General features: G+C 40.3%; 49 protein-coding genes (2 of these 49 cut by a window edge). 28 read left to right on the forward strand and 21 right to left on the reverse strand.

Translation table 11 applies throughout. The annotated features are described in order from the left end of the window. On the reverse strand, window positions 1-1,025 hold the 5' portion of the coding sequence (locus PQ456_RS02070) for an SMP-30/gluconolactonase/LRE family protein (RefSeq protein WP_273614635.1). The gene continues 322 nt to the left of window position 1, outside the view; the window shows 1,025 of its 1,347 coding nt (coding positions 1-1,025); its start codon is at window positions 1,023-1,025; its stop codon lies beyond the left edge, outside the window. A gap of 288 nt (window positions 1,026-1,313) precedes the next feature. Between PQ456_RS02070 and PQ456_RS02075 the strand changes: the two genes are divergently transcribed. The 3 genes from PQ456_RS02075 (at window position 1,314) to PQ456_RS02085 (ending at window position 3,782) form a co-directional block, all read left to right on the forward strand. Further along, window positions 1,314-1,871: an RNA polymerase sigma factor gene (locus PQ456_RS02075; RefSeq protein WP_273614636.1), complete on the forward strand. Its 558-nt coding sequence runs from the start codon at window positions 1,314-1,316 to the stop codon at window positions 1,869-1,871. Next, a complete protein-coding gene (locus tag PQ456_RS02080; RefSeq protein WP_273614637.1) occupies window positions 1,868-2,506 on the forward strand; it encodes a hypothetical protein in 639 nt (212 codons plus the stop codon). The genes PQ456_RS02075 and PQ456_RS02080 overlap by 4 nt, the downstream gene beginning before the upstream one ends. 85 nt (window positions 2,507-2,591) lie before the next feature. Next, window positions 2,592-3,782 carry an S-layer homology domain-containing protein gene (locus PQ456_RS02085; RefSeq protein ID WP_273614638.1) on the forward strand — a complete coding sequence of 397 codons (1,191 nt, stop codon included), beginning with the start codon at window positions 2,592-2,594 and terminating at the stop codon, window positions 3,780-3,782. A 79-nt stretch (window positions 3,783-3,861) separates the two neighbouring features. On the opposite strand, the gene PQ456_RS02090 is transcribed toward PQ456_RS02085, so the two are convergent. The 3 genes from PQ456_RS02090 to PQ456_RS02100 are packed head-to-tail and all read right to left on the reverse strand — an operon-like array spanning window position 3,862 to window position 5,576. Then, on the reverse strand, window positions 3,862-4,425 hold the full coding sequence (locus PQ456_RS02090) for a chromate efflux transporter ChrA (protein ID WP_273614639.1): 564 nt from the start codon (window positions 4,423-4,425) through the stop codon (window positions 3,862-3,864). Beyond that, window positions 4,425-5,087: a chromate efflux transporter ChrB gene (locus PQ456_RS02095; RefSeq protein ID WP_273614640.1), complete on the reverse strand. Its 663-nt coding sequence runs from the start codon at window positions 5,085-5,087 to the stop codon at window positions 4,425-4,427. The genes PQ456_RS02090 and PQ456_RS02095 overlap by 1 nt, the downstream gene beginning before the upstream one ends. A gap of 3 nt (window positions 5,088-5,090) precedes the next feature. After that, window positions 5,091-5,576, reverse strand: coding sequence for a chromate efflux transcriptional regulator ChrS (locus PQ456_RS02100; protein ID WP_273614641.1), 486 nt, complete (start codon window positions 5,574-5,576; stop codon window positions 5,091-5,093). A 200-nt stretch (window positions 5,577-5,776) separates the two neighbouring features. On the opposite strand from PQ456_RS02100, the gene PQ456_RS02105 reads away from it, so the two are divergent. From PQ456_RS02105 to PQ456_RS02130, 6 genes are all read left to right on the forward strand, one after another. Continuing rightward, window positions 5,777-6,988, forward strand: coding sequence for an amidase (locus PQ456_RS02105; RefSeq protein WP_273614642.1), 1,212 nt, complete (start codon window positions 5,777-5,779; stop codon window positions 6,986-6,988). Window positions 6,989-7,237: 249 nt separating this feature from the next. Beyond that, window positions 7,238-7,867: a nitroreductase family protein gene (locus tag PQ456_RS02110; RefSeq protein WP_273614643.1), complete on the forward strand. Its 630-nt coding sequence runs from the start codon at window positions 7,238-7,240 to the stop codon at window positions 7,865-7,867. A 182-nt stretch (window positions 7,868-8,049) separates the two neighbouring features. Further along, a complete protein-coding gene (locus tag PQ456_RS02115) occupies window positions 8,050-9,129 on the forward strand; it encodes a GGDEF domain-containing protein (protein ID WP_273614644.1) in 1,080 nt (359 codons plus the stop codon). Window positions 9,130-9,229: 100 nt separating this feature from the next. Further along, on the forward strand, window positions 9,230-9,958 hold the full coding sequence (locus tag PQ456_RS02120; RefSeq protein ID WP_273614645.1) for an MBL fold metallo-hydrolase: 729 nt from the start codon (window positions 9,230-9,232) through the stop codon (window positions 9,956-9,958). Beyond that, on the forward strand, window positions 9,955-11,028 hold the full coding sequence (locus PQ456_RS02125; RefSeq protein ID WP_273614646.1) for an AbrB family transcriptional regulator: 1,074 nt from the start codon (window positions 9,955-9,957) through the stop codon (window positions 11,026-11,028). Before PQ456_RS02120 ends, PQ456_RS02125 begins: the two co-directional genes overlap by 4 nt. Window positions 11,029-11,107: 79 nt before the next feature. Further along, window positions 11,108-12,181 carry a lactonase family protein gene (locus tag PQ456_RS02130; RefSeq protein WP_273614647.1) on the forward strand — a complete coding sequence of 358 codons (1,074 nt, stop codon included), beginning with the start codon at window positions 11,108-11,110 and terminating at the stop codon, window positions 12,179-12,181. 131 nt (window positions 12,182-12,312) lie between these two features. Here the strand turns inward: PQ456_RS02130 and PQ456_RS02135 are convergent, their stop codons facing one another. Continuing rightward, on the reverse strand, window positions 12,313-13,143 hold the full coding sequence (locus PQ456_RS02135) for a hypothetical protein (RefSeq protein ID WP_273614648.1): 831 nt from the start codon (window positions 13,141-13,143) through the stop codon (window positions 12,313-12,315). A 302-nt stretch (window positions 13,144-13,445) separates the two neighbouring features. On the opposite strand from PQ456_RS02135, the gene PQ456_RS02140 reads away from it, so the two are divergent. From PQ456_RS02140 to PQ456_RS02150, 3 genes are all read left to right on the forward strand, one after another. Beyond that, window positions 13,446-13,892 carry an Rrf2 family transcriptional regulator gene (locus PQ456_RS02140; RefSeq protein ID WP_273614649.1) on the forward strand — a complete coding sequence of 149 codons (447 nt, stop codon included), beginning with the start codon at window positions 13,446-13,448 and terminating at the stop codon, window positions 13,890-13,892. Window positions 13,893-13,965: 73 nt separating this feature from the next. Further along, window positions 13,966-14,598: an NAD(P)-dependent oxidoreductase gene (locus tag PQ456_RS02145; protein ID WP_273614650.1), complete on the forward strand. Its 633-nt coding sequence runs from the start codon at window positions 13,966-13,968 to the stop codon at window positions 14,596-14,598. A 158-nt stretch (window positions 14,599-14,756) separates the two neighbouring features. Then, window positions 14,757-16,385: an NAD(P)H-hydrate dehydratase gene (locus PQ456_RS02150; protein WP_273614651.1), complete on the forward strand. Its 1,629-nt coding sequence runs from the start codon at window positions 14,757-14,759 to the stop codon at window positions 16,383-16,385. Here the strand turns inward: PQ456_RS02150 and PQ456_RS02155 are convergent. The 6 genes from PQ456_RS02155 to PQ456_RS02180 form a co-directional block, all read right to left on the reverse strand. Continuing rightward, window positions 16,369-16,815: a chemotaxis protein CheW gene (locus tag PQ456_RS02155; RefSeq protein ID WP_273614652.1), complete on the reverse strand. Its 447-nt coding sequence runs from the start codon at window positions 16,813-16,815 to the stop codon at window positions 16,369-16,371. The genes PQ456_RS02150 and PQ456_RS02155 overlap by 17 nt on opposite strands. A gap of 51 nt (window positions 16,816-16,866) precedes the next feature. Next, entirely contained in the window at window positions 16,867-18,453 is a 1,587-nt protein-coding gene (locus PQ456_RS02160; protein ID WP_273614653.1) for a methyl-accepting chemotaxis protein, read from the reverse strand. Window positions 18,454-18,906: 453 nt separating this feature from the next. Next, window positions 18,907-19,536 carry a DedA family protein gene (locus tag PQ456_RS02165; protein WP_273614654.1) on the reverse strand — a complete coding sequence of 210 codons (630 nt, stop codon included), beginning with the start codon at window positions 19,534-19,536 and terminating at the stop codon, window positions 18,907-18,909. Window positions 19,537-19,543: 7 nt separating this feature from the next. Next, window positions 19,544-20,374 (reverse strand): TerC family protein, encoded by an 831-nt coding sequence (locus PQ456_RS02170; protein ID WP_204826480.1) that lies wholly within the window; start codon window positions 20,372-20,374, stop codon window positions 19,544-19,546. A gap of 300 nt (window positions 20,375-20,674) precedes the next feature. Next, the gene (gene nrdG, locus PQ456_RS02175; protein WP_273614655.1) at window positions 20,675-21,232 is read right to left on the reverse strand and encodes an anaerobic ribonucleoside-triphosphate reductase activating protein; all 558 of its coding nucleotides are present in this window, start codon (window positions 21,230-21,232) and stop codon (window positions 20,675-20,677) included. Beyond that, window positions 21,229-23,223 carry an anaerobic ribonucleoside triphosphate reductase gene (locus PQ456_RS02180; RefSeq protein ID WP_273614656.1) on the reverse strand — a complete coding sequence of 665 codons (1,995 nt, stop codon included), beginning with the start codon at window positions 23,221-23,223 and terminating at the stop codon, window positions 21,229-21,231. Before PQ456_RS02180 ends, nrdG begins: the two co-directional genes overlap by 4 nt. A 366-nt stretch (window positions 23,224-23,589) precedes the next feature. On the opposite strand from PQ456_RS02180, the gene PQ456_RS02185 reads away from it, so the two are divergent. Continuing rightward, window positions 23,590-23,895 (forward strand): MTH1187 family thiamine-binding protein, encoded by a 306-nt coding sequence (locus PQ456_RS02185; RefSeq protein ID WP_273614657.1) that lies wholly within the window; start codon window positions 23,590-23,592, stop codon window positions 23,893-23,895. A 325-nt stretch (window positions 23,896-24,220) separates the two neighbouring features. Here the strand turns inward: PQ456_RS02185 and PQ456_RS02190 are convergent, their stop codons facing one another. The 3 genes from PQ456_RS02190 to PQ456_RS02200 all read right to left on the reverse strand — a co-directional run bounded on the left by PQ456_RS02190 (window position 24,221) and on the right by PQ456_RS02200 (window position 28,051). Beyond that, window positions 24,221-24,946 (reverse strand): YoaK family protein, encoded by a 726-nt coding sequence (locus PQ456_RS02190; protein ID WP_273614658.1) that lies wholly within the window; start codon window positions 24,944-24,946, stop codon window positions 24,221-24,223. Window positions 24,947-25,609: 663 nt separating this feature from the next. After that, a complete protein-coding gene (locus PQ456_RS02195) occupies window positions 25,610-26,092 on the reverse strand; it encodes a copper amine oxidase N-terminal domain-containing protein (protein ID WP_273614659.1) in 483 nt (160 codons plus the stop codon). A gap of 270 nt (window positions 26,093-26,362) precedes the next feature. Then, window positions 26,363-28,051 carry a copper amine oxidase N-terminal domain-containing protein gene (locus PQ456_RS02200; protein ID WP_273614660.1) on the reverse strand — a complete coding sequence of 563 codons (1,689 nt, stop codon included), beginning with the start codon at window positions 28,049-28,051 and terminating at the stop codon, window positions 26,363-26,365. Window positions 28,052-28,395: 344 nt separating this feature from the next. Between PQ456_RS02200 and PQ456_RS02205 the strand changes: the two genes are divergently transcribed. After that, window positions 28,396-28,974, forward strand: coding sequence for an RNA polymerase sigma factor (locus tag PQ456_RS02205; RefSeq protein ID WP_273614661.1), 579 nt, complete (start codon window positions 28,396-28,398; stop codon window positions 28,972-28,974). Then, window positions 28,971-29,864, forward strand: coding sequence for an anti-sigma factor domain-containing protein (locus PQ456_RS02210; protein ID WP_273614662.1), 894 nt, complete (start codon window positions 28,971-28,973; stop codon window positions 29,862-29,864). Before PQ456_RS02205 ends, PQ456_RS02210 begins: the two co-directional genes overlap by 4 nt. Window positions 29,865-29,978: 114 nt before the next feature. Here PQ456_RS02210 and PQ456_RS02215 read toward each other — a convergent pair whose 3' ends face one another. Continuing rightward, entirely contained in the window at window positions 29,979-31,454 is a 1,476-nt protein-coding gene (locus PQ456_RS02215) for a potassium/proton antiporter (RefSeq protein ID WP_273614663.1), read from the reverse strand. Between the two features lie 175 nt (window positions 31,455-31,629). On the opposite strand from PQ456_RS02215, the gene PQ456_RS02220 reads away from it, so the two are divergent. Then, window positions 31,630-33,132, forward strand: coding sequence for an HD-GYP domain-containing protein (locus tag PQ456_RS02220; protein ID WP_273614664.1), 1,503 nt, complete (start codon window positions 31,630-31,632; stop codon window positions 33,130-33,132). A 160-nt stretch (window positions 33,133-33,292) separates the two neighbouring features. On the opposite strand, the gene PQ456_RS02225 is transcribed toward PQ456_RS02220, so the two are convergent. Beyond that, window positions 33,293-35,971: a YhgE/Pip domain-containing protein gene (locus PQ456_RS02225; protein ID WP_273614665.1), complete on the reverse strand. Its 2,679-nt coding sequence runs from the start codon at window positions 35,969-35,971 to the stop codon at window positions 33,293-33,295. A 363-nt stretch (window positions 35,972-36,334) separates the two neighbouring features. On the opposite strand from PQ456_RS02225, the gene PQ456_RS02230 reads away from it, so the two are divergent. Further along, a complete protein-coding gene (locus PQ456_RS02230) occupies window positions 36,335-36,562 on the forward strand; it encodes a CsbD family protein (RefSeq protein WP_204826491.1) in 228 nt (75 codons plus the stop codon). A gap of 676 nt (window positions 36,563-37,238) precedes the next feature. On the opposite strand, the gene PQ456_RS02235 is transcribed toward PQ456_RS02230, so the two are convergent. From PQ456_RS02235 to PQ456_RS02245, 3 genes are read right to left on the reverse strand one after another with little or no spacing between them, the layout of a single operon-like run. Next, on the reverse strand, window positions 37,239-37,910 hold the full coding sequence (locus tag PQ456_RS02235) for a GNAT family N-acetyltransferase (protein WP_273614666.1): 672 nt from the start codon (window positions 37,908-37,910) through the stop codon (window positions 37,239-37,241). An 8-nt stretch (window positions 37,911-37,918) separates the two neighbouring features. After that, on the reverse strand, window positions 37,919-38,629 hold the full coding sequence (locus PQ456_RS02240; RefSeq protein ID WP_420540636.1) for a GNAT family N-acetyltransferase: 711 nt from the start codon (window positions 38,627-38,629) through the stop codon (window positions 37,919-37,921). A gap of 3 nt (window positions 38,630-38,632) precedes the next feature. After that, complete coding sequence (locus PQ456_RS02245; RefSeq protein WP_273614667.1) at window positions 38,633-39,490, reverse strand: carbon-nitrogen hydrolase family protein; 858 nt, start codon at window positions 39,488-39,490, stop codon at window positions 38,633-38,635. A gap of 156 nt (window positions 39,491-39,646) precedes the next feature. Here PQ456_RS02245 and PQ456_RS02250 point away from each other — a divergent pair, with 156 nt between their 5' ends. The 3 genes from PQ456_RS02250 (at window position 39,647) to PQ456_RS02260 (ending at window position 43,151) form a co-directional block, all read left to right on the forward strand. Beyond that, window positions 39,647-41,059 carry a sensor histidine kinase gene (locus PQ456_RS02250; RefSeq protein WP_273614668.1) on the forward strand — a complete coding sequence of 471 codons (1,413 nt, stop codon included), beginning with the start codon at window positions 39,647-39,649 and terminating at the stop codon, window positions 41,057-41,059. 307 nt (window positions 41,060-41,366) lie between these two features. Then, on the forward strand, window positions 41,367-42,596 hold the full coding sequence (locus PQ456_RS02255; protein WP_273616220.1) for an MFS transporter: 1,230 nt from the start codon (window positions 41,367-41,369) through the stop codon (window positions 42,594-42,596). 174 nt (window positions 42,597-42,770) lie between these two features. After that, a complete protein-coding gene (locus tag PQ456_RS02260; protein ID WP_273614669.1) occupies window positions 42,771-43,151 on the forward strand; it encodes a RidA family protein in 381 nt (126 codons plus the stop codon). A 156-nt stretch (window positions 43,152-43,307) separates the two neighbouring features. On the opposite strand, the gene PQ456_RS02265 is transcribed toward PQ456_RS02260, so the two are convergent. Continuing rightward, window positions 43,308-44,066 carry a tryptophan-rich sensory protein gene (locus tag PQ456_RS02265; protein WP_273614670.1) on the reverse strand — a complete coding sequence of 253 codons (759 nt, stop codon included), beginning with the start codon at window positions 44,064-44,066 and terminating at the stop codon, window positions 43,308-43,310. A gap of 297 nt (window positions 44,067-44,363) precedes the next feature. Here PQ456_RS02265 and PQ456_RS02270 point away from each other — a divergent pair, with 297 nt between their 5' ends. The 5 genes from PQ456_RS02270 (at window position 44,364) to PQ456_RS02290 (ending at window position 51,155) form a co-directional block, all read left to right on the forward strand. Beyond that, window positions 44,364-45,245 (forward strand): carbohydrate ABC transporter permease, encoded by an 882-nt coding sequence (locus tag PQ456_RS02270; protein WP_273614671.1) that lies wholly within the window; start codon window positions 44,364-44,366, stop codon window positions 45,243-45,245. Further along, the gene (locus tag PQ456_RS02275) at window positions 45,245-46,081 is read left to right on the forward strand and encodes a carbohydrate ABC transporter permease (RefSeq protein ID WP_273614672.1); all 837 of its coding nucleotides are present in this window, start codon (window positions 45,245-45,247) and stop codon (window positions 46,079-46,081) included. The genes PQ456_RS02270 and PQ456_RS02275 overlap by 1 nt, the downstream gene beginning before the upstream one ends. A gap of 76 nt (window positions 46,082-46,157) precedes the next feature. Beyond that, window positions 46,158-47,426, forward strand: coding sequence for an ABC transporter substrate-binding protein (locus tag PQ456_RS02280; RefSeq protein ID WP_273614673.1), 1,269 nt, complete (start codon window positions 46,158-46,160; stop codon window positions 47,424-47,426). Between the two features lie 117 nt (window positions 47,427-47,543). After that, window positions 47,544-49,982, forward strand: a complete 2,439-nt coding sequence (locus PQ456_RS02285) for a glycoside hydrolase family 31 protein (RefSeq protein ID WP_273614674.1) — start codon at window positions 47,544-47,546, stop codon at window positions 49,980-49,982. Window positions 49,983-50,231: 249 nt separating this feature from the next. Beyond that, window positions 50,232-51,155, forward strand: a complete 924-nt coding sequence (locus tag PQ456_RS02290; protein ID WP_273614675.1) for an ROK family protein — start codon at window positions 50,232-50,234, stop codon at window positions 51,153-51,155. Here PQ456_RS02290 and PQ456_RS02295 read toward each other — a convergent pair. Then, on the reverse strand, window positions 51,138-51,836 hold the full coding sequence (locus PQ456_RS02295) for a copper homeostasis protein CutC (RefSeq protein WP_273614676.1): 699 nt from the start codon (window positions 51,834-51,836) through the stop codon (window positions 51,138-51,140). The two genes, PQ456_RS02290 and PQ456_RS02295, sit on opposite strands and share 18 nt — an antisense overlap. 436 nt (window positions 51,837-52,272) lie before the next feature. Here PQ456_RS02295 and PQ456_RS02300 point away from each other — a divergent pair, with 436 nt between their 5' ends. The 3 genes from PQ456_RS02300 to PQ456_RS02310 all read left to right on the forward strand — a co-directional run. After that, the gene (locus PQ456_RS02300) at window positions 52,273-53,085 is read left to right on the forward strand and encodes an AraC family transcriptional regulator (RefSeq protein ID WP_273614677.1); all 813 of its coding nucleotides are present in this window, start codon (window positions 52,273-52,275) and stop codon (window positions 53,083-53,085) included. A gap of 147 nt (window positions 53,086-53,232) precedes the next feature. Next, window positions 53,233-54,222, forward strand: a complete 990-nt coding sequence (locus tag PQ456_RS02305; RefSeq protein ID WP_273614678.1) for a proline dehydrogenase family protein — start codon at window positions 53,233-53,235, stop codon at window positions 54,220-54,222. A gap of 434 nt (window positions 54,223-54,656) precedes the next feature. Beyond that, on the forward strand, window positions 54,657-57,671 hold the 5' portion of the coding sequence (locus PQ456_RS02310) for a DEAD/DEAH box helicase (RefSeq protein ID WP_273614679.1). Its footprint extends 132 nt past the window's final position; 3,015 of the gene's 3,147 nt are visible here — the first part of the coding sequence; its start codon is at window positions 54,657-54,659; the stop codon falls past the right edge of the window.

A 57,671-nucleotide genomic window follows, 5' to 3' on the forward strand; every position in this document is an offset into this window, starting at 1 on the left:
ATTGCAAAGCGATTTACTTCTCCAGAACTGGTATTACTAACATATAATTGCCCATCAGTGCCAAAAGCAATACCATTCACTACGATTTTTTGCTCTTCTCGTGTAGGCAAGATACCACTTGCATACGTACTTACTTGTCCATTAGAAGATACTTTGTAGATCGCTCCGTTCGCTCCGCCACTAACATATAGATTACCACTACGATCAAAAGCTAATCCGTTTGCTCCGGGCACACCACTCGCATACGTTTCCACTTTGGATGAATCAAAAGCAGCACTGGATAAATCTTCTTCATTGATTCTATAAATAAGACCTTCTTCGCCTCCGCTTGCAATATACAGATTACCTTCAGCATCTAACGCCATACCTGTACCTGAACGTGGCAGTTCAGTCAATGTATCGATCTGCCCGGTATCTGCGGCGATGCGATATAACTTTTTACTACCCATTTCAACAGTGAACACTTGGTTATCTTCATTAGCAATCACGCCTTCAATCCGTAGCCCTGTCGCTGTACTTGGATCAAGGTCTGTCAGAATCGATACGGATCGGTAAGTGTCTGAAGTGACACTAGGATTAGGATTGCTGGTCTCTGTAGACGCTGATTGTATATTTACAGAGCGAGTAGCAGGAGTATAGACCACTTTGTAATCAAAAGCTTCGAAAACCGCACGTACAGGAACCAGTACATTATCCCCTACAAGCTGTAGTGTATGGTGCGCTGGTGAGGTGGTCGTAGCAGATGCAGATTCTTCATGTAACGTGAATGTAGTACTTCCTTTGGTCAATGTTAATACATTTTTTTTAGCATTCCATGTGGCTTGAGCGCCCAACTGAGTAGCCACTACCGCATAAGGGCTGTATAGACTTTTTCCAATCAAATGGCTATCCCAATTGGTGCTTGTGCCTTCAATAATCGTTTGGATATCTGAATCCATTGCTTCTGCTGCCCATCCTGTCGATGGCGATAACAACAGACACCCCGTCATAGCAACAATTACGCCAAGCGACTTGCTTTTTCTCAAAAATAATCCCTCCTGTACTTTTAATTTGGCATCGTAAGCCTAACGGTAGCATTCGCTACAAGACAGAATTATCCTTCTTTTTATAGTAAAAAGAAAATAGTTACATATAAATAGCAACACTACAATCAGATACCAATTATCAAAATGAATTTTATTTTGATTGGAATTATATTACATTTGTAAGGAGTAAGAAATTAATAATATTTTTTTATATTCAAAAATAACCTGACCCTTTATTTATCGTCTGTATAAGTGAAGGGCGTATTTATAACAAAGGAGAGCATACAGGTGGAGGATAACGAAATTGTAGAACTGTTTATGACACGTAACGAATCAGCTATAGCAATATCTTCCCGTCAGTACGGAAGATATTGCTATACGATCTCTTATAACATTTTAAGTGATTCTGAAGATGCGGAAGAATGTGTCAATGATACATGGCTTCGTACATGGAATGCGATCCCTCCGCAACGACCGAATAAACTGTCTTTTTTTGTAGGCAGAATCACCAGAAATCTTTCACTGGATAAATTCAAAGCCAAAAAAGCTCAAAAGCGTGGTGGCGAAATGACTATTATTTTAGGTGAACTGGATGATTGTATTCCTTCCGAACATGATGTGGAACAAGCTATTTTGGAAAAAGATTTGAGTCAAACGATCAATCGATTTCTGCATACGTTACCTGAACGGGAGTGCAATTTATTTTTAGCCAGGTATTGGTATAGTCAGTCACAAGCAGAGATCGCAGAGCAATTTGCTATGAAAGAAAACAATGTCAAAGCCAGTCTGTTTCGAACGCGTACCAAACTCAAAGCTTATCTTATGGAGGAAGGAATCTATCTATGAATAGTGAACAACTGTATCGTGCTATCGGTCAGATTGACGATGAGTTATTGACTCGATATGAAGCACGCCGTCAACCGAAGTCTACCTATTGGCTGAAATGGTCTAGCGCTGTTGCTTTTGCCGCGGCGGCTGTTATTATCGCCTTTATGGCTACCAGTGTATGGAATGAACAAAGTCAGATCTACACTGCATCTGGAACTGTTATTCAAAATATAGAAGGGGTTCCAAGCGATGTCTTGTCAGGCAGTACGGTTGCACCAGCCAATGGAAGCAAAGTCTATGATGCAGGAGTACAACAAGCATTAACCAAGTACGCCGGGCAAGATGTGAAGTATTTTGTAGCGATCGATTTATTTGCCAATATGAACCCTGTAGAGTACAACAGTCCACAAGCTCAAGCTGAGTTAGAACGTCTGACAGCGCTGAATTATAACGTTGGTTATGCGACAGCATGGACATATCAAGGCAATCAACAAAAAGTAAATTATTCGTATATCGCTGGCTACTTTACAGCCGATCAATTGAAAAACTTTGCTATCAATACTCAATATGGATATGTATTCCACTTTGCCACCAATGGAGATGGATCGCCTGTATCTGCTGATCAAGGTATCCATATAAATTTTAAAAAATAATTGAAATCAAAAATAACCTGATCTGCTAAACGTCGTCTTTTATAGTGTAAGCCATTATGATTCAAACATTCGAGGAGGAATTACCATGAATAACAAAACAAACAAAATGAACAAAAAAATCGTAACTTCAATCTTATCTGCATCTATTTTATCAATATCGCTAGGAAGTGTATCTTTTGCTGCTACAACATCATCGTTTCAAGATTTGAAAGGGGTAAACGGGCAAGACAAAATTGTGAAATTACACGACCAACAAATTCTGAATGGATTAAGTGATACAGCATTTGCTCCGCAATCCTCTTTAACACAGGCACAAGCGATTCAGTTTATCGTAAAAGGATTCAAGCTAGATGCCAAAACAGGCGTAATTGCTTTGAAAGATAATCAAAAGTTATCTACAGTATTCCCATCTGTTAAAGACAATGCATGGTATACCGATGCTTTTCGCGACGCTTATAAAAACGGTGTGGATATTCCTAAATCTGTTAATCCTACAACAAAGATTACACGCGAACAATATATCGATTATGTGATGACAGCCCTACAAACAGTAGGAAAAATGCCAGCTATTGATGTGATTACACCGGATATCAAAGATATCGACAAATTAGACCCTGCTATGTTGGATTCCTCTCAATTAGCGATTGCACTTGGTATCGTGAAGCTGGATAGAAGCAAAAACTTGTACCCGCAAAAAGAAATTACACGTGCAGAAGCAGCCGTTATTCTTTATGATGCATTAGACTATCTGAACAAAAGTGCACAGGATAAAATGAAAGGTCAACAAACTACGATTGATGTATTGCCACATGAAGAAAAAGGGTCTAATCCTGTGACTCAGCCGAATAATGGAAGTATGGTATCTGAAAGTTATGCCACACCAACTAACGGAGAAAAACTATACGTTAGAACAGTAAAAATGGCTTTGGATCAACATGCAGGACAAGATGTGAAGTATTTTGTAGAGATCGATCTATTCTCAAATGGAACTCCTTTAGATACCAATAGCAAAGAAGTACAAGCAGAAGTAAAACGTCTACAAGCATTGAATTATGATATTGATTTTGCTAAAGCATGGACATATGAAGGGAATTTGCAAAAAGTAGATTACACGTATGTAGGTGCCTATCTAACAGCGGATCAATTGCAACAATTCAAAGCGAATACAAATTACGGCTATGCTTTTCAATTTGCAAGTAATGGCGACGGTTCACCGGTACAAGGCAAAGTAGGTAGTATCAGCGGAGTAAGTGATAACAGTAATATTGCAGATTAATAATATAAATAGGTATACAAAAACGACTGTAGATAAGATACAGTCGTTTTTTGCACATTGAATATGGTTGGAGGAGCTATTAAATAAAGTTCGGAAGTACCAATGCTCCATAGACAAATGCCGCCAGAATCACAAAAGCAGGGTGGATTTTACGGATTTGCATCGCCCAGAAGGCGACGACAGCAATACCAAGACTTTGCCAGATTCCGATAGAAACAAAAGAACCGGCGGTTAACTGCCATGTCAGTACAGCCATCATTACAGCGATAACAGGCTGAACAAGTAATGTTAATCCTTTGACTACAGGAGAAGTACGGTATTTTTGCAATAGATTAAGCAGTAAAATCAATGCAACCGCAGAAGGCACGATCGTTGCGAATAACGCAATAAATATACCGCCTATCCCAGATACATCATAACCAACAAATGCCGCAATCTTGGTTGCAATCGGCCCAGGAAGTGTATTCCCAAGTGCCAGCACATTCGAAAATGTCTTATCGTCTAACCAGTGATAATGGGTGACAATCTCGTTGTACATCAACGGAATAGAAGCAGGGCCACCACCATAACCGAGTACATTGGCTAGAAAGAACCCCCAGAATAACCGCAACCATTCGACCCATTCAATCGTGAACGTATGCATTAAGACTCACCGCCTTCGGTTTTCTTCACAGGCGGGTTAGGTGGATTGCGTCGATCTTTTAACCATTGTACAAATTTGAAATGAACCGCTCCATATGCTAAAAATAATGCAATCACTATAGCGGCATGAACGCTCAATAGTTGCAGTAAAATAAAAGCAACGATAAACAGTCCAATCCCTACTTTGATTCCTAGCCCTTTTACAGCTTTTTCACCAAATTCATACGCCATAACACCGAGCATAACAGCAATTACAGGCACTACAGCAGCAATCATTCCTTGAATGATTTTGGAATGGCTCAAGTAAGACACCGCAGATAACAAGACGATCATCGCCAGGCAAGAAGGGAGAATATGAGCGATGACTGCTAGAATAGCGCCTATAACTCCTTTGCCACGATAACCCAGGTATGCCGCCATCTTGGTCGCAATCGGCCCGGGTAATGCATTCCCAAGCGCTAGAATTTCGCCGAATTCATCATCACTTAACCAGCGATAACGGGTAACTGCTTCATAGCGGAACAGTGGCATAACCGAAGGCCCTCCGCCATAACCGAGAATACCGGTACGCACCATGGCCCATGATAATTCACGATAAGTGGCTTTATGATAAGAAGGAGCAGTTGAGCTATGTTCTGAAGGTGTTGTCGGTTCAGTACTCATGTATTACAACCTCATTCCCATCCGGCTTTTGTAACGGGTGATCAACACTTGACAGTCCACGCTCATAATACCAGGCATATTGTATAATTTGTCTTTAAGAAACGATTCCATTTCTTGATTGTCCATAAATAATCCATGCATATGCAATTTGCTCGGACCTGTCATATGATAAAGACTGGTTACAAAAGGTTCTTCTGCTAATTGATCAGCCGTTTCTTGTAGGTGCTTGGGCTCTACTTCTACATTAAAAAAGGCAGAAACCGTAATCCCAATTTTGGCAGGATTAATCACAGCAGTGAATCGTTCGATCACTTCATTTTCGATCAACGCATTAATTCGTGCTTGCACAGCTACACGAGATAACCCAATATCTTTAGCAAGATCGGTATAAGAGATGCGACCATTTTTATTCAAAATCGTAATGATTTTGCGATCGATCTCATCAATATCAACCGGTTGATTATCGGATGTAGAACGGTGGTGGTTCATAAATAAGTGTGCCTCCTTGTATGTAATATCTATCGTTTATTTTATTTCATTTTGATCAAAAAATAACTCTTTCATTTACGATATGTTTAAATATATAATGATTAAAAATCGTTTTCAACATAAAAATCAAAATTCACTTACACAAAGCTTACGCAGTGATGTAGTGATATACAGAAGTGTTATCGGTAGGAGGAATAGATATGGGATCAACATGGAATGCCTTTATGAATGAACAATTGACGATGACTTCATCTTCGCCTCTAGCGGTACAAGGGCCATTATCGGGATGGACGTTCGGAGTCAAAGATGTATTTGCACTTGCAGGTCATACTTCTAGCGCAGGTAATCCAGATTGGTTACGTACTCATTCACCTGCAACGCAGACTGCATCGGCGATCCAGCGATTGCTCGAAGCAGGAGCTATGCTTCAAGGAACGACTCATACCGATGAGTTGATGTATAGTTTGAATGGACAAAATATACATTATGGCACTCCTACGAATCCACAAGCGACAGATCGGATTCCAGGAGGGTCATCGAGCGGTTCTGCTGTAGCAGTAGCAGCTGGACTGCGAGATTTCGCTATCGGCACAGATACAGGGGGTTCGGTGCGTATTCCTTCGTCGTATTGTGGCATTTATGGAATGCGTCCTACTCATGGTCTGGTTCCTATTGATGGAGTGATTCCACTTGCACCGGGGTTTGATACAGTGGGATGGATGGCTAATTCTGCCGATGTGTTATTAGAAGTCGGCAAAGTATTGATCCATGATTCAGAAGAAGAGGCAGAGCAGTCTGCATTTGATCATATTTATTTTCCAGAAGAAGCATGGGCTCTGGCAGAACCGGAGACACGTGAGGCTTTGCAAAAATCGTTGGAGCAGATCACCTATCATATGACAAGCACTAACGGTCGCACGTCATGGACAGAAATTGCTCCTGAAGGATTATCTGCATGGATGACCGCTTTCCGCACGATTCAAGCGCTAGAGATCTGGCAAGAACATGAAGAATGGATTCAAACAGCACAGCCTGTATTTGGCAAAGATATAGCAGATCGGTTTGATTGGGCTTCGACTTTGCGTGCAGAAGAGAATCAACATTCTTTTGCTCTCAAACAGCAAGTTAGTGAGCGTCTGCATCAATTGTTAGACACTCATCAATTACTTGTTTTGCCAACAGCGACAAGTTCAGCCCCTTCATTGGATATTCAAGGAGAAGCGAATGAACGTCGTCGTTCTCAAACGATGCAATTATCGTGTATTGCTGGTCTATCCGGTCTGCCACAGATCACTATTCCTGTAGCTACTTTACAAGGAGCACCTATAGGCTTATCTATTATTGCAGGCAAAGGTCAAGATATCCGTTTACTGCAATGGGTCAAAAACTGGGCAGACACGTTACAAAAATAACTAAATATAGTATAAGCTCTACATCAAAAATCCTTAGATCCTACAAAAGATTTTGGATGAGAGCTTATTTGATTTTACTAAAGTAAAGAGCCTATTTCATACTATTTAACATATGTTGACAAGCTGTTAGTATATCTATTACAATAACAATGAATTATATAGATAGTTACTAAATATTACTTAATTCAAAAATGAAATTATGTTAGTTGATATGTTTTATAAACCCCCATCCAAAAGGAGAATACACCCATGTCTAATGCAATTAAGCCAGAAACTATTCAGGTTATTGAGCAACGCCATTCTGTAAAATCGTACGAAAAAGGATACCAAATTCCACAAGAAGATATAGATACGATTATGCAAGCTGCTAATGATGCTCCTTCTGCTTGGAACCTACAACACTGGAAATTCCTTGTGATTGATGATCAAGCGAAAAAACAAGAATTGTTGCCAATCGCTTACAACCAATCTCAAGTAGCAGATAGTTCTTTTGTAGTTGCTATTCTAGGTGATCTAGAAGCGAACAAAAATGCAGGAACAATCTATGATGGAGCTGTTGAAGCAGGAGCAATGACTCAAGAAATTCGTGATTCATTAGTAGGTCAAATTAATGGAGCTTATCAAAGTGCAGAAGTAGCACGCGATAGCGCGAATATCAATTCTTCTTTTGCAGCGATGAACTTAATGCTTGCAGCAAAAGCACTTGGTTATGATACTTGTGCTATGGGTGGATTCGATAAAAATAAATTTGTAGAACATTTCAATGTACCGGCTCGTTATATTCCTACCATCTTAATCAGTGTAGGTAAAGCAGCTAAACCTGCTTATGCTTCTGGACGTTTTGATTTAAGTGAAGCTATTATCAAAAACTCATTCTAAATTAAAAAAATTCCTATTTATATGCTCTGCCTGGCGATTTATTGCCAGGCTTTTTCTATATTTATCAATTAAATATCCAAATAGCGTTAAATTTGGCTCACTACTGTGAACTTTTTAGCGCTATATGTCGAAATATAAGATAGAGCATAAAAGAAATGTAATAGGATGTGAAAGTAAATCTTATGGCGATTGACTTAATTAACAATTTAACATTAACATCAACCTTTTTATTTTTAGGCAATTTGCTTTTAAATAAAATTCGTAATAAATTTGAAAATCGTAAACGACTGTTTATCAGTCTAGCAGGTATAACGTATGGATTATTTGGTTTGGTTCTTATTTTATGGGGATTTCATTTACCTGAAAGTCATATACTGATTGACTTGAGAGCACTTGCAGTTATCGGAGCTGTCTATACGGTAGGTAGTGTAGCCGGTCTGATTGCAACTCTGATTATTATCTCAGGTCGCGTTTTGTTTTTTGAATATGGTAATATAGACGTATTAGTTGTAGGAGCAAGTATTGTTATGATTGCCTGGATTTTATCTTCCTTTTTGCTTAAAGGAGATTATCGGGTATCTTTGAGCCGCTGGTTGATCATTATTTGTTGCTCGATGATTTTGCCTTCTATTTTGTTTTATTTTACATTACAGACCCGTATATTCTGGCAATTTATTACGATTTTAATTGTATTTTTGGTAGGCGGATTATTTACGTATATTATCCTTGTGTATCTTACACGTTCCAATCATTTATTTGTATTACTCAAAGAGTTGGCTAATCGAGATCATCTAACAGGATTGCATAACCCTCGTGCTTTTGAAGCTTTATTTGAAGAAACGCTGAATTATGCCAAATCCCATCAAAAAAATATGTCGTTATTGATGCTAGATATCGATCATTTCAAAGCAATTAACGATACGTACGGGCATAGTAGTGGAGATGCAGTATTGTCTCAAATCGGAGAATTGCTTCAAGATTTTGTACGCTCCGGGGATGTCTGCGCTCGTAAAGGTGGCGAAGAGTTTATTATTATTTTGAACTCATGTACTCGTGATCATGCTATTCATATCGCTGAAAAATTACGTGTCTTGATCGAACAAAATGAATTTGTATTGCCGAATAATCGTTTATTAGCAATTACTGTCTCTATTGGTGTAGCTACTTTTCCAGATACAAAGTCTAATCTGATGCTCGATAAAGTGGATGAAGCTTTATATGAAGCGAAGCATCAAGGGCGTAACCGAATATATGCTGTTTGAGAACGGACTATAATGGTTGGATATAAGAAGCAGTGACTTTTATGATTTATACACAATAAGGAGGTGAACCAGAGTTCTTATTGAAGGCTCTGGGTTATTTATGAAAATTGCAGATCATATCGAAATGTTAGAAATTAAAGTACCGATGGGTGAACATGAAATGGTGATTCATCCTGTCGTTATCTATGCAGACAATCAAGCTGTATTGTTTGATACTGGAGTGCCTGGTTGTTACGACAAGATTATTGAGCAGATCGATCCAGCTTATCCTGTTCAATCGGTGATTTTGACTCATGATGATCTCGATCATATTGGAAGTTTTCCACAATTTTTAGAAGCTGCTTCAGGTACGTTAGATGTGTATACTCATGCGCAAAATGTAGGTGCTATTAACGGTACAGAACCTTTTTCCAAAGCGAATCCTGAACGAATTAATTCTATGTTAGAACAATTTCCAGAATCGATCCAAAAATCGTTTCGTAGCGCATTTTCAACCGATACACCTGAAAATGTGAACCATGTATTACAAGGAAATGAAGTTCTGCCTTTCGGTGAAGGACTACAAGTAATACATACACCGGGACATACGCCAGGGCATACTAGCTTTTATGATATCGCTAGTAAAACACTTATCGCTGCAGATGCTCTGATTGTAGAAAATGGTGAATTACACGGTCCAAATCCATCATTTACATTAGATATGGAACAAGCGACAAATTCTTTGCGAGCTTTTCAGAAGCTTCCGATCGAAGCGATCGTTTGTTATCATGGTGGATTGTTTAAAGGAGATATTCAACAACGACTTAACGAGTTAGTGAATCCTTCGTGATTAAGCCCAAGCCGTGGATCAGATGGTTGTATACACTGGCACTTGCTTTGATCGGTGGATTGTTATTTAAAGTGGCTCATTTACCTATTCCATGGTTACTAGGACCGATGATTATTATTTTCATCGGTTCTAAATTATGGCCTTCGATGCCACCGCTATGGCCGGGAGCAGCGCGTAATGCAGGTATGATTATTGTCGGTTATTCGATTGGATTATCATTGACTGCGGCTACCTTGCAACAGATTGGCGGACAATTGCCTTCTATGATCGGCTTGACTACATTGCTGATTTTATTTGCTTTGCTCACAGCGTATATCATTTTCAAAATTTCAGGTGTTTCTTTTCCTACCGTCTTGTTAGGTAGTATTCCAGGTGGCTTAACCCAGATGGTGGTTCTAGCCGAAGAAGTGAAAGGAATCGATATCACAGTCGTTACTTTTCTTCAGGTTTCTCGCTTAATGATGATTATTATTTTTGTACCATTATTGATATTTAGTCCTATTTTCGGTGTGGATATGGATATGGTGACACAGGCGTTAGAACATTCAACAGCCAGTTGGAGTGGGCTGTTTCCCAATATCTTTTTATTTGCTATAGCATGTACAGGTATGGCGCTACTCGGGAAAAAGATTCATTTTCCAACCGCTTTTATTTTGTTACCGATGATTACTACTGCGATGATTCAATTTGCTGGTATCTCTGCACCAGCGTTACCGTCTGCGATGTTAGATATCGCTCAATTGTTGATCGGTAGTTCTATCGGTCTTATGCTCAAGCCTGAACTGTTAACTAACAAAATACAGATGATTGGTCTAGCAATCGGCAGTGGGATTGTGCTGTTGCTATTTGCATGCATACTTGCTTTTATATTGATGAAATGGCACCACGTATCTCCAGCTACAGCAATGTTGAGTATGGCGCCAGGCGGTATGGATCAGATGAGTATTATTGCACATGAAGTAGGTGCAGATATCGCGACCGTAAGCTGTTATCAGTTATTTCGAACATTGTTTATTTTTCTTGCTGTACCACCGTTATTGAAGCTGATTTTCCGGCGAATTGCTAGATAAATGATTCAATCCCTTCTCGGGGTCGTTATAAGATAGAGGAAGTCTTTATCCAGTTGATGATCTGAAAGGGGATATAATCATGTCTGTTTTTGAAAATGAAGTCTGGTTCTATATCGGTACGTATGCAAGTGAAGAAGAAGTAGGTATTCAGACCGCAGTAATGAATACAGATACAGGTGAATTGCGTCTGGTGGGTGGGATCAAAGGTATTGAAAATCCTTCGTATCTTGCATTATCAACAGACAGCACTGCATTATATGCCGCTAGTGAAAAAGATGAAGGTGAAATTTTAACGTATACAATCAATCCAGAGACGCGTGAACTTCATTTGTTAGATCGCAAGTCTACAGGTGGAGGCGCTCCTTGTTATGTGCAATTGACTCCAGATGGTAAGCATTTAGTAGCATCGAATTATACAGGTGCTAATGTTAATGTGTTTGCTATAGGGGATCAAGGCGCTTTGGCTGAAATGAAAGGTGAAGTCAAACATACCGGAAGTGGCACTAATCCAGATCGTCAAGATGCGCCACATCCACATTCCGCTGTTGCTTCTTTAGATAATCATCATGTGTATGTATCTGATCTAGGGTTGGATAAGGTATTTACATATCGGTTAGAAGATAATGGGACATTAACAGAAGAAGGGGCTACTGAGCTACCCGCGGAATCAGGTCCCCGTCATTTAATTTTCCATCCTAACGGACAATTAGCTTATGGAATCAATGAGCTGAATAGTACTGTAACAGCATATGGTCGTAATCCGGAAGATGGTCAATTAGAGATTATTGGTCATGTATCGACATTGCCAGAAGACTTTACAGGTGAAAATACAGGCGGAGATATTCGTATCTCTCCATGTGGACGCTTTGTCTATGCTTCGAATCGTGGGCATAACAGTCTGGTGCATTATAATATCGATGAAATGTCCGGTGCATTAACGCCTATCGAATGGGTACCTGTCAAAGGAGAAACGCCACGTAATGTTGCTGTCGTACCGGGTGGATATATTCTCGTCAGCAATCAGGATAGCAACAATATTGTACAATTTGCGATTGAAGCGGATACAGGTAAATTGTTGATCACAGGCAATGAATTAACACTGAGTCGTCCAGTATGTGTAATGGCTGAACAACCAGAACCTGGTGTACAATAAACGATTGATTGACGTTATACCATCACTAGCAATCAATACGCTATAAATCATACTTTATAATAAAAAACACTTCAGTATAAGCAGACTGTATCTGCTCTATAACTGAAGTGTTTTTGCTTGCGATAATAATCTTATTCGTATTCGCCTACAAAAGGACGTTCTTTGCGCTTGGGTTCCCGGGTAAAACGGAATCCGGTCACAAAAATAAGAATCTGGGCAATCAGTAGATAAGGAGCGGCTTGAAGACTGAATATATGTATAAAGCATAATCCGCTAATCAACAAAGCTAACCAAATAAATACCAATCTGCGCGCATTTTCACGAAAATCAGCCGTAATAACAGCATACAGTACAATCAAAGCTCCTGTGCAAGAGATAAAGCGCAAAATAGCAAATAATGCTACAGAAGAAGGTTGCACAGACATAGCGGTAGATAGATCATGCCATAGATTCCATAGTAATAATGATTCTGCAATAATAACGATAAAAGGGATAGCTGGTCGAATCGTTAGCCATAACAATAATCCCCAACGTGGATGTTCACCACGAGCAAGTACCATTTTGCGCTCACGAGTTAAGCGGCGAATATCACTATCTAACGTACGATAAAGTAACACCAGACTTTTACGATCTCGTTCTTCCATATACTGATCAATTCGCTCTAACAATTCATCAGAAGCATACGTAGCGGCTTTGCAAGCCAGTACACTTTCTGCAGGAACAGGGAAAGCAGTTTGATTTGTATGAGCACTATGATTTTTGTTCATAATAGCTGGATAGACTTCTCCGGCTGCCCGGGTTAATCGATCGAGACTATTTTGAATCCGGCGCATACGTTCATCATCTCTATATTTACGTTGCTTGGCTGTAAATCCATACACAACTGCAAAAGCCAACAGTCCTATCATCCCGACCATATATAATCCGAGAGCATGAGAACGCAGTAACATAGACCAATCCAACAGATTCACTCCTTTAGCTATCATCCGTACTTGCATATATCGTTTTTTGTGCGTACATCTTATCCTTAACCAAAATGGTTATTACAGAATAAGTGTCGTGACAATAATTCTTTGTACAACAGAGTAACTTTCTTTTAGAAGTATAACTCTTTGATGTATACTATAGTATATAAGTGCTTGAAATAAGATGCTTTTTGAAGTGTAGTGCTGGTTTTATTTTTCACAAAAATCATTCTTATATAGATGAGTCTCATATAACTTGATCAAATGATTATAAAAAGATAAAGAAGGGGTGTACATGTATGGCATATAATAGCCGTTTTGCTGTGGCTATTCACACATTGTCATTATTGGATGCAAGTGATGGACATATCACTTCAGAATGGATTGCTTCAAGTGTGAATACCAATCCTGTTGTGATCCGGCGGATGATTAGTCAATTAGCCAAAGCAGGTATTGTTCGTACTCAGCCAGGAGTAGCTGGAGCGCAAATGACACGTCCTGCGTCTGAAATTACATTGTTGGATATTTATCGTGCAGCACAAAATGATGCCAAAGATGAGCTGTTTGCTATTCACGAGAATCCGAATCCCAATTGCGATATTGGACGTAATATTCAAGCAGAACTTGAAACCGTATTTCAACGGGCACAGCGAGCTATGGAACATGAGCTAGAAAAGATTACACTCAAGCAGGTGACAACTGATTTGCAGGAAATGGAACAGGTTCGTCAAGCGATCCAGAACTAATACTGAATCATCATCGGCTGAGTCGGGTATGTAAAAGAAAAGACCGCTCATGACGGAAAGGATGGAACCACAAATGAAAATAGCTATTATTGGCGCAACCGGAACGATCGGACAACGCCTTGTACAAGAAGGACTACGACGTAAATATGAGATCACAGCAGCTACTCGTGATTCTTCCAAAATCGATAAAAATACAGAACGTCTACAAGGTATAAGCTTAAATGTACTTGATCCGATTAGTGTAGAAGCGGTTGTCTCAGGACATGATGTAGTAATCAACGCGTATGGCCCTCAATTTGGAAATGAAGGCGAACTAACAGAAGCGGCGAGTGCTATTGTAGAAGGGATGAAAAGAGCAGGAGTACAGCGTCTTCTAGTCGTTGGTGGTGCAGGAAGTCTAGAAGTAGAACCGGGTGTGCGCTTGATGGATACACCTGATTTTCCAGCAGAAATTAGACCGCTGGCACAAGCTCATGTCGATGCTTACGAAATTTATAGCCAGAGCGATCTGGATTGGACGTATATCAGTCCGGCAAGTTGGATCGAACCGGGCAAACGGACAGGTAATTTCCGTATCGGAACCAATCGCCTGATCACAGATGATGATGGAGCAAGTCGCATCTCGGTAGAAGATTATGCAGCAGCTTTATTTGATGAAGTGGCTGATCCTTTATTTACACGCACTCGTTTTACAGTCGCATACTAAACGGTATAGAGCTGTTGCTATACTTGATCAGAACACCGTCTGGGTAGGCGGTGTTTTTGTTATGCGCCAAATACGGTTAATACATAGTAAATAGATTGCAAAAGTAAATCAACAAAGCCAAACGTCATCACGTTGAGCTATAGAGGAGCGAATAGATAATGTATATTGTGACCGCACAAGAAATGCGTGATTTGGATCAACATACGATTCAAAAATTAGGAATACCTGCTTTATCTCTGATGGAGAGTGCTGGCAAAGCTATCGCTGAAGAAGTGATTCATTGGAATAATAATTCCAAGCAAGAACAAGCAGATATTCCTTTTGGCAAAAGTCTGTCAAAAGTAGGACAGATTCGTAACGACTATACATGGAACGTTCAAAATCATAAGCAACACTGGCTTATTCTTGTCGGCAAAGGAAACAATGGAGGCGATGGATTAGTCGTTGCTCGCTACCTTCAAGATGCGGGTATTCAAGTGACTGTGCTATATGCTCAAGATCCGGCAGAATTAACAGGTGATGCAGCGACCCAGCGTGATGCAGCGCAATATTCTGGTATTGTATCGGATATCTGGAGTGAACAATGGGAGACTGAATCCCGCTGGCAAGGGTATACAGGAATTGTGGATGCGCTTTTGGGTACAGGGAGTCAAGGAGAACCACGTGCACCGTACGATGCGATCATCCATGCGGCGAATTGCAGTGGTAAGCCAATCATCGCAGCAGATATTCCAAGTGGACTAAATGCAGATACCGGCGAAGTAGCAGATACCTGTATTCAAGCATCATTAAGTGTAAGCCTTGCTTTTCTCAAACGTGGATTAGTGCAATACCCGGGAGCAGGAGTAGCAGGCGATGTCGTTGTGCGTAATATTGGTATTCCTCGGTTTACTGCTCAAAAGCTAGCAGTGGATACTCATTTGGTCACAGAGCAAGTGTTGGAGGATATTTTGGAAGTCGATCCTGAACGTGCTCGGGCAGTAGATGGACATAAAGGAACCTACGGACATGTACTTATTATAGGCGGCAGTATGAATATGAGTGGGGCGGGGTTACTTGCGTCCCGAGCCGCATTACGTATCGGTAGCGGACTGGTGACATGGGCGCTTCCGCAAGCATTGTTACCCCATATTGCAGGGCATGTACCTGAATTAATGCTTGCTCCTGCGGTAGAAGGAGCAGAAGGGAAATGGGAATATAAAAGCGCAACATCGATTTTAACATTGGCAGAAAAATGTGATGTATTAGCGATAGGGCCAGGACTAGGTCGATTTGAACAGGATGGAGCATGGTTGCAGACGCTATGGGAGCAAACCGAACAACCGCTTGTGTTAGATGCAGATGGTCTGAATATGATTGCTGAAGCAGATGGATTATCTACATGGCAACAACGAAAAGCCGATACTGTCCTAACTCCACATCCGGGAGAGATGGCTAGATTAGCAGGCATCTCTACACCGGAAGTACAGCGTGACCGAATCGGCATTGCTCGTGAATTTGCAATGAAGCATCATATTACGTTAGTGCTCAAAGGCGCTAGAACGGTTATTGCTTCGCCAGAAGGACAAGTATTCGTAAATACTACCGGACACCCGGGAATGGCTACAGGCGGGTCTGGAGATGCGTTAACAGGTATCATCGTAGGATTGCTAGCTCAAGGATTAAGCGGCATACAAGCCGCAACATTTGGTGTGCATTTACATGGTCATGCTGGTGAAGTTGCCGCGTATCAACGTACAGGCAATCCTGCATCTTTACTTGCAGGTGATCTTATCGAGTCGTTGTAAGACCGAATGTATGATTCAAGCAATGAATATCCAATAGTGAAATATGCGTGTAGTCTTCTTCTACACAACGTGTAATCCAAGGGTATGTAGACGTAGCTATCCATAGATGTTGAGGATATGTTGCGATTCTGCATACTCGATCTACATATAAGCCTAAGATAGCTTGATTATACTGGCGTAATATTAAAATGCGCGCTGTAGCTGATGTTTGTGCACGTTCATTAGTATGGTTGGTTGCCTGATTGGTCTGCAAACGAACCACAGGCAATGTATTTCCATACCAACTAATCGTTCCTAATACTTGCGGATCGGATTGTGGGGTAGGGGTAAATAACTCAAAACGGATAATTTCCTGTACCCCATGAATAGGCAGAGCGATCCGTTGATTATCAGCCATACATTCAATATATTGGTCGGACGATCTGATCATAAGTAGGACCTCCAATTTTTTTGTTATTTACCGACTAACCTACATTACAAATTAAATTTTAAACGTATTGACAGATGAATGAAGTTGATCTGCCAAATGAGCCAGTGTCTGTGAAGAAGAAGCTGTTTGTTCGCAAGCAGATGCTACTTCTTCTGTAGCGGCTGCAATTTCATTAACAGAATGCATCACATCAACAGATTGAGCACTTTGTTGTTCACTAGCTGCGGCAATACCATTGATTTTGAGTGAAGAATCACTGACACGATGCACAATATCTTCAAAAGCGTTGCTGGTTAATACAGAGTGTTGTGCATTGCTATTTACCGCTTCAATACTGTGTTTCATATTGGTCTGCATAGAGCGAATAATGCCTGTAATTTCTTTAGTCGCGGCGCTACTGCGTTCTGCTAGCTTACGTACTTCATCAGCGACTACAGCGAAGCCAAGACCTTGTTCACCGGCACGAGCGGCTTCTATCGCTGCATTGAGAGCAAGCAGATTAGTCTGATCTGCAATTTCATCAATCACTTCGATAATATCGCCGATACGAGTAGAATCATTTTCAAGTTTGGACATTTGCTGAGTCACTTCTTGAATCGCTTGTGTACCTTGATCCACAATTTGACCACCATGTTGTGCTTTTTCTACGGTAGTATTAGAAAGTTCAGCCGCTTGTTCTGCACTGCGAGCCACATCATCAATAGCTATAGACATATCTTTAAATAATTGAGCGATCGATTGAGCTGATTGCGATTGATTAGCACTACTTCCAGCAATTTCTTCTGTACTTGCCGAAATTTCTTCCGAAGTAGCCGCTACACTTTGAGCAGATTCAATAATATCTGCAATTAGACCATTTAGACGGTTAGTCATATCATTAGCAGCAATCGCTAATTGTCCGATTTCATCTTTACCAGTCAGGTTGGATTGTTCACGTAGATCACCGGCTGCTACTTGTTTAAGCAAGCGACTAATCTGTTTTAATGGCACACTGATCATCCGAGAAATGATCGTTCCTAATAAAATACAGAATAAGAACGCCACAACAATCCATAAAGTCGTCCAGAACTTAGCACTTGCAAAAACAGCTTTGGCATTGTTGTTAGCAGCACTTGCAGTTTGCTCATTGATTTGGTTCAATTTGGCAATACTATCATACATATCTGTACCTGCCGGAACGACACTGTTTTGAACATACGTCTGAAATTCGGCTGGCGTTGAGTTTTCTGCTAGATTTACAGCTTGGCTGTAGACATCGTTATAATTTGCCCAGAATTTATTGAAGTTTTGCAATTCGTTTCTTTCTTGATCAGATAACGGGGTGTTGCTGTACTGGGACATGTTTTGTTGAACAGCGGTAATAAGGTCAGGAATAGAATCTACAACTTTTTTCTTCGCAACATCATCTGCGGTTAAAGCAATATCTCGTGAAGCGACACGCATTTTTTGCAAAGACAACTCGGCAGCAGATAAGGCTTGCATGGATACTAGATTGTTATTGTACAAACCGTTTACACTTTCGTTCATCCGATTCTGATTATTCAAACCATACAAACCGATAGCCGCTACAATTAATGCCACTAAGATAAAAGCAGCAATTAATTTAGTAAATGTTTGAAAATTAGCACCTATTCTCATTTTATCCACTCCATATCGATATGTAATTTGATTATCAATTACATCGATCAAATTTTAAAAGCAGCTTATTTTCGTATTTATGCAAAATAAGCGTTTATACTTACTATGTCGTCTTATAAATTACAATTATTAATACTATTTTTCAATTTTTTGTAAATAAATTATGTAAATAAGTGGATAACAATTCAATTGTAAAAAATACATCGTCCAAAATATCTACATCTATTTGCTGGCTGTAGAGGCTATAAACCTTGTCTATAAAGGCTTTTTTCAAAATAGCGATTTATAAATACCACAATCTTGTGCAGGACTGCTTTTGCCAGTCTATACATTTTCTAAAATATCTGCATGACCCATTTCTATCGTTGTAGCATCTATACAAAAAAAAGCGCCTGTAGATCATCGAAATAAGATACATTTCGAGATTCAACAGACGCTTTCTTGATATATTATTTATTCAGCATCACGTTCAGTAGAGGAAGTATTCGCTTTTTTTCGGCGAGCACTTAACCACTTCCAACCGATCCATGCCGCTAGAACAACAAGAATCACAATCGCTACAGGTGTTAAATATTGAGAAGCGAGTGGACCTACTTCTTCCCAGCGCGGGCCTAACTTATAGCCTAGATATACATACAGACTGGTGATCGGTAACATAGCTGCAAATGTATAAATACTGAATTTCCAGACATTCATATTTGCCATCCCGCAAGGAATCGATACTGCGGTACGTACACCGGGAATAAATCTGCCGAAGAAGGCTACGCCACTACCATACTTTTCAAAAAACTGTTCGGCTTTGACGATTTCTTTTTCCCGAACTAAAAAGTATTTACCGAAGCGCAGAACTAGCGGTCTGCCTCCATAACGACCCAGTGCATATAATGTTAATGGACCGGTTACACCACCGATCGTACCTGCTAGAATCACCAGAATCATATTGAAATCACCTTCATAGATCCAGAAGCCAGTGAGTGGAAGAACCAACTCTGCCGGGATGAATTCGAACGTCAGGGCTAATGCAATGCCAACATAGCCCAGACTTTTGAATCCTTCGATCAGACCTATTAACCATTCATGCATAGGTTAATTATAGATCTTCTTTAATCTCTTTTTCGACTTCACGTACAGCATTGTCTTCGTCTTTGACTTCCACTTTACTTGATAACAACCAACCGCAGACAGCGATCGCTACAAGCACAATATAGAACGATAATTTCCAGATCGTATTTTCAGGGAAATGCTCAGGCAATACACCTAATGCTGGATGCGCAAGAGTGATAACCGCAAGCTTCACACCTACCCAACCTACGATAACAAACGCAGCAACTTCTAGACCTGGACGACTTTGCAACAATTTCACGAAATAAGAAGCGGCAAAACGCATAATGATTAGACCGATAAATCCACCCAAGAAGATAACGATAAAGTGTCCGCCATCCATACCGCCGATCGCAGGCAATCCACTTGCAGGCAATGCTACAGCTAGAGCAACAGCCGCTAAAATAGAATCGACAGCAAAAGCAATATCAGCAACTTCGACTTTGAATACCGTCATCCAGAAACCAGATTGCTTTTTAGGCTTACCGTCTGGTCCTGGTTCTTCAGCAGCTTGATCAATTTTGGAACGATGGGAAATAATTTTACGAATAATATGGTTGAACGCGATATACAGAAGGTACAATGCACCAATCGCTTGAACCTGCCATACATCGACAAGGAACGAAATAATAAATAATGAACCTAGCCTGAAAACGAATGCACCGAATAATCCATAGAACAATGCTCTTTTACGTTCTTCTTCAGGTAAATGCTTAACCATAATTGCGAGTACCAAAGCGTTATCTGCTGCGAGCAGACCTTCCAGTACGATCAGTACAAGTAATACCCATCCGTACTCCAATAACAATGCTACATCCATAGAATTGCCTCCCTAAATCTCGTTTTTTTGTGCGTTAGTATATAAAAAAGACCTTTACCATGATTGGTAAAGGTCTCCCGAAAAATAACGAGTCTTCACCAAAACATGGTAAAGGTCTCGCTAACAATGTTTATCATTGCCAAGCAAAACCGGGGATAAATCCCGTAATGACGACTTTGCCTGTACAGCTACTCCCCTTTAACAGGAATATAGAGTTATGTGGTTAGTAAATCTCTTACAATTCTTACTTAACCATTATCTTGCTAAACAAATCATAAGCAATTTAAGAAAATAAGTCAATTATGTTAATGTAGTCATAGCGTTGATATCAGCATTATTATCGTACATATCACTGGATTGACATAAAACAGGTTTGTTCTGTATTATGCTTTGCTGAATATCAATAATTCGCTGATTACGACTTCCCCGGTAACGCAAAGAAACATCACGTTGTTGCTCTATAAATCTACCATCGATCAGTACATCGCATAGATGTAGCAAAGAAACTTCACCCTCTACGGATGATTGGATTAATTGTTCCCATGTGTATCCGCTATAGATCCAGATTGAGAAATCAGGAATCTGCTGACGCACTTGTTGAACAAAACCAGACACTTCGATAGCGGAGAAGAAAGGGTCTCCTCCCGCTATCGTTAATCCGTCTAACAAAGGATTTTGCATCATTTCGTCTATCAGTTGTTGCTGTAGCTTGTCTGTGAATCGTTCGCCTGCTTGAAACGACCAGGTGTGTCTGCTAAAACAACCACTGCAACCATGTCTACAACCACTGATAAAAACAACAGCTCGTAATCCATCGCCTTCATTGACCGACTCGGGAATATAACCGCAGATATTCATCGTGAATGTTTCAACCGATCCCGCACTTCAGCTTGCTTGGCAGGATTAAATCGAGTCTGATAATCACCGGTTAGATATCCTGTGACACGGCGCAAACGGGCGATAGGTACTTCTAATTCAGAGACGCCACACGCAGGGCAATGACTTCCGATAATGCCTTCATGTCCACAACCAGTACACCGATCAATCGGATGATTGATACTAAAATAGCTGATCTGTTGAGCCAGCGCATACTGAATAATCTGGTACATGGCTTTGACATTGTGACGAGCGTTACCGTCTAGTTCTATATATGAAATGGCTCCTGCATTACAATAATGGTGAAAAGGTGCTTCTAGCTGGATTTTGCGAGCGGCTGTAATCGAATAATAGACAGGGATATGAAAAGAATTGGTATAATACTCGCGATCAGTTACTCCTTCAATCGAACCATAATATTCACGATCTATGTTAACGAATTTGCCGGATAATCCTTCTGCTGGCGTAGCCATTAATGAAAAATTAAGATTATATTTTTCGCTAAGCGCATCACAAGCTGTTCTCATATAAGCAATCAGTGAGAGTGCTTGCTCATACACCATATCATTTTCCCCGTGATGTTTGCCGTACAAAGCTTTCATACATTCCGCTAGCCCGATAAAGCCAATTGATAATGAACCATGCTTAATACAGTCTTCTACACGATCGTCAGGTGCAAGTAGATCGCCACCTTCCCATACCCCTTCACGCATCATAAAGTCAGACGCTTTGGCAGGTTGAGATGCTTGAAGACGGTAACGATGCAATAGTCCTTGAGCCGCAAGTTCAATACATTCATCAAGTTCTCGATAAAACCCTTGCTCATCGGCAACCGATCGTTGTCCGGTGATTCCATAATCGATGCCTAATTTCACAAGATTAATCGTATTAAAAGAAAGATTGCCTTTGCCAGACAGATGATTGCGTCCGAATCGATCTGCCATTACACGTGTACGACAACCCATCGTTGCAAATTCAGTATCCGGTTGACCTGGAATTTCATGTTCTCGATTGATTGGAGCATCCAGATTTGCAAAATTAGGATAAAGACGACGAGCTGAACAATCGATCGCTTGTAAAAATAAATCATAGTTAACTTCACCAGCTTGTTGATTCACCCCTTGTTTACATTTGAAAATCTGAATAGGGAAAATCGGTGTTTCTCCATGACCTAATCCACGTACAGTTGCAGAGAGTAGACATTGCACAATTAATCGTCCTTCTGTCGATGTACATGTGCCATAGTTAATGCTGGTAAATGGAATCTGTCCGCCACCACGACTGGACATTGTATTAAGATTATGGATAAGACTTTCTGCGGCTTGCAGTGTTTCGACTTTGGTTTCTTCAAGAGCATACTGATATGCACGCGGATAATCAGTAGCTAACACTTGATCATCCATGACTGCATTCTGAACGATCGTTTCAACCATTTCGCTTTCTTCTTGAAAATAGCGGAATCCTTTACGTAGATGCTTGCGAAACGATTTGGTTACATAAGGAGCAAGATCATAATCAAGCTTATTCGCTGCTACACCGCCATACTGCGAATTTTGCTGACATTGAAAAATAATCGCCACTTGTGCCATAGCAGTCATAATCGAATTAGGTGTCCGTAGACTGCCGTTGCCACTACTGAATCCATCACGCAATAATTTATCAAATGGAATAAAGATACAGTTCGTGGTACCCACAGCATAATGATCCAGATCGTGAATATAGATACGATTTTGGGCAACTGCTTCAGCGATTGGTTGAGGTAACAATTGGCGTTTGGTATACCATTTCGCATACTCACTACCCAACCGACTCATTTTTCCAGAAAAGCTTGCTCCATTCAGATTAGCATTTTCACGTGCGGATTCGTGTTCACCTTCAATAATATGTTCGCCCATATCGAGTACCGATTGCAGTTCAGATGATATAGGAGGTGTTATGTAAGCTGATTTGGTATGTGGAGTCAAAATAGACATCAATCACACTTCCTCTCGTTAGAATATAAATAAAAATCCAACTCACAGATAAAGCAAAACCCGACATCATAAAGACAACTGGTGTCGGGTAACAGAGATTACATATCGATCAAGTGAAGTCTATCTACAGATCATCACATTTCTAAAATAATTCGTCATTTCAATTATTATCTATATCTAGTTAACACTTTATTAATTTATATCAATATATTGATTATGTAAGTGATAATTGTCTCTTTACCTTTTGGATAAGTAGGGGTATGTAGTCATATATGAACGATCACAATGATGATAAACATGCATCAAACCGCAGAATGGGTAAACTATATAATAGACGAGTGTAATTTATTAAAGGAGGATACAAAAATGGCTATTGCTGAAGTGACCGTTATTCCATTAGGAACAGGAAGTACCAGTATTAGTAGTTATGTAGCGCAGATGCAACGGGTATTAAGTGAGCAGACAGGTGTACAGACACAATTAACACCGATGAGTACGATTATTGAAGGTGAGATTGGAGATGTGATGAAAGCGATTCTGGCATTGCATGAATCTCCTTTTCAAGAGGGAGCAGGGCGTGTATCCACATCGATCAAAATTGATGATCGACGGGATCATCCAACATCAGCACAATATAAGTTAGATTCAGTGAATCAAAAGCTACAATCTTAAAAAAATAGAAAAAATGAATTTTAATGCGATTTTTAGGTGCATTTCATAAACTTTTAAGATACAGCGGTTATAGTAATGACATACCCCTTTTGAATATATAAGCATTACTGAACTCCATGGACTGCGACCGTGGAGTTCCTTTTTTTTTGGAAGACATTATAAAGCAAGATACCTAAAATTGAAAAATTAATGTTTCTTTCAGGTTCGCCTAAGGTAATATTAAGATGTACCTATTATAATGACTGTAATAACCCCTTTTGAATTACTATACCTTGACCTCAGCGGCTGCGACCGTTGAGGTCTCTTTTTTTGTTTTGACAAAAAATTATAATTTCTTTGTAGATGGAGTGGTGTCTGATTTGGAGTATTTCCAAAGAGCAATCACAATAACGATCGTTACTAGACTCACAGGAATCCAGCTAAGCAGAAGAGGGGCATGCCGTTCTAACACAGTCGCTATGATGGCACCACAGGCATATAGAACAATTCCCAAAATGCGCAACCGGGATTCAGTTGATAATAATCGACTGGTCGACTGTGGATGACCCGACAACAGTTGACGTACATGAGCAACCATATCTTCTACAGCATTGACCAGATTATTGGTAAGTACAGTTGTAGAAATACCCGCTATACCTAATCGTCTGGCTGCGGTGGTCTGAATCCCCATCGCCATACTCAAACTACCCAGACATACAAATACAAGCGTTTCTGTTAAAGGAAGATAAGCGAGTAGAGCGAAGGTACATAATAAGCCCCATTCCACGATCAATGCTGTAGTCACACGATAGTACCAGAGCGAAGGAGATTTATCGCTTCCGATAATGATTGCGGCGATCATATTGCCGATGACGAATCCAACAAGTGCTGTAAGTACACGTGCAATCGCCAGATCGTGCAAGCGACCGAGCGACATACCCAGTACTACAATATTTCCTGTCATATTTGCTGTAAATACATGTTCTAGCCGCAAATAGCCGATCACATCTACTAATCCAGCAGTAAAACATAAACATAATAACAATACATAACGCAAATGATGCTTAGACATCGATCATACTCCAATCTGAATAAGACATAGAAATCCCCGGGAACCTCACCTGTAAGTAGGTGTAGAAGTTCCCGGGGATGTGTGGGCATAATATCCAAAGGTTATGCCGGTTGATTGCAACCGAAAAGCCATATGTGTAAAAAATATCAGAAATATGTGATAAATCATTATATTCAAAGTTGCCGCGTATACAAAATACACTTCGTAGGAGCACGATTACTATAATCTGCCCAATCTGATGATAATATGGCTGCTGACTGCAGCTATTTTTAACCCGTAACCCCGAATTTGGAAATGGACGGGGACGGTTTTGGTTCGCTCTGTATTACATCTAAGTAACAGTTGAGTCCAAAACAACAAAAGCCCTACCTCTCTCTTGTCCTTGCGGCTCCGATGACCGCGCCAGTGTGAATCGGCAAACTTCAAATTTCTTGGGTTTTAATCATAAAGGAAATTTGAGATGATTCCGGCAGCATACCGAAAAAAGAATGCGAAGGATAAAACCGAGGGTTAAACAATAACAGTAATTATTATACGCTTATTTCAGATAAAAAGCAAGAATTAACTTTTAGACCATAGACTGTATATTTTACAAAAGAAAAAGAACACTCTATGATCTAGAATGTTCTTTTTGTATATATGATCTACGTTAGACTTAGCAGATTAATAAGTTTTGTTGATTGTGATCATGCCGTTACTTACGTTCATGTCCCATTCGAAGTTGTCTACGAACCAACGTACAGGTACAAGTGTTTGTCCGTTACGAGAGATAACCATATCGTTCAAACCTTTACGCATGTTGTCTACTTTGTATACTTTAGAATTCACCCAGAACTCATAACGTTGGATACCTGTATCCAACCAAGTTGTAGATGTTTCTTTGTTGTAAGATACTTTCATGTTTGCATTCATTGCAAGGTAACGCAATGGTACATATGTAGTTCCTTTATATACAACAGGAGCCATTGGCATAGACATTGAAGCGCCGTTTACCATGTACATTTTACTTCCCATTGTAAATTGAATTACTTTTGTTTTTAATTCAGGACTCATATCTGCTGTTGTAGGTGTTGCTGCGAATGCTCCAGCAGCTGGTAACAATAGGGATAATCCAAGTACAGGTGCTAGCAATTTGTTTAATTTCATGTGTAGTGCTCCTTCGTCTAATAGATATATTTTTTGCTCTCTTACTAACTTATAAACCAATTTACCGATTACTAATCAGCTAATAATTAAAAAAAATGACAATAGAGTAATATTTAGCAGGGAATACAAAAATTAAAGATAAAATCTTGTATACATCAGCTAACAATTCATAAAAACAACACCTTGCGCATTGAATCTGCACAAGGTGTCGCCATGTGGACAATCATGAAGTATAGATATGAAATATGATGCTACCTAGCAAACGAGATATTAATACGTTTTGCTAATCGTGATCGTATTATTATTTACACTCATGTTCCATTCAAAGTTATCTGCAAACCAACGTACAGGGATTAAAGTCTGTCCATTACGAGAGATAACCATATCGTTCATGCCTTTACGCATGTTGTCTACTTTGTATACTTTAGAATTCACCCAGAACTCGTAACGTTGGATACCTGTATCCAACCAAGTTGTAGCTGTTTCTTTAGTGTAGAATACTTTCATATTTGCATTAGCTGCAAGGTAACGCAATGGCACATATGTTTTACCATTGTATACTGTAGCTTTAGTGCTCATAGTCATCGATACGCCATTTACCATATACATTTTGCTACCAGGTGTAAATTGAATTACTTTTGTTTTCAATTCAGGGCTGGTATCAGCGCTAGTACCATTCGCTCCACCTGTAGAAGGTGTTGTTGGTGGTGTAGCTGGCATATTAGGCATGTTCGGCATAGATGGTGTAGTTGGTGTTGTAGGAGTCGGAGTTGCAGTACCGCCGAATTTGGCAGGGTATTGCATGACGATTGCTTCACTCAAAATGTCTCCAAATCCAAACATGTGGTGATAAGCCATACGTTCTTCAGAATAAGCTGTTGTGTAATCTTTAGCTACATAAGAATCGAATGCTTTAAGCAACATTCCGATATGTTCTGCAAGCCCAGATTCAAGAGCAGCTTGAGGCAAGTTAGGGTTAGCATCTGCGAAGAATTTCGCTTGTTTTACTTTGTATTCTGCTAATTCATCAACTGCTTTTTTCTTCGCTGTTGCATCGCCAGCAGCTGTTGCTTTTACATAATCTACAAAGTATCCAATATGAGAAGCCCAGATTGTTTTGAAAGCAGCGCCAGCTTCGTTACCATATACAGAAGCAACAGCAGCACTCAAATCATCTGTGTTTTTGTTAAGTAGAGCAGCGGCTTGTTCAAAATCAGGAGCACCGTCAACTCCTTTTTGCATTGCCCACGCAGCTAATGTTGCATGCTCGCCTAAGATGATACCTAGAGCAGAGCGCAAGTCAGAAGCTCCCATTGTAGACATATCTGTTGTAAATTTGTCAGGATATTGTTTTACAATTGCAGCGCTTAATGTATCACCAAACATAAACATATGTTTGTAAGCTTCATCTGCTGTTGTATATGCTTTTGTATAATCTTTAGCTACATAAGCATCAAATGCAGTCAACAGCATATTGATATGTTCTTCCAGTCCTGCTTCTAGTGCAGCTTGTGGCAAATTAGGATTTGCGTCTGCAAAGAACTTGGCTTGTGTTACTTTATATTCTGCTAATTCGTCTTTCGCTTTTTGTTTAGCAGCGCTATCGTTTGCAGCGGTTGCTTTTACATAATCCACGAAATATCCGATATGCGAAGCCCAGATCGTTTTGAAAGCAGCACCAGCTTCATTACCATATACGGAAGCAACAGCAGCACTCAAATCATCTGTATTAGCATTTAGAGCAGCGGCAGCTTGATCGAAATCAGCTTTGCCATCAATTCCTTTTTGCATTGCAATAATAGCTAGCAACGCATGTTCTCCAAGAACTTGCCCCAATGCTGAACGAAGATCAGCTTTAGCGCCTTTAGTTGTTGCAGCGGCAGCTCCTGCTGTTGTTGGTAAGATCAATACAACTGCCATTAGCAGAATACCAATCTTAGATAGAACAGACTTGTACATGTTTCCACTCTCCTTAGGTAATTTGGGATCAGTTACATTGTGTTCATCAAACAGGTACTTCATAGAAGAATACGCTTACTTTAGAGCAGTGGATCATCTTTCCTGAAAAAAATTAAAAATGTTTAACTGAATTGTAACCCCTTTGTGACGCATTTCTTAAAAATGTAACAACTAAACTGCTTACTCTAATTTAATAAGCTATTCACTTAGACTTGAACCAAATTTCCAAAAATAAACTTTTAATGTAAATAAAGCAGAGAACCAATAATATTTTTTAAAAAGTCATCCATAGCAAATTTTCTTGCGAAGGTTATAATATAAGGGAACAGGAAAGGAGCCCTTGGATGAACGATATAGCAGAAGACAGAGAACTTATGCGACGGATTTCCCAAAAAGATGCCGAAGCACTTGAATGCATATATGACCGTTATGAACGGGCAGTGTATTCGTTCGCCTATCGGATTGTACAAGACACGATGGCAGCAGAAGAAGTAGTACAAGAATTATTTCTGCGTGTATGGAATCATGCAGAGCGTTACGATCAAAGCCAGGGGAAACTATCTACATGGATGTTTACGATTACGCGTAATATCGCTGTAGATATGTTACGACGCAAATCATCACGGGCACCTGTTGACCCTACTAAAGATGAAACACTTCGTGGTATACCTGATATGAAGGCCAATACCGAAGAGCAAGTGACGCTGAACTGGGAGCGGCAGCGTATTAAAGAAGCAATGGATGAATTGAGAGAAGATCAGAAGCAAGTGATTGAATCTATATATTTTCAAGGATTGACTCAGCATGAAGTCTCCGAGCGATATAGTATTCCGCTAGGAACCGTCAAGAGCAGAGTAAGACTTGCCATAAGGCAGCTTCACAAGAAGCTTGCTGGAGCGGTGAGGGGGGAAAACTATTTATGAATAATGATAATCAATATAATAAAAATGAACTAAACGATATGATTGAAATGTATGTACTGGGCGGTTTGGATCCAGAAGAACAAGCACAGTTCGAAGCATACATGAAAGAAGATGAACAATGCCGTCTGGCGGTTGAAGAACTTCGGGAGGTGATGGACATTTTGCCATTCGCCGTTGAAGACGTTGCGCCACCAAAAGGTATGAAGAATCGTGTGTTGAGTCATATACTTACACCTAGCCATACAGAACAGACGATATCAGATGATCGGGGAACCACTCCTATAGAAGTGGAAAAATCATCGGATGAGTCTATTGTGAAGCCAGCAGTCGTATACAGTACGCAAGAAGATAAAGCATGGACAAAAGATAAAAACAAAGGCAGATTCTGGCGCATTGCTACTACATTTGTTGCCGCTGCTGCTGTTATTATAGGAGTATATGCTTCTAATTTACGCGGGGAGATTGACAGCTTACAGCAACAATTAGCTATTTCAAGTACGCAGGTGAATAGTCTACAAGGAAAATTAGCGACTGTTTCTATGCCTACACAAGGGCTTAAAGTAGATGAAGCAGTGAAGCTGAATCCAGCTACAGCCGATATTGTTGCGCAGGGACTCGCATCAATTGTTATTGATGATAAGGGAACCCATTTACTTGTTCAAGCAGATAACTTACCCAAGCTAAAAGGTAAACAAGCGTTTCAAGTCTGGTTGATTAAAGGTGATGTGAAGCAAAGTGCAGGAACGTTCCTTACTCAAGACGGAACAGGAGCGATGTATTATACATTCAAACCAGAAAATTATGACACCATTGCGATTACACTTGAACCGGATGAAAAAGGGGATCAACCAAGAGGACCTGTTATTCTGGCAGCAGAGATTCAGGGGTAACCAGTTTACTTTCATCTCGTGTTCGATCATATATGTACACCTATAACAAGCGCCCTCCCATTATTGGAAGAGCGCTTGTTTTGTGTATAGGCAACAGAAAAGAATGTGGCTACATCATGTAAGAGGAGGAGACGTAGGATCGATCTCACCTGTAAATAATTTGCGAATATCTTCACGTTTGGCTTTGGGCCCGAGCAGATACACTTTATCACCTGCTAGCAATACAGTATTACCGCGTGGTGTCAGTATTTCTTCATTACGAATCAATGCAGTGATCAATACACTTTGAGGTAAATGGATATCTTGAATTTCTCGATTGATCATACAACTTCGCTTATCCAGAGTAAGATGGCTAATCTCTGAAGTGGTACGACCGGTCGCTACAAGTTCAATAATCGAAGGTTGTTGATCCGGTATATTTTCAGTTAAACCTAATTTGTCAGCGAGCGATGATATGGTCGTTCCTTGAATAAGAGCAGAAGACAGAACGATAAAAAAGACCACATTAAAAAATAAATGTCCATTAGGCACACCTGCTAATAGCGGATACGTTGCCAGTACAATCGGAACAGCTCCGCGAAGCCCTGCCCATGCTACCAGTGTTTTTTCACGAAATGAAAATTTACTAATCAATAGACTGGCATATACCCCAAGAGGTCTGGCTACCAGAATCAATAAGACCGATAAAATAATCCCTTGCCATGCTACAGCAGGTAATTGTGAAGGGAAGACAAGCAGACCGAGTAATACAAACATTAATATTTGCATAATCCAGCCAAAACCCTGATTGAATTGTAAAATAGAACGTCGATACGTTAGATCAGAATTCCCCATTACTAGAGCCATCACATATACACCCAAAAAACCGCTAGCATGAGTGAGTGAACTTACCCCGTATGTAAAAAGTGCGGCTGAAATCGCCAGTACTGGATATAAACTCGCTGTCTCAAAATTAATTTTGTTAATCAGCATTACCGCAAGCTTACCGCAAATAATACCGAGTACCAGTCCAAAACCCATTTCCCAGAAAAATGAAAAGATTTTGCTCCAAATGCTAATCGAAGGATCTTGAATTAATTCGATAAACATAATCGTTAAAAAGACCGCCATCGGATCGTTACTACCAGATTCAGCTTCCAGCGTAGACGTAATTTTCTTGCTGACATTTTTACTGCCAAGCACAGAGAAAACGGCTGCTGCATCGGTCGATCCTACAATCGCTCCAAATAATAATCCTTCGGTAAGACTTACCCCTAAAATCAAATGAGCAAAATAACCGATAATAAAAGTAGTTAGCAATACACCTATTGTAGCCAGAGATAAAGCAGGACGAATCACAGGCTTTACCATATCCATCCTTGTCTGCATCCCGCCTTCAAACAAAATAATGACAAGTGCTAATACGCCGAACCATTGAGTGATAAAAGCATTATCATAATAAATAAAACGTCCGAGTCCCATACCAGCTAGTATAAAAAACACAAGTGCAGGCATCCCGAAACGAGAAGAAAATTTGGTGGAAAGCACGCCAATCAGTAGAAGGCTTCCAAGAAGTAAGATCAAATTACTGGTCATTTCTGTTGTATGCATAGGCAAGCCCCTTTTTATCGTAAAATATATCTATAGTTATATATTAAGCTTTTATATATAAACGAAATCATCTTTATAAAAACATCAACTTTTAAACAGGTAGAACCGAAATAAATAAAGTAAGAATCAATTGCTAGTTTATCAAGTGACGTATTTAGGAAAAGAGGAGACTACTTTGAAGTCATATCGAACGTTCCTCAAGCAAATTTTATTGAACTATATTATCGGATCGGTGATTGCAGTCGCTGTCGTTGGCGGATTATTTGTTTTAACAACGGTTGATGCACCACTCTTACAAAATATAAGAATGGTTGGCATTATGATGTTTTCGTTTGTCGTGATGTTAGGGCTTGAAAGTATTGTATTTAGACATCATATCCGTACGATTCGTGAAGCATGTGTGATTGATTTTCCAACAGAAGAAATGATCAAACGCGCTTATATCCAACTACATAAATTTCCCAAGCTATCGGTGTATCGCATTATGTTGCCGCACTTTTTAGGATTAACTGTGCCGGCATTGATACTGATGATTATTTGTATGGGAAAAGGTTGGATTACGTTACCCACCTACTATTTGTGGATCGGCGGCGCAGGAGCATTAATGGTAGCGAGTATGCACGCTTTTATTGAATTTTTTCTAACAGCTTCAGCGATTCGTCCGATGTTGATCCTGATGAAAGAACGTCTGCATCGTCTGTATGGCAAAGATATTTTGGAATTAGGGCAAGTTCATGTATCGGTTCGTCGTAAATTTCAATGGAGTATTTTTTTGATCGGTGTGTTTCCATTAGTGTTATTTAGTCTGGCGGCGCAGATACGTTTGCAAGAAATGACAGGCATGCAAAGTGGCGAATATTGGAGCTGGGCAGGTGCTGTTATTCTAGTCAGTATCGCTTTTAGTATTGTCGGAGCACAGTTACTGGCAAGAGATGTAGAGCATCCTATTCGTAATCTGTACAGCGAGATGGAACATGTCAAAAACGGTGATTTTAGCGGAGAAGCGGAAGATTATTATTCAGATGACTTTTCGCTATTGATTTCAGGATTTAATCATATGATCAAAGGATTACAATTGCGTGATCGTCGTAGTGCTCAATTGCAGGATAGTTATTTTGCTACATTAGCGGCGGCGCTGGATGCACGTGATCCCTATACAGCCGGACATTCGTTACGTGTAGCTGAATATGCTGTCATTATTGGTGAAAATGCTGGTCTAAGCACGTATGAATTGGATCGCTTACGCAAAACAGCATTGCTTCATGATATCGGTAAGATCGGGATTACAGATTCGGTATTGCTCAAAGACGGTAAGCTGACAGATGAAGAATTTGATCAGATCAAAAAACATCCGGCTCTAGGTGAAAGTATTTTACAACAGGTCGAACCGAAAGATGCGATGCAACCGTATTTGCCAGGTGTACGTTCTCATCATGAGCGTTATGATGGCAAAGGCTATCCTGACGGGTTACAGGGTGAAGATATTCCGTTATTCGGACGGATTATTGCTGTAGCGGATGCGTATGATGCGATGACATCGAACCGACCTTATCGTAAAGGAATGCCTTCCGAAAAAGCGATTATGATTTTGGAAGAAGGACGGGGAACTCAGTGGGACCCGCAATTTGCTTCGATTTTTATCGATAGTTATCGTAAGAAAAAAGAGCTGATCTCCTAAGGGATCGGCTCTTTTTTTGGTTGGGTGAGGATTGAGATCATGTTGGATAGAAGTGGAAAAAGTTGCGCTTATGGTGCCAAGCGCTGGATGTAAGATATTTTGCAGTGCAAAAATCATATTTGATTGAAGTAGAAGAAGTCGCGTTTATAATGCCAAACGCTTAAGGAATTAGTTTTGTTTTTTTCGCTTTTTCTGCCATTTTTTCAGTTAGTGGTCCTAGTGGTTTTTTGAATACAACTGCAAATAGCATAAACAATATCATAAATCCGATCAGATACAGTACATCTCGATACACTGTCTCCATTAGCATCCCGCCGACTGCTTCACGTAGCACTTCTACAGCGTAGGTGAATGGGAACCATGGATGTAATGCTTGGAAAAAAGTACCGGTCATACTGACAGGGAATGTACCACCTGAACTTGAAAATTGAAGCACAAGCAAAATGATTGCCAGTCCTTTACCGATATTGCCGAATACTGATACGAGTGTATAGGTTAGTGTTACAAAAACCATACTGATCAATATACTTAATCCGACAAACCAGACTTTATCGACGACATATGCACCTAATATAAAGATATCTCCAAGCGAAATAATAAGCGCTTGTACCATACCGATCGTCATAAAGGTAAACATTCGACCAAAATAAATCTGATACGGACGGTAACGTTTTTCTATATCTTCGACTTCTACTTTGAACATAGATACTAATAACATTGCGCCTACCCAGATCGAGAGGGTAGTGTAAAATGGCGACATCGCTGAACCATAGTTAGGAATCGGATAGGTGCGATTTTCTTCTAGCTGTACTGGACTTGATAAAAAGTCACTTTCTTGCTGAATATCTCCTTTTAACCATTTGATAATTTGGGACAGCTCGCTATCACTATTTTTGAGCAGTCTGACTTTATTGGCTGCACTATGCACCGATTTTTCAAGTCCCGGTAGATCATCACGTATAAAATCGCCTACTTTATGCACCGCATTTTCGGCTTCTGGTAATTTATTTTGGATCAAATCAGTGATTTTATCTAACTCTTTTTCTGCTTTGGGTAGATCGTTACGTACAAAATCGGCGGCATCATGAACTTTTGTTTCAATACCGGGCAGATCGTTATTTACAAAGTCAGCCGCATTATTAATAAGCTTGGTGAACTTGGCCATTTTGCTTTGTAATAATTGATTAGCCTCATGTAATTTTTTCTCGATATTCGGAAGATCAGTCTGCAATTGCTTCAATTCTTCTTGCCCGAACTGTACTCCGCTCTGAGCATCATTTAGCACCGCTTCAACATCGGGTAACTTTTGCTGAGCCGTCTGCAACACACTTGCTGCATCTTTGGCTACGGTTCTAAGATTGTCCAGCCCTTGATTAATATCAGGTACGATCTGACTATCATAGATTGAGATGATATCCCCTAATGTATCGCTAGCATCCGTAGACAATTGACGAAGATTGTTCAAAATATCTTCAGCAGGTTGTTGACCATTGGTGATCGCTTGCTGAATACTGCGTACCAGTTCCAATTGACGTTCAAATTTATCGTGAACGGTATTCAATCGACTGATGGTATTGTCGAGTGGATGATTAGGCAATACATTATTAAGACGCGTTAATAGATCGGTAGTGCGCTCGATAATACCGACAGCACGAGATAAGCGTGTATCTAGAAATGAGAGAGCATCCAGAGCCGCTTGCGGATCAATATCTGCGCCTTGAATTGCATCGACTAATTGAGTAGTCGCATCGGCTGTTTGTTGTAACAGAACTAAATTTTGACGAATAATCGGTGCCACTGAATCAAAAGCACCATCATTTTCATCTAAAAAAGTATTAACTCGATTGGTAAAATCAGCGCTGATATCTGTAATTTCTTTTACTTTTGGCAATGCGTCTTGAGCAGCTGTAATAATACCGGATAATTTGTCAGCATCCTCAATCGCTTGGTTGAGTGCATCTTCTACTTTGTAAAAGTTTTTATCAAGTTCGCTCACTTTATCTGCGGCGGCTTGAATTTCGGGTAGTCGCTTTTGTAACAATAAAATCTGATTGCCTGCTTCTTTGATCTTCGGCAGATTATCTTCTACTTTGAGAATCATATTACCGGCGGCTTCGATCTCAGGAATTCGTTTTTGCAAAGCGACAATTTTTTGCGCTTGGGCATCGATTTGTGGAAGCTTTTTCTCTAGCTCTAAAGCTTTATCTGCAAATTCATCAATCTCTGGTAAGCGTGCTTCTACTGTCAAAATTTTATTTTCAATATTGCGAATCGTTGGAAGTTCTTCTTCGAATTTGATTCCAGCGTCTTGCATTTTAGTCAGCACCGCTTCACTGGCGGTTTCTACAAATTCATCACTGATCTGTTGTGTAATCGTAGTAGCACCTTTGTCTGTAATTTTGGGCGCGACTGCACTGATTTTTTCATTAACAGTATAGATAATTTTAGGCTTCACCGGATTCTCGGTTAGAATACTGCCAATTTTTTTGGAAAAGTCAGATGGAATAAGTAGGCTGGCGTAATATTCGCCTGTATCGACACCATGTCTAGCGGTATCTTCATCTACAAACGTCCAACCTAATGTCTTGTTCTTTTTCAGATTTTCGAGTACTTGATCACCGACATTAATCTCCTTTCCTTCAATTGTGGTTCCTTTATCTTGAGAAGTGATGGCAATTTTGATACCTGACGTATTGCTGTACGGGTCCCACATCGCTTTGAGGTTAAACCACGCGTATACCGAAGGTAATAACATAATCGCAATGACTAACAAAATACCTGTAGATACACCGAAAATGTTTTTCCAATCACTTTTATAAATATTCCAAATGTTTCTCATAACTTCGTTATACCACCTAATCGCCTATAATAAATTCAATACTTCATACTATCATTTAACCTCTAACTCCTTACACTACCCTAACGATTCAGAAGTAAAAGGTCAGGTTAAATACAACGTAGGATAGCTTATATATCAATCCTTCAACAGGTTGTATGCCTTGAGTATGGATAATAAACGCTATAGGCTCAACAAGCAAGTGAATATTATCTTTTTATTTAGGTAGGCTATCTATTTATTTTATTGTACCACAATTTTCATATGGATGTGCTTTGAGTCAAATAAGTCAGTATCAATATGTGATGGGCAGATCTATACCTATCAATGTTGATCCAACCCAAAATGATAAAGGAGCGAATAACAATGAATGATGATATTATCAAAGGTAAATGGACGCAATTTAAAGGTGAAGCGAAAAAACAGTGGGGTAAATTGACGGATGACGATCTAGATGTGATCAACGGTGAAAAAGAGAAGTTTATCGGAAAATTGCAAGAACGTTACGGTCATAGTAAAGAAGCAGCTGAAGAAGAGTACAATACGTGGAGCAAACGTCATTACGAAAATGATGCTAATAACACGTTGTTATAAGCTGTACATTTATAATTTTGCAATTTAGACTTGCCAGAATGGTCAAAGTATCGTAGAATTGGTCTTGCATGTGACTAACAACGACATAGATGGCACATAACATAAAGGGCGATTGTAATATCCTTAATCGGGGATATCACAATCGCCTTATTCATTTGTAATGGGGAAAATGATTGGAATGCTGCGGGCGCGTGGTGAGGCGCTGCGAGAAGGGGATCTTCTTGGCGTCGCTGGTGAACGATGATCCCTTGAATAACCGCTATGCGGTGGGGATCACCGTTCAAAGGCAACTTTCAGAAGATTCCCCTTCTCTTCGCTCACTACGTGCTGGAGCATATAGTAATGATTTTCTTGCGGCTCTGCCGCTGTGGGAGTGGCAGGGTAGGTCAAGGAATGAGTTTGGTAAGAGGTATAGAACAATATATAAGAGATATGAATTTGTAGAGAGATAAATATTTAAAAAGATATTAGGATATAGTCTGTGTAATAGAAAGAGTTATAATTTATGTACGGATAGAATGAAGGGATGGTTTACTTTTAAGTAGGAATAAAATTAAGATATATTACATGTGAAAATATTACGTATAAAATACTACATATGAAAAGTAAAAAGCTGATGACAAAGGGGGAGAATGGACCGCTTTGCATCAGCTTTTTTATATTGTTATAAATAGATTTAGAGTGGGAGTAGGGCAACTTGGGAGCGTTGACCGACTTGGGTGACCATTTGTTCCCATGCTTCTGGTTTTTGAGCGAGAACGGCGTAATAGCGACGTAGGAACTTTTCGATTAGTGATCCAGGTAGAGATGTAGTCGTTGGATCATAGGCTAGAAAGCAGAAATCGAGTTCAGATACAGTTTCGCCATCGTTGTTCCATGATGGGTGAATATAAGGGAAGTCTAATTTACGATAACCCAGATGAGACAGAACTTCACGACGGACAAAAGGGTCCATCGGTTTGATACCACCAAATTCATGATGTTCGATACGGTAAGGATCGTAGATTTCAGCGAACATCCCGAATAATTCTTTGCCTGCTTCGCTAGCGACTTGTTGTAGATCAGCTTGACGTTGATTAGCTAGAAAAGCTCCGATTCCTAATCCCGGTTCACCGATAATCGTAAAGTCAGTCATTGCCACGTTATCATCTTCGTAATAACGGTACTCGGTAGCTCCTACGACTTTGCCTTCATGTACAGCTACAAAAACACGAATACCCGGATCTTCTAACGGTTCTTTCCATAGATCAAACGATAATACTTCTTCTGCCGGGAAAATACGTCCCATCAAACCATGCATATCTGCAAATAAAGGATCTTCAATATTCGTAATACGTACAAATTCCATCAGTATAGTCATCCTTTCAAGTTACGTGTAATTAGGAGCGGATTCTGCCATTCCATCAACACAGCATAATGGAGTGATTCTTCATCGTCTAAATAATGTTCGATAATCGTGAGCGGTGTTCGTCCACAGCGGAGTAGAAATGATATTACAGGATCATACAATGTTCCTTGCGTGATCGCTTCTACATACTGCTGTGGTGTATAGTCCTGAGCGACCTGATGATACCCGGGCATACGACCTGCACCCAGTAATCGTGTAAGTCCCATCGCCGTGACGACTTCATACATGGACTGCATGAGTAATTTACCAAGCCCCCATTGCCGATAATGAGGATGTACACATAAATCGGCAACATACAATGTATCTCCTGTCGGTTGATGATTGCGAATATACCCGTTGTCTGTGACTTCTTCCCAGGTGTGCTGTGGATGATTAGGGTCGAAATCAATCAATAATGAAGTCATTGAACCTGCTAGCACACCATCAATTTCAATACAAAGTGCACCTTGAGGAAAGCGTGTTATATGTTCATGCAGTTGCTCGGTATTCCACCATAGCTCGGAAGGATATGGTGGTGGAAAAGCAGCACGCTGAATCTCTATTAAATGTTCAAAATCTTTTTGTGTATATGACCGGACAATAGCAGGATATGGGGTGCGGTTATGGAATACATAACATGATTTATAATATGATGGAAGAGTACCTTCATTCATCGTCATATATTAAGACCAATCGGTATACAAATCTGTACGCCGATCACGCCATGTAGTGACAGAGCCTTTTTCACGTACTTGATATAACAGCTCCAGATCAAGGTCAGCAGTCACGATCATATCATCATTGATCTCGCCTTCCACCAGAATACCACGTGGTGGAAAAGGAACATCATTCGGCGTAATTACAGCCGCTTGTCCGAAGTTGCCACGCATAAAGTCTACTGTTGGCAAAGAACCGACTGTACCCGTTGTAACTACATAGACTTGATTCTCGACAGCACGAGCATGACTGGTGTAACGAACACGATGGAAGCCATGACGATCATCGGTACAAGATGGGCAGAAAATCACATCTGCACCTTTTGCTTTTGCCATACGCACAATTTCAGGGAATTCAATATCATAACAGGTTAACAGAGCAATCGTTCCTTTATCTGTTTCAAATACAGTTAAGCCATCGCCTGCTGACATATTCCATTCTGTCACTTCGGTTGGCGTAATATGAAGTTTGGGTTGTACAGCGACCCGTCCATCTGGATAAAATAAATGAGCTGTATTGTATAATTTCCCTGCTTTTTCGATCACATGGGTTCCACCGATAATATGAGTACCTGTTTCCTGAGCCAGTTGTTGAAATAATTGCACATAAGCTTCAGTAAAATCAGGCAATCTCTCAATACCTAGTGCTTGTCCATGTTCATCACCAATCGATAATAATTGAGTGGTAAAAAATTCAGGAAAAAGAATAAAGTCTACTTCAAATTCTTGCGCAGTCTTCACATAATGAGTGACTTGAGCAGCAAATTCTTCAAAAGAAGATATGGTGTGAAGGCGATATTGTACCGCCGATACGCGAAATTTCATAGCGAATAAAAACCTCCTGATATTGAGATATATCCATCATAACAGAATTGAGAAAGGTTATAAAAGAGGAATAAACGAAGTACCTATGCTACAATTTAAATTGGAATATGTGATATATGTTTTACTTTATTTTACATTAAAAGCAGGAGTGATCATATGGGGTTCATAAAGAATTTCCTGATGAATGCGGGGATGATGGTCACCATTGCATATGTGGCAAATATTATTTATAAATATGCACTTATCCGTTTTTCGGCACGTATCAAATATGTGAGTTCGATCTTTTTATTAATTTTTGCTGGTTGGGCAAGTTGCTTTTTTGGCTTTCGATTAAGTGAAAACGTTATTTTTGATCTTCGTTTTCTACCTCTGATTGTTGCGGCGGCTGTCTATTCTAGACCTATTGTGATCATGTTAGTCGGTGTCGGTATTGGATTAACCCGTTTAACGTTTGGCATCGATATGGCGGCATTTGTAGGCGTATTGAATCTATCTATTCTGGGAGCTGTTTGTGCGGTTCTGAATATCTGGATGCGCAATAGTACAGTCAAACTTCATATCAAAGCGATTATAACAGTGCTTGTCGTCAATATAATCAATACGTTTGATATTGCTGTACTGGGTGTTGTGCCGATACGTATCTATGTATTCGAAATTATGCCGTTTACCTTACCAATGTCTATCTTAATGAGCGGTGTATTTGTTTTTATTTTGCGTGATTTTCATACGGAACGACAACGAATGTTACAACTTGAACATGCCAATGAATTGCTGTATCAACAGACCGAGGAACTGCAACAGACTCAATTTGTGTTAGAAGAACGAGCAAAGCAATTGTTGTTAGTATCTCAATACAAATCTGAATTTTTGGCAAATATGTCTCATGAATTACGGACACCGCTCAATAGCATTATTAATCTGGCACAGATGATGGCTGACAAAGAAGATCAACGTACAGAAGAAGAAACGGTTCTGTACAGCCAGATGATCTATCAATCCGGCTTAGACTTGCTGGAATTGATCAATGATGTGCTCGATCTATCCAAAGTAGAAGCCGGTAAACTTGAAATTACGTATGAAGAAGTACGATTGTGGGAATTAGTAGAAGTATTGCGTATGCATTTTGAAATTACTGCTCAGAAAAAAGGCATTACATTTGCCACTGTACAAGATTCTCATGTTCCAGAAACGATTTTTTCAGATGCTCAGCGAATCCAACAGATTTTACGTAATCTGCTGACCAATGCTTTTAAATTTACTCAAAAAGGCAGTGTCACTATGCGTATACACAAACATTGGAATAGTGAAGATCAGAGTGAATGGATCGTATTCTCTGTTCAGGATACAGGGATAGGCATTGCTTCTTCTCAACATCAAGTGATTTTTGAAGCTTTTGAACAAGCGGATAGTTCGATTACTCGTCGTTATGGAGGTACAGGTCTAGGATTGTCGATCAGTCGCGATCTAGCCACGATGTTAGGCGGATATCTGGGTATGGAGAGCCGAGAGCATGAAGGCAGTATATTTTCACTGTATCTTCCACTGCTACAACCTCCATCTGTAGAATAATCCTGTATACGATCTATGTATGAGCATTATAGCTATTCCGCATTGTTATGATGCTCATCAACGATTTTTTTGAAAAGATTAATAATGTTGTAATGCTAGATGAGTACTGCAATGAATACGGATACATGTTCCAAAAAAGAGCGCGGTTAACGTTTGGTTATTGTCAGAGAGGGTAAACAAACCTAATTCATTCTAAAGTTTATGTAATCAAAGTCATCTTTTGTAATGTACAAAGGAGAGGATACTTATCAAACGAAGACGTGCTCTTGGACTCAACCGTTTGAATTTGCAGAAACGAAGACATTCGATGTATCGCAATCATTTACGAATCGCTACAACCGAAGGGATTCCGGCTACAATCTTTTCCACATTATTAAGCGGCCCTTTTTTAACAGGTTTTTTATTGTATCTTGGAGCAACCGCAGGACAAATCGGATTAGTAATCGCATTGACTACACTTGTAAATGTTGGACAGGTGATCGTTGCTTTTTTGATCCAACGTTTACATAAGCGGAAATGGGTATTAATTTTATCTGTATTTCTGCATCGCGTATTATGGGGAGCTACCGGCTTAGTCCCATTTATTTTTACCAAAGAACTCTGGGTTCCTGCTTTTATCGTATTGTATATTTCAGCGTTCGTAGCCAATGCCGTGATCGGTGTCGTATGGGCTTCTCTGATTGGGGATATTGTTCCCGGGCGATTGCGGGGTAGATATTTTGGGATTCGCAATACGATCTTGAATGCGTTAGGAAGTATCACTTTATTTGTAGGAGGCTTTTTGCTTGATAAGTATCCGGGCGGGCAAGGCTTTCTGATTTTGTATATTATTGTATGGATCTGTGTTGTGATGAATGTGGTTATTTTTCTATTTTATCCAGATGCGCCTTTTGAGCGATCAGCAGAGACGAAGTTTGTACCGATGTTACGTAAGCCACTCTATGATCGTTTATTTATGAAAGCAACATGGTTTCTAGCCTTCTGGTTATTGTTGCAGACTTTGGTAGTGCCGTTATACTCGTATGTGATGTTAGAAGTATTGCATGTCAGTTACTCGATTACGTCAACGATGACTGTCGTACAGACGATATTTATGATGATCAGCTTTTATTTCTGGGGCAATATGAATGCACGCTTTAGTAACAAAACATTGCTGTATTGGACGCTACCTTTTATTGCGGCTTCTTGTATCGCATGGAGTCTAAATGCAATTATTCCGGTCGTGTTAGCACTGCTTATTATTCATATGTTACTTGGTATCGGAGTAGGTGGATTTAATCAGCTATCGTTCAATTTTATTATAGGCGATACACCCAAAAATGATCGTCCGATGTTTATCGCTGTCTATTCGGCGATTACAGGGCTCACTTCTTTTATCGGGCCATTGGTCGGAGGGAAAATCTTTGAGTGGATCGAACCTTTACCTAGATGGGTGCAAGTATTTGGATTTCAGACGGCTGTCGGGGTCTTATTGTTAGTTCTAGCGGTAACGATAGGACGAAAAGTATTAAAAAATCCGAGCCCGCATCAGTTGTAACCAGCGAGTATACTGGTTAACTTGGACACAACCTGATCTGTTGCAAAGATGATCTGAGCTAACCTGTAGCGCTTTAGACTAGATTAACTTTGTAGTGAGGATTGCCAAACGTCAGTCTGCACGCTTAAAATGATGTCAGACATATACTACTTTTAGGAAAAGAGGTTATTACGCATGAGCAAGCAACCGATTTCTACCGATCGTGCTCCTGGAGCACTTGGCCCTTATTCACAAGCGATTGATACAGGGATGTTTATTTTTGCATCCGGTCAATTGGGACTTGATCCTGTAAGTGGAGAGTTAGCAGAAGGCGTGCAAGAACAAGCACGTGTCGCTCTTGAAAATGTAACGGCTGTTCTGGATGCAGCAGGAAGCAGTCTGGATCAAGTGGTGAAAACAACAGTCTTTCTACAAGATATGAATGATTTCGCAGCCATGAACGAAATCTACGGTCAATTTTTCAAAGAACCGTATCCTGCGCGTAGTGCTGTGCAAGTCGCTCGTCTACCGAAAGATGCTTTGGTTGAGATCGAAGTTATCGCTTTGAAAAAATAATTAAGTGTAACCTAAAAAAGACGTTCTCGTTGGATGAGAATGTCTTTTTTTTGATAATAGAAAATATATAACTTAATATAAAATGAATAATTCAACAAGAGCCCTCTCTTCGATAAAAGAAAGGGCTCTGCATATAAAGATAAAATGACAATTCTATTAATCTCGTGTACGATTGCGAACAAAGAAAATAATAATCGCATAAATGAACAACACCACTGCTAAAATAATAGCGGTTAACCATGTGGCATGGGAGTCTTGATGTTTGAATGCAATCGCGCTGTACGCCCATACAAAAACAAGCGGATAAATACTGTCACGATAGCGATATCCGATCACAAGAGCAATCAATGCACCAGCGATTAATCCAATGACTGACCAGACAGTCGGTGAAAGTCCAAAACCAGACCAATCATTTTTGTGTAACACGATCCCGATATTCAAAATCGTAGCAACCGATACCCAACCCATGTAAATACTGAAAGGTAATTTGACCAGAATAATCTGAGCGACCGATGGACGAACAATTCTTCTTGTGCGTACATACAATACAATCGTGGTTAATAATAACAGAACAATAATCACTGTCGCAATTTCTGTTAACAACGAATGCCAGAAGAACAACCAGATAATATTACATAATGAATTGATGATTAACCAGATTCCAACCGCTTCGATGCCTTCGTTACTTTCAGAAGAATTGCGGAATTGATAAATCACAAAGCCTACTAACAATAGATAGATCACAGACCATATGGAAAATGCATAACTAGCAGGTGTTAATAGAATTTCGAACATATCCGAAATTTCCCCTGTACCTCTACCGAATAGTGGTAGGGTGGCTGCTAGATAATTCATCACCAATACTGCCGCAATAGCTACTACATTCAGCCATTTGTACGTATTGAGTTTGGACAATAGGAGTCCCTCCTTATTTTTTGAGATCATATGTAAAGCTGACATTCAGTATACAGAATGCTTTAACTATATACCCATTTCAAAGCGTAGTTACACAGCAATCACTATTTCGAACACTGTAATAGTAGAAGCATGTTGGTGCTAAAATATCATATTGAAAAAGCGCAAAAATGATAGCGTTATCATTTTGTGAATAGGAATATTGTTAAAACAGTCATCAATTTGTCAAAGCTTGGGTATATAACAATATGTTGATTGTTTCATCTGATAAAAGGGACTTGAAGGAGGACACTGAATATGGTCGGTAAAAAAGCGTCACAATGGATTCAACAGATTATTTTTGTAGGGCCCGCCACTTTGTTTTTTGCACTAATTGTGATTATTCCATTTATTTTGGGTCTGTATTATTCATTTACAGATTGGAATGGTATTTCAAAAACAATCAACTGGGTTGGATTTAGCAATTACACACATATCGTTACCAAAGATCCTGATTTTCGTAATGCGTTTTGGTTTACCGTTCGCTTTACAGTAGTAGGCATTATTATTACCAATGTTATAGGGTTTGCTTTAGCGTATATTTTAACGAAGCCACTATTTACACGTAATCTGATGCGTACAATTTTCTTTATGCCAAATATGATCGGTGGATTGTTGCTTGGATTTATCTGGCAGTTTATTTTTATCAAAGGGTTTGCCGCTGTCGGTGAAGCTACAGGGTTATCTTTATTTAATCTTCCCTGGTTAGGTGATCGCGCGACTTCATTCTGGGGTATCGTTATCGTCTTTGTCTGGCAAACCGCAGGTTATTTGATGGTTATTTACATATCTTCGTTAAACAATGTACCGAAAGATGTTTTGGAATCGGCAGAGATTGATGGAGCTACGCGCTGGCAAGTAGTGCGTCATATTATTTTCCCATTAATTATGCCTGCGATTACGATCTGCTTGTTCTTAGCGATCTCATGGGCGTTCAAAATGTTCGATCTTAACTTAGCGTTAACCAATGGTGGACCATTCAAAGCGACTGAATCGGTAGCACTGGATATTTACAATGAAGCCTTTACCAATAACCGTCTAGGATTGGGTACAGCAAAAGCTGTTATTTTCTTCGTCATTGTGGCATTGATTACCAGTGTGCAGGTACGTCTGACGAAAAGCAGGGAGGTTGAACTATAATGGATATTCAAAAACGATACGGTGTTCGTACACTAATTCTCGAAATTATTGTTGTGATTGTCGGCTTAATCTTCTTGATTCCTTTTTACTTTCTACTGGTCAATTCAGTGAAATCTTTTGCCGATATTTTGTCCAATTCAGCAGGCTTGCCTCAAGCGTATTTGTGGAGCAATTATGCCAAAGCATGGACAGCTATCGATTTCCCTACAGCGCTTAAAAATTCATTGATTGTGACGATTGTCAGCAATCTATTATTAGTATTAATCAGTTCGATGGCTGCTTATCAGATGGTACGTCATCCATCATTATTTAATCGCATCTTGTTTTTTGTTTTTGTAGCTGCGATGGTTATTCCTTTCCAATCGATTATGTTGCCTTTAATGGAAATGGCGAGCAAATATCGTCTTAATAATAGTATGTATGGATTGATTGTAAGTTATCTTGGATTTGGTGCACCTTTGTCTGTGTTTCTTTTCCATGGATTTGTCAAAACGGTTCCTCTTGAAATCGAACAAGCGGCTCGTGTAGATGGTTCGTCTCGTTACGGTGTCTTTTTCCGTATTGTATGTCCGTTAATGCAACCGATGTTTGTAACGGTTATTATTCTGAATACATTATGGATCTGGAACGATTATCTGTTGCCTTCTCTTATCTTATCCAGCCCTGAATTACGTACAATTCCGATCGCAACATACAGCTTTTTCGGTCAATATACGAAGCAATGGGATATGGCATTGCCTGCGCTAGTGCTTGGTATTACACCGATTATTATTTTCTTCCTGTTTATGCAACGCTATATTATCGAAGGTATCACTTCAGGATCTGTTAAAGGTTAATATCTATAGCGCCTAAATGAATAGCCAATATGAAATAGAGACAGAATTGAAATAAGCAAAACAGGAGGATTGAAGTATGAAAAAAATACTTTTACTACCACTGACTTTGCTCTTCGGATTAGCGACCGTATTATCCGGTTGTGGCAATCAGAATACAGAAGATGCAAGTGGAACCAAGACGATTCATATTTATCAATATAAAGTAGAGATATCTGGCGCTCTTGCCAAATTAAAAGTAGAATACGAGAAAACTCATCCGGGCGTGAAGTTAGATATTCAGTCTGTCGGTGGTGGTAGTGATTATGCGGCTTCGCTCAAAGCCAAATTCGCTTCAGGTGATGAACCTGATATTTTCAGCAATGGCGGATATGAAGAAATGAATCTCTGGTTTGAATATATGGAAGATTTGTCTGATCAGTCGTGGGTAAGCGATCTGGTCGATGGAGCGAAAGAATCGATTAGTCGTGATGGACACATCTATGGTCAGCCGATTGGTCTAGAAGGATATGGATTTATTTATAACAAAGATATTTTTGATAAAGTAGGCATTAAAGAGTTACCTACTACGTTAGAAGAATTACAAGCAGTCTGCGAAAAACTCAAAGCTGCTGGTTATATTCCATTCTCGAATGCGTTCCAAGAGTGGTGGGTACTGGGTAATCATAATTCCAATATTCCATTTGCTCATCAGAAAGATCCGGTACAATTCTTGCAACAATTGGATGCAGGTACAGCGCAAATACCGGGAAATGAGAAATTTACAGATTGGTTGAATCTGGTCGATCTTATGGTAAAATACGGAAATAGTAATCCTTTAACAACTGATTACAATACACAGGTAACATTGTTTGCAAATGGCAAAGCAGCGATGATGCAACAAGGGAACTGGACACAAGTACAGATTGATGGAATTAAGCCAAATATGAATATTGGTCTAATGCCGATTCCGATCAATAATGACAAACAAGAGAATGATCGCTTATTTGTAAGCGTGCCGAACAACTGGGTCGTGAACAAAAATTCACCGGTCAAAGCAGAAGCAAAAGAATTTTTAAATTGGTTAGTGACTTCAGATACAGGAAAACACTATATCACTGACGAATTTAAATTTATACCTGCTTTCAAAAGTATTCCAACGACCGATAAACAGCTAGGCCCTATCGGTTCAGATATTGTGAAATACAATGAAGCAGGCAAAACGCTCCAATGGGTATTCCCACGATTTGCAACAGGATTAACCAAAGATTACGGCAGTACGATTCAAGCTTATATCGCTGGAGAATTGACCAGAGATGAAATGCTGGAACAAATGCAAGCAGAATGGGTTAATTTGCAATTAAGATAGTCTGACATGAATATATCTTTGGGTAGATCAGGCGAAGCGAGCAATAGATACAAGCCTGATCTACATCAAAGGTCTCTACATGTCTACCAACATCCAACAGCGGAGGGGAACAGTAGAATGGAAGATACAAGCGAAGCGATACACCCGGACAAGGCAGGATTACCTGTTGTACAGGAAACATGGAACTCATTTGGACATATGATTCGCTGGCAAGAACATAATGGAGCTTATCTTTGTTACGGAGAACGTAGTCATGCCGCACTGATTTTTTTGTCTGAGGGAGAATTTCGCTTTAAAGTATTTCAAGGAGAATATCCTGATCTATCAACAACAATAGCTGTATTACCTCGCAGTGAAACATCACAACCTGAAGTCGAAGAAAATGAAGAAAACCTGGTTTTTACAACATCGCTTATTCAAGTTTTGCTCAATAGGCAAACGTTTGCACTAACGGTGTTAGATAAAGATGGAAACGAAATTGCGCGTCAAGAAACCGTCAGTTGGAGTCCTCGGGGTGCGATCAATGGTTTGTTCAATATGCAGGAAGGCTCTCATTTTTACGGATTAGGTGAGAAATCTAGCTTTTTGGATAAACGTGGTGAGCGCTATACGATGTGGAATACCGATGTCTATGCTCCTCATATGCCAGAGATCGAAGCGCTATATGAATCGATTCCATTACTATTGCATATGCAAGGGGAGACGACATACGGCATATTTCTAGACAATCCGGGACGTTCTGACTTTGATATGCGTTCACATGGAGTAGCCTATACGATTGGATGTTCTACAGGGCAGTATGATATTTATTTTATTTATGGACCGGAATTGAAAGATGTGGTTCGTCGTTATACATCGATGACCGGACGGATTTCGTTGCCACCTAAATGGGCGCTTGGATATCATCAATCTCGTTATAGCTATATGAATCAAAGTGAAGTGATGCAGTTAGCTCGTGATTTTCGGGAAAAACAAATTCCATGTGATGTGATCTATCTGGATATTCACTATATGGAAGGCTATCGTGTATTTACATTTGATAAAATTCGTTTTCCGAATCCGAAAGAGATGATTGCGGAACTAAAAGAAATGGGTATCCGCATCGTGCCGATTGTCGATCCCGGAGTGAAAAAAGATCCTAAATATCCGGTCTATCGTGAAGGGGTGCAGGAAGATCATTTCTGTCGTTACTTAGAAGGAGATATTTATTTCGGAGATGTATGGCCAGGAACCAGTGCTTTTCCTGATTTCACCGATAACAGAACAGCAGAGTGGTGGGGACAACTGCACGACTACTATACATCGCTTGGTATTGAAGGCATCTGGAACGATATGAATGAACCTGCTGTATTTAATACACTCAAAACAATGGACTTGGATGTTATTCATAAAAATAATGGTAAACCGATGACACACGAAGAATTGCACAATTTGTATGGATTACTGATGTCCAAAGCAACGTATGAAGGTATGAAAAACAATATGAATGGTCGTCGTCCTTTTATTTTGACACGTGCAGGTTATTCAGGAATTCAGCGGTATGCGGCAATCTGGACAGGGGATAATCGCAGTTTCTGGGAGCATATGGCGATGGCGATTCCAATGGTACTCAATATGGGATTGTCAGGGTTACCTTTTGCCGGGCCGGATATCGGTGGATTTGCGCATCATACTTCAGATCAATTGCTTGTACGTTGGACACAGATGGGAGCCTTTTTCCCGTATTGTCGTAATCACTCATCGCTTGGTACAGCACGTCAAGAACCGTGGTCGTTTGGCGAGCAGACGGAAAGCATTTTACGAGAATATATCGGACTGCGTTACCGCTGGTTACCCCATTTATATAATCTGTTCCATGAAGCCGCGCAGACAGGAATGCCGATTATTCGTCCATTGATTCTAGAATATCCACGCGATCCGCAGGTTACTAATCTTTGCGATCAATTTTTAGTTGGGTCAGACGTGTTGATTGCTCCGATTTATCGACCGGATACGTATTGTCGCGCAGTGTATTTACCTGAAGGAACATGGCATGATTATTGGACAGGCGAGCGTCACGAAGGTGGCAGACATATTCTGGTGGATGCTCCGCTGGATGTATTGCCGATGTTTATCCGTGCAGGTTCGATTGTAGTTGAAGGGTCGCTACGTCAATACACAGGCGATCAGGCAGATGAATCCATTACTTTCCATATCTATGGGGCTGTTGCAGATGCTTCATTTACAGCAGAGTATAGCCTGTATGAAGATGATGGAGAGACATTTGCTTATGAAAATGGTAATCATTCGAAACTTGATATTCGTGCATGTGGTGGACAGGATGAATTGCGATTGTCGATCCGTTATGCAAATAGACAGTATGTAGCTGTTCGTGATCAGTTACGTTTTACACTGCGTCAACCGGAGTTTCAACCGACAGAGATTGTAGGATTAGATCGTATTTCGCTAGACGATCTTGCTGAAGGAAAATCAGGTTGGAGTATGGATGAAGATAGTGGAGATATTTTGATTCAAGTATCTGATACAGAGCAAAATGAATTGGTTCTAAAAGTCTAAAAAAAGGTCATTTCTTTCACAGAGATTGGTGAAGGAAGTGACCTTTTTTAATGTTATGATAGATAGACAATATCTTAATTTTTACTCATTATTTTTGCTGAAAAGACGATAATGATGATAACTCTAAAAATGGATTGAAAAATAGTGCATATCCAGATAAAGAAAAACCAACAGACTAAAATGACCTGAAAAGACATTTATTTTATAGTATACAACTACATAGAAATCTAAAAAAACGGAGATGAACACATGCAATCATGCTGGATAGGGATAGATATAGGAGGTACTGGCATCAAAGGTGCCTTGGTGAATGAGCAAGGGCAGATGATAGAACGTATGGAATTGCCTACGCAAGCAGAACAAGGGGCTGAATTTATTTTAGGACGAGTGCTGTATATCGCTAATGAATTAAAAAGTATTGTTTATGATAGTGTTAAACAACGCTTTATTACGATTCATGGTATCGGTATAGGCTCTGCCGGTCGAATCGATCGAGAAAGCGGAATTGTAATTGATGCGACAGATAATTTGCCGGGTTGGAAAGGTATGCGCTTGGCTGAATTAGTTACAGCTTCAACAGGACTACCGACATGGATTGTTAATGATGCTCATGCAGCGGCGGCAGGAGAAGACTGGATTGGTGCGGCTTCTCATGTGCAATCTTCGATTATGTTAACGATAGGAACAGGAGTTGGCGGTGCACTTGTTCATTATGGTGAAGTGATCTCCGGTCAGTATGGAGGCGCAGGTGAATTAGGGCATATGATTCTGCATCCGGGCGGTCTGCCTTGTAATTGCGGTAAAAAAGGATGTGTAGAACAGTATATATCAGGAACAGCTCTACATCGGCGTGCAGATGAATATGTACCGGGCTGGAATGCGTATACGTTGATGAGAGAAGCGAAGCAAGGCACAACAGAAGCACTTTATGTATTAGATGGTTGGATTAATGATCTTGCAAACACGATTATTAATATGGATCAAATCTTTGATCCACAAGCGATTATTATCGGTGGTGGCATCATTGTTACACGTGGAACGTGGTGGGAATTATTGCTTCAGCGTATTCAAGAATTAGGTGGTAGACCGGTATTATTGATGCCTGCACAACTAGGTAATCATGCAGGCATGGTAGGAGCGGCTCGGATTGCGATGTTAAATGCTAGCTTGTAATAATTGCTGTGCTTGGGCAACACGTGCAGGATCAAGAGCAAGATTGATATCGCTATGGATACGTACAGCACTACCCAAATGAACTTCTTTTATCGAAGTATGTGTAACAAAATCAGCCAGACTCTGCAAAGTTAATCCTGCTCCAGCAATCAATTGTATCGGGTACTGTATAGCTAAGCGATTCAGGACAATCATCTGATCAACAGCTTGTAGCACAGAAGGTTGACCACCAGACGTTAAAATATGAGTAATCTGAGGATAGTGTGACAATATATCCAAACCGCGCTCCAGATTATCCAATTCGTCAAACGCACGATGGAACGTAAAAGGCTTACCATCTGCTGCCTCCAGCAATCGTTCTAAAGCGTTTGTATCAATCTGCCCATCCTCAGTCAGAACACCGGTTACTATCGCTGCTGCACCTGTACGGGAGATATGACGAATATCTCGTATCATACTGTTTAGTTCCGCATGATCATATCGAAAATGACGACTATGAGGACGCACCATCACATTAACCGGAATATGTACCGTTTCAGTAATATATTCGATGATTCCGAGACTGGGTGTGAGTCCACCTTCTTGTTGAGCGGCGATCAGTTCGATCCGATCTGCACCTGCTTGCTCTGCAATCATCGCATCTTCTGGAGTAGTCGCAATCACTTCAAGTCTTTTTCGCATAACAACCTCTCTTTCTATACTCCTATTTTATAGACAGCTTATCATCAGCATGATATAGCTGATAACGTAGATAGCCAGTGTGCTTCCGACCCATGATGAGTACCAAATTCCGTCTAAAACGAATATGACCTTTGAATTCACAATTGTTCCACTGTAAGTTTGATTTTATTGGATGTTTATCTTGTTTTGCATAAAGCATGACTGATCTAATCACATAATGAATCTACACGTTACATTAGGTGTACAGTGGAGATTTTTCTATTTTCATGTACCATTATGTTAGATAAAGATGTAATATAGTACATTTAAACGAGCTACAATAACAACGAAGAATAACATAGGCTGATATCCAAGTAAAGATTAGCAGGGCATAATTGCCTGTGTCTATCCTTTTTTTATACTAGCAGTAAATGAACAGATGAGAGGAGAGGAGTTCATGGCGGATGTATCTTTTTATCGTAATCACCAGCTTCCCTTTGTAGAAGGTAAGCGTTGCTATGCGGATGAACTAACCTATCATCGACATTTTCATGAGGAATATTCAATCGGTCTGATTCATCATGGGCATACGGAGGCATGGTGTGATGGTAAGCTGTGGGAAGTAGAAGCAGGTCGTATGATTAGTTTTCCTCCGCATATGCTGCATGCTTGTCATCCGAAGCAAGGACTGAAATGGAGCTATGATATGCTTTTTATTGATCCGAAATGGCTAGAGGGCATGGAACAGCAAGAATTGGCACAGATTGATATTCCTTATTTGTTGTCTACACAGAAAAATCAAGAGTGTACCATACAGATGCAGCAGACGATGAACTCACTAATGAATGGGAATGAACCACTTGAAACTGAAACGGCATTGATTGGATTGCTACAGCAACTTACGCGTAGTGAGCATGGCGATCTGGAGCACCAAAGCATGACCTCACCAGCTGACCGCAAATATGTTGGAATTGTACAGGAGTATTTACATGCGAACTTCCATCGTCCGATCCTGTTAGAAGAGTTGGAGCAGGTCACATCTATTAGCCGTTTTCACTTGATTCGACTGTTTAAACAGTGGCAGCACGTACCACCACACGTCTACCAAAATCTGCTGCGTATTAATTATGCCAAAACAGAGCTACATCGCCAGCGTCCTATTGTAGAGGTAGCAACAGAAGCCGGATTTTATGATCAGAGTCATTTTACCCGGATGTTTACGCGTGTCGTTGGAGTTACACCGCGAAAATATAAAGTTTCGGTTACTTAGGGTCGGTTGCATTGTAATGAAGCTAGTTATGGTTTGACTTGTGAATTTAAAGTATAAGGGTTGTATAGAAAAGTAGCTACATAGCAATTTTGTACAATAATTCTCTTTTCCTTTTCGCTAGTGTATAGGGAAGAGGAGTGATGAATGATGGATCAAATGAGAGAGCGTGAGCAGCGACTTGCTACACAAGCATCCGCGGCGCTAAAGGCGATTGCACGTCGTCCAGATATTAAAGGATATATAGAGCATAATCCGTCTAGCTATGCCCTACTACAGCGTGCAGCAGCACGTTATGTGACAGGAGAAGAGCGGTCGCAAGCGTTAGAGGTGGCTAATCAGCTGATAGACTATGGTTATGCGATATCGCTAGAATACATCGGTGAAAATACATTATCGGTTGCAGCCTGCCAGCAGGCACAGCAAGAGCTTATCGGATTAATCCTTGAGATGGGGCAGCAGAGAGTGCGTGGACGTGTCTCGTTTGACCTGTCACATATTGGTCTGCTTGTAGATCGTGAGCTAGCGCTTCGTCATCTCCTGGAGTTAGGGGAGTTATCGCAGAGGTATACAATCGAGCTATTTATTAGCATGGAAGAGTCGGCGAAAACGGAGTCGATCTTGGAGATCTATCGCCAAGCGGTAGCAATCTATCCGTTGATCGGTATTACGTTACAAGCACAGCTGAATCGGACATCAAGCGATGCATTAGATATGCTGGCTAAAGATACGCGTGTACGGATTGTTAAAGGAGCATACGAGGAGCCAGATACGATTGCACTCTCACGTTCAGCAGAGCTAGATCAGCGGTATGAAGAGCTATTCGAGTTAGCCGTACAGCGGGGCTGTCATATTTCTATTGCTACGCATGATGAAGCGCTAATCACTCGATTATTGCAATATGACTCCAAAGAAGCGGCTTCAGTTGAGCTAGAGCTATTGTATGGGATTCGTCCAGAACTGTGCGTGAAGTTACGCGAGCAAGGTTACCCTGTACGTATTTATTTAACCTATGGGCAGGAGTGGTATCTATATCTATGTCACCGGATTGCAGAGTATCCGCCTAATTTGTTTCAAGCACTTGTCGATATAGTAGGCGGTGAGCGGGAAGCGCCTGTTCTGCAATACCATGTAACATAACAACGATAAAATGTACCCAAAAATAATATGTTCAGGTCTAAAAGAGAAACACACGGATACGCTATGGAGCGTAATTCGTGTGTTTTTGGTTTGTCTTCATTGTGATTCATCAATTCACTGAACACTTATTTATTTTAGCTTCAGAAGCTTTACTACTGTAAAGGTTTTTTGGAATGAACTTGATTGTATAGTGGATAATTTGATGTTCTAGATTGCAATTTTAAGATTTTTAAAATGAATCTCAGTCTTTTTAGTTGGAAATCTGGAATTTTCGGACATCCACCCTTATAATAGATAAGATACCTACTCTGACAAAGATTATTGCTGTTTGTCAGAATTTTGGTGCTCAAATCATTTTTCTCATTAAACTTAGTCGTGCTGGTATAGATAAGCACTTATTATGAAAACGTAACTGAGATGGACGGGAGACAAAGATGGATCAACCGTTATATGGAATATGGATCGGAGACGTATTTTTTTGTTTTTCCGGTGAAATGTCTGAACCTAAGGTCGATGCTTGGATGAAAGTCATGCGTCGTCTGGAAATGCCTATTGGTCGCAAACCTTTTGCACAGTCTGGATTACGTCTGGCTGAATTGAAGTTTGGTCCTTCGGGAAATACGAATGCGAAAGAAGCACCTACACGTCGTGCAGGTAGAAGTAAACGTCTGCCAGGCCGAATGGTCGAAGGATTAGCTCTGTCCCCTGAGCAAGCGTATGATTTGCTACTCAATTGGGATGAAGCATTATTAGCACGTCAAGGCATTACACCAGGCGGAGAGATGCGCTACTGGCACAAAGCTGTTCAATTTGCTCAAAAGCTGTTGCGTGAAGGTAAAATTTTGCCGGATAGTACAGTGATTGCAGGAACAGGTCGCCGTAGTGCTCAAGCTACATTACATGGAACATGGAAACCTCTTTTACAAGGGGAAGACCGTGAAATGTTTGTCAAATTAGCAGATGCTATTCCGATGATAGGATTATCGGCATTGTCATTATTTCCTGCTTCAGAACCGGATCGTCCTGCACAAGCACGCGCAGATGTTCTTCACTCATTTTTAGTAGCAGTGATGGATGCTGAGATTCGGCGTATGTTCCGGGATGCAGGTTACGGGAAATTTAGAGCTTATATGGCGGCATACCGCCGGGGCACTTCACCTCAAGCTCATCTATGGTGGAATTCGATGTTCGATGCTACAGGCGATCTAGCAGTGCAAGGAACCGCCGATGATATGGCTGAACTGGCTCAACAGATTCGTGAACATAATGGAGCAGCAGTACCTGTTCCAGAAGTGGAAAATGTAGAAGAACGCAAAGGAGAATTGCGTCTGGTTGTGCGATTAGAACCACCAGTCTCAGCAGATGCTACTCCTGCGGAACAAGCGATGTATTCAAATACTCAAGAATGGCGTATGTCTTTCTGGGCAGATGATGAATCTGACGCAGCTATTTTGATACCTGTCGGTGTATTGTGGAAACATGGAGATGCAGAGCTAGTCGTGCGCGGTCGTACGTATGAAAATGTGCAACAGCATATTTTGATTCAGCTCGGTCAAGCCGCAGAGCGTTCACCGATTGTCGCTTCATTTCTAGAAGTGTCCAGCCCTGAAGGTGGATATATGGAAGCGGCGGATGTATATACGTTTCTCAAAGAAGATGTGCCTCGATTGCGCAAATCCGGCGTAGCTGTACAGATTCCTTCACGTTGGACAAGAGAAGGTAAGCGCCGTAGCGGAGTCAAATTAAAACTCAAAACACCACAAGACAGCAGTCGTGGCCCTGAAGAAACATCCCGTCTGGGCATGAATCAGATGGTAGCTTTTGAACCGGAAGCTGTGCTAGATGGCAAAACATTAACAGCCGCCGAACTCGCAGAAATCGCTAAAAACGGTGTGCCTTTGATTCCTTTCGATGGTGGATGGATCGAAGTCGATCTGACCGAGATTCGTCAGGTGTTACGCTTTATCCGTCGTCATGAAGAAGGCGAGATTTCATTTAATGAATTGATGCATATCTATGCGGATGAAGATGAAAATTCATGGAATGGTCTGCATATTTTTGAGATCGAGACAGGATCATTACTTAATGGTCTGATGGAAGGCAATGCCTGGCGTGATATTCCAGTGCGTGAAGTGCCTGAAGGTCTACATGGTACACTTCGTCCTTATCAAGAACGAGGATTCCAGTGGCTTGCCGCTATGCGTGATCTAGGATTCGGTGCTTGTCTGGCGGATGATATGGGACTTGGTAAAACAGTACAGGTGATTACTTGTATGCTCGATCAACCTGACGCAGGTCCACGTTTAATCGTATGCCCGACTTCTCTACTCGGGAACTGGCAACGTGAATTAGAACGATTTGCTCCTGAAATGAATCTGTATATTCATCATGGCAGTCGTCGTCCACGTGGCGAAGAATTTCTTCAGGAAGCTAGATCACATGATATCGTACTAACTACGTATCATCTAGCAGGACGAGATGGTGAAGATTTACGTGAAGTTCACTGGGCTTCGATCGTATTAGACGAAGCACAATATATTAAAAATTACCGTACCAAACAAGCGCAAAGTGTAATGAAACTCAATGCACCTCACCGAATAGCGATGACAGGGACACCTGTAGAAAATCGTCTAAGTGAGTTATGGTCGATATTCCAATTCTTGAATCCGGGTTATCTGGGTACGTCTTCTTCTTTCCGTCAGACGTATAATGCGTCTGGAGTCGAGATGGAGAGCCGCTTACAGACATTGCGCAAATTAGTTGCTCCATTTATGTTGCGTCGTCTCAAAAGTGATCCTGATATTCGCCGTGATCTACCGGATAAGATTGAATTGAAATCGTACTGTTATATGACAGTTGAACAAGCAGGTCTTTATCAAAGTGTTGTATCTGAAATGTTAGGACGGATGGGAAGCAGTGGCGGCATTACACGTAAAGGAATCGTTTTGTCTTCATTGACCAAATTGAAGCAGATTTGCGATCATCCTCATCTGGTAGCTAGCAATGGTAAGCCAGATACGTCCAAGCAAGAACGTTCCGGTAAAATGGCACGATTGATCGAATTACTCGATATGATTCGAGATAGCGGAGAATCTGCGCTGGTCTTTACCCAATATGTTGAAATGGGTGAATTACTAACTGCACGCTTGAGTAAGCATTACGGACAAGAACCGTTCTTTTTACATGGTGGAGTCAGCAAAGTATTGCGTGACGAAATGATCGATGCTTTTCAAAATGATCAAGGGCCACCGTTATTTGTACTATCTCTCAAAGCAGGTGGAGTCGGGCTAAATCTAACACGAGCGAATCATGTTATTCATTATGATCGTTGGTGGAATCCTGCTGTAGAGAATCAAGCGACAGATCGTGTATTCCGTATCGGACAGCGTCGTAATGTACAGGTGCATAAGTTGATCTGTCAGGGTACACTAGAAGAGCGTATTGATGAA

Origin of the sequence: Paenibacillus kyungheensis (assembly GCF_028606985.1) — a bacterium.
GTDB lineage: Bacteria > Bacillota > Bacilli > Paenibacillales > Paenibacillaceae > Saccharibacillus > Saccharibacillus kyungheensis.

Bases quoted from the DNA above. Each gene is read 5' to 3' on its own strand.
- PQ456_RS02080 (WP_273614637.1), top strand. From the start codon at position 1,868: ATGAATAGTGAACAACTGTATCGTGCTATCGGTCAGATTGACGATGAG.
- PQ456_RS02085 (WP_273614638.1), top strand. From the start codon at position 2,592: ATGAATAACAAAACAAACAAAATGAACAAAAAAATCGTAACTTCAATC.
- PQ456_RS02090 (WP_273614639.1), bottom strand. From the start codon at position 4,425: ATGCATACGTTCACGATTGAATGGGTCGAATGGTTGCGGTTATTCTGG.
- PQ456_RS02095 (WP_273614640.1), bottom strand. From the start codon at position 5,087: ATGAGTACTGAACCGACAACACCTTCAGAACATAGCTCAACTGCTCCT.
- PQ456_RS02100 (WP_273614641.1), bottom strand. From the start codon at position 5,576: ATGAACCACCACCGTTCTACATCCGATAATCAACCGGTTGATATTGAT.
- PQ456_RS02105 (WP_273614642.1), top strand. From the start codon at position 5,777: ATGGGATCAACATGGAATGCCTTTATGAATGAACAATTGACGATGACT.
- PQ456_RS02110 (WP_273614643.1), top strand. From the start codon at position 7,238: ATGTCTAATGCAATTAAGCCAGAAACTATTCAGGTTATTGAGCAACGC.
- PQ456_RS02115 (WP_273614644.1), top strand. From the start codon at position 8,050: ATGGCGATTGACTTAATTAACAATTTAACATTAACATCAACCTTTTTA.
- PQ456_RS02120 (WP_273614645.1), top strand. From the start codon at position 9,230: ATGAAAATTGCAGATCATATCGAAATGTTAGAAATTAAAGTACCGATG.
- PQ456_RS02130 (WP_273614647.1), top strand. From the start codon at position 11,108: ATGTCTGTTTTTGAAAATGAAGTCTGGTTCTATATCGGTACGTATGCA.
- PQ456_RS02140 (WP_273614649.1), top strand. From the start codon at position 13,446: ATGGCATATAATAGCCGTTTTGCTGTGGCTATTCACACATTGTCATTA.
- PQ456_RS02145 (WP_273614650.1), top strand. From the start codon at position 13,966: ATGAAAATAGCTATTATTGGCGCAACCGGAACGATCGGACAACGCCTT.
- PQ456_RS02150 (WP_273614651.1), top strand. From the start codon at position 14,757: ATGTATATTGTGACCGCACAAGAAATGCGTGATTTGGATCAACATACG.
- PQ456_RS02155 (WP_273614652.1), bottom strand. From the start codon at position 16,815: ATGATCAGATCGTCCGACCAATATATTGAATGTATGGCTGATAATCAA.
- PQ456_RS02160 (WP_273614653.1), bottom strand. From the start codon at position 18,453: ATGAGAATAGGTGCTAATTTTCAAACATTTACTAAATTAATTGCTGCT.
- PQ456_RS02165 (WP_273614654.1), bottom strand. From the start codon at position 19,536: ATGCATGAATGGTTAATAGGTCTGATCGAAGGATTCAAAAGTCTGGGC.
- PQ456_RS02170 (WP_204826480.1), bottom strand. From the start codon at position 20,374: ATGGATGTAGCATTGTTATTGGAGTACGGATGGGTATTACTTGTACTG.
- nrdG (WP_273614655.1), bottom strand. From the start codon at position 21,232: ATGAATATCTGCGGTTATATTCCCGAGTCGGTCAATGAAGGCGATGGA.
- PQ456_RS02180 (WP_273614656.1), bottom strand. From the start codon at position 23,223: ATGTCTATTTTGACTCCACATACCAAATCAGCTTACATAACACCTCCT.
- PQ456_RS02185 (WP_273614657.1), top strand. From the start codon at position 23,590: ATGGCTATTGCTGAAGTGACCGTTATTCCATTAGGAACAGGAAGTACC.
- PQ456_RS02190 (WP_273614658.1), bottom strand. From the start codon at position 24,946: ATGTCTAAGCATCATTTGCGTTATGTATTGTTATTATGTTTATGTTTT.
- PQ456_RS02195 (WP_273614659.1), bottom strand. From the start codon at position 26,092: ATGAAATTAAACAAATTGCTAGCACCTGTACTTGGATTATCCCTATTG.
- PQ456_RS02200 (WP_273614660.1), bottom strand. From the start codon at position 28,051: ATGTACAAGTCTGTTCTATCTAAGATTGGTATTCTGCTAATGGCAGTT.
- PQ456_RS02205 (WP_273614661.1), top strand. From the start codon at position 28,396: ATGAACGATATAGCAGAAGACAGAGAACTTATGCGACGGATTTCCCAA.
- PQ456_RS02210 (WP_273614662.1), top strand. From the start codon at position 28,971: ATGAATAATGATAATCAATATAATAAAAATGAACTAAACGATATGATT.
- PQ456_RS02215 (WP_273614663.1), bottom strand. From the start codon at position 31,454: ATGCATACAACAGAAATGACCAGTAATTTGATCTTACTTCTTGGAAGC.
- PQ456_RS02225 (WP_273614665.1), bottom strand. From the start codon at position 35,971: ATGAGAAACATTTGGAATATTTATAAAAGTGATTGGAAAAACATTTTC.
- PQ456_RS02230 (WP_204826491.1), top strand. From the start codon at position 36,335: ATGAATGATGATATTATCAAAGGTAAATGGACGCAATTTAAAGGTGAA.
- PQ456_RS02235 (WP_273614666.1), bottom strand. From the start codon at position 37,910: ATGGAATTTGTACGTATTACGAATATTGAAGATCCTTTATTTGCAGAT.
- PQ456_RS02240 (WP_420540636.1), bottom strand. From the start codon at position 38,629: ATGACGATGAATGAAGGTACTCTTCCATCATATTATAAATCATGTTAT.
- PQ456_RS02245 (WP_273614667.1), bottom strand. From the start codon at position 39,490: ATGAAATTTCGCGTATCGGCGGTACAATATCGCCTTCACACCATATCT.
- PQ456_RS02250 (WP_273614668.1), top strand. From the start codon at position 39,647: ATGGGGTTCATAAAGAATTTCCTGATGAATGCGGGGATGATGGTCACC.
- PQ456_RS02255 (WP_273616220.1), top strand. From the start codon at position 41,367: ATGTATCGCAATCATTTACGAATCGCTACAACCGAAGGGATTCCGGCT.
- PQ456_RS02260 (WP_273614669.1), top strand. From the start codon at position 42,771: ATGAGCAAGCAACCGATTTCTACCGATCGTGCTCCTGGAGCACTTGGC.
- PQ456_RS02270 (WP_273614671.1), top strand. From the start codon at position 44,364: ATGGTCGGTAAAAAAGCGTCACAATGGATTCAACAGATTATTTTTGTA.
- PQ456_RS02275 (WP_273614672.1), top strand. From the start codon at position 45,245: ATGGATATTCAAAAACGATACGGTGTTCGTACACTAATTCTCGAAATT.
- PQ456_RS02280 (WP_273614673.1), top strand. From the start codon at position 46,158: ATGAAAAAAATACTTTTACTACCACTGACTTTGCTCTTCGGATTAGCG.
- PQ456_RS02285 (WP_273614674.1), top strand. From the start codon at position 47,544: ATGGAAGATACAAGCGAAGCGATACACCCGGACAAGGCAGGATTACCT.
- PQ456_RS02290 (WP_273614675.1), top strand. From the start codon at position 50,232: ATGCAATCATGCTGGATAGGGATAGATATAGGAGGTACTGGCATCAAA.
- PQ456_RS02295 (WP_273614676.1), bottom strand. From the start codon at position 51,836: ATGCGAAAAAGACTTGAAGTGATTGCGACTACTCCAGAAGATGCGATG.
- PQ456_RS02300 (WP_273614677.1), top strand. From the start codon at position 52,273: ATGGCGGATGTATCTTTTTATCGTAATCACCAGCTTCCCTTTGTAGAA.
- PQ456_RS02305 (WP_273614678.1), top strand. From the start codon at position 53,233: ATGGATCAAATGAGAGAGCGTGAGCAGCGACTTGCTACACAAGCATCC.